This window comes from Sphaerisporangium melleum (assembly GCF_014646695.1).
Taxonomy (GTDB): Bacteria; Actinomycetota; Actinomycetes; order Streptosporangiales; family Streptosporangiaceae; genus Sphaerisporangium; species Sphaerisporangium melleum.
In genome coordinates this window covers 236,979-294,649 of sequence record NZ_BMNT01000001.1, presented here as the reverse complement: position 1 = coordinate 294,649, position 57,671 = coordinate 236,979, and the positions used below count along the sequence as shown (strand labels likewise).

Genomic DNA, 57,671 nt, shown 5'->3' with positions numbered 1-57,671 from the left:
CTGCACGGCGGCTTGTCCGCCGAGGAACGCGAGCGGTTGCGGGTGGCCTTCCAGAAGGACCCGAGCGAGCACAAGGTGCGCATCCTGGTCGCCACCGACGCGGCCAGCGAAGGCATCGACCTGCAGAACCACTGCCACCGGCTGGTCAACTACGACATCCCGTTCAACCCCAACAAGCTCGAGCAGCGCATCGGCCGCATCGACCGGTGGGGGCAGAAGCGGACGCCGGACATCCGGCACTTCGTCGGCACCGGCTGGGACACCTCCGTCGACTCCTACGAGGCGGACCTGGAGTTTCTGTCCCGCGTGGCCAACAAGGTCGCCCGGATGGAGGAGGACCTGGGGTCGGTCAACGCCGTGCTCGCGGCGGCCGTGCAGAAGCGCATGCTGCACGACATCACCGACTACGACGTCGAGCGGGCCGGCAAGAAGGGCACCATCCCGGTCGAGACCAACGTCCGCGAGCAGGTGCGCAAGCTGCGCGAGAACCTCGACGCCACCGTCCAGGTGCTCGGCATCACCCCCGCCAACGTGAAACGGGTCGTGGACACCGCGCTCGACCTGGCCCGCCAGCAGCCGCTCAGGCCGCACCTGGACGAGAAGCACCTCGCCGAAGGCCTGCTGGACGTCGCGCCCCTGACCGGCTCATGGGCTCGCGCCACGGCGGGCCTGCTGCAGAAGGCCGTGAAGAAGGACGAGCCGCCACACCAGCGGCCGATCACCTTCGACGCCACGGCCACCATCGACACCGAGGGCCGGGTACGCGACGACGTGGTGCTCGCCCATCTCGGCCACCCGCTGGTCGCCATGTCCACCCGGCTGCTGCGCGCCGCCGTCTCCAACGGCGAGATCGGCCTGCACCGGGTCGCCGCCGTCGTCAGTGACGACCCGGCGCTGGAGACGACGCTGGTCGGCGCGTACTCCCGCTTCCTGCTGGTCGGCGGGGACGGCGTCCGGCTGCACGAGGAGGTGCTGCACGCCGGCGGCTGGGTGCCCGAGACGGGACGGTTCCGCCGGCTGGAGAACCTCACCGTGCTCGGCGGCATCCTCGACCGCGCGCTCAGCGAGGGCACCCCGGCGTCCGCCCCGGTACGCAGCCGGCTGGCGGACGTATGGGAGAAGAGGGTCAGCGGCCCCCTGCTCCAGTCCATCGACTGGCGGGTGGAGCAACTGCGGGGCCAGCTCGACCGCAAGCTCGCCCAGCGCATGGAGGCCGAGCAGAGCCGCCTCGTCGACAACCTCGACCAGTTCACCGCCACCCTGCGCGCCAAACTCGCCGAAGGCGACGAAGAGGACGCCCTGTTCAGCCGGGCCGAGGCGGCCAAGAGCAAGGAAGAGCTGGATCAGTACCGCAAGGACCGCAGATCCTGGGAGGAACGCTTGTCCCACCTCGCCGAGGAACGTGACCGCGAGCTCAAGGTGATCGCGGCCCGCTACCGAGACCCCCAGCCGCACCGGTTCCCGGTGGCCGTGGTCTTCGTCGTGCCGAGGCGGGAGGCGACCCGATGAGGTACCACGTCCCCGAGTTCAGCCACCAGGACTGGCTCAGCCTGGTCGAGGTGTCCGGTCCGTTCCTCAGCCTCCCCGTGCTGCGCGGCACCTGGCCGACGCTCGACGCGGTCGGCAAGAAGGAGCTCGAAGGGCTCCGTCTCGCGCACGCCGCCTGGCAGAAGGGCGGAAGCAGCAGAGAGTGGATCGAGTACGTACTGCGCGACCTGCTCCGCTGGGGCGACGCCGTCCACCTGGGCGGGCTGGACCAGGGCCTCGGCCACCTGGCGATGGACGTGCCCGAGCACGACACCACCGTCACCCCGTCCTTCGCGCTCGCCGTCCCCGGCGGGGAGGCGAAGCCGGACACCGTGCGGCTGCTCGGCATGATCAGCAAGGGTCACCCGACGGCACGCATGAAGACGTCCACCTGGGCCGCCACCCCGGTCGACCGCGTCGCCCAGCTCTGCCGGCACCACGGTGTGGAGCTCGGGCTGGTCACCGACGGCCGCTGGTGGGCGCTGGTCTGGGCGCCGCGCGGCGGGGTCACCACGACGGCGGTGTTCGACGCGATCCCCTGGCCGGAGTCGGCCGAACGCGACGTGCTGCGCGCCTTCGTCTCGCTGCTGAACATCGGCCGGTTCTTCGAGGTCCCGGAGCGGGAACGGCTGCCCGCGCTGCTCACCGCCAGCCTGGACAGCCAGGAGGACATCACCGAGGCCCTCGGCGTGCAGGTGCGCCAGGCCGTCGAACTGCTCGTCGCCGCCATCGGCCGCGCCGGAGTCTCGAACGACGTCAGCGCGCACGAGGTCTACCGCGGCGCGGTCACGGTGATGATGCGGGTCGTCTTCATCCTGTTCGCCGAGGAACGGGGACTGCTCCCTTCCGACAACGATGTGTACGCCACGGCGTACTCGGCCGGACGGCTGTGCGCCGAGCTTGAGCAGCGGGCCGCGGAGGGCACCGAGGACGAGCTGGAGAACACTCAGGCCGCCTGGCATCGCCTGCTCGCCCTGTTCCGCGCCGTCCACGGCGGCGTAGACCACCCCCGGCTCACCATGCACCCGCACGACGGCTCGATGTTCGACCCGGACGCGGACGCCTGGATGCCACTGACCATCGACGACCGGACCGTCATGCACATGCTGCGCGCCGTGCAGTACGTCGAGGTCGGCACCGGCAAGAACCGGGAACGCCGCAAGCTGACCTTCCGCTCCCTGGACGTGGAGCAGATCGGCTACGTGTACGAGGGCCTGCTGTCCTACGAGGGCTTCCGGGCGGCCGACACGGTGGTGGGGCTGATCGGCAAGCCGGGCAAGGAGGAGGAGGTCGACCTCGTCCACCTGGAACGGCTGCGTGCCACCGCCGGCGACGGACTGGCGGCGAAGCTGGCCGAGGAGTACAAGGACTCCGGCATCGGCTCGGCAGGCGCCCTCACCCGCAAGCTCGCCCCGCTGGACGACGCCGCCACCATGGAGGCCACCCGCCGGCTGCTCGCCGCGACCGGCGGCGACGCCGACCTGGCCCGCCGGCTGCTGCCGTTCTCCGGCATCATCCGGGAGGACCTGCGCGGTCTGCCCGTGGTCATCCTGCCCGGTGCGCTGTACGTCACCGAGTCGGCGCTGCGCAAGAACACCGGCACGCACTACACGCCGCGCTTCCTCGCCGAGCAGGTGGTCGAGGGCGCCCTGGAACCGCTGGTTTACTCGCCCGGTCCGTTGCAGACGGCGGACAAGAACGAGTGGAAGCTGCGCAGCGCGGACGACATCCTCAAGCTGAAGATCGCCGACATCGCCATGGGCTCGGCGGCGTTCCTGGTCGCGGCCGCCCGTTACCTGGGGGAGAAGCTCGTCGAAGCGTGGTCCCAGGAGGGCAAGGCGGAGGCGCTGGCGTATCTGGCCGGCGCGGAGGATCGCCGCGTTGACGCCGACGCCGACCCCCTGATCATCGAAGCCCGCCGCCAGATCATCGAACACTGCCTGTACGGCGTGGACATCAACCCCATGGCCGTAGAAATGGCCAAACTCTCCCTCTGGCTCGTCTCCATGGACACCACCCGACCGTTCACTTTCGTGGACGACCGGCTGGTGGCCGGCGACGCCCTGCTGGGCATTACGTCGCTGGAGCAACTCGAATATATGCACATGGATGCCGAAAAGGGCCGGGAAATTCACCATGACATCTTCGACTGGACCGCCGGAGTGAGGTCGACGGTTGCTGAACTGGCCGAACGGCGCCGGGGTATCTCCGAGGTGGAGCTGGGTAATGATCCGCTAAGTGCCCTCGCGAAGAAGCGGGCAGTCCTTGCCGATGTAGAGGTTACGTCGGGTCAGCTTCGCCTTATGGCTGACCTGACTGTGGGCGCAGCACTGGCCTATTCGGGCAAAGGTGAACGAGGCCTCAAAGTGGGATCCGAACAAGTGGCCAAGCTTGCGAATGATGTTCATGCGGGCAAAGGCGAGTTGGGTGCCCGCGAGGCCCGCAAGGGGTGGCTTGCCCCGTACCAGGCGAATGGCGGGTTCAGTAGCCGGCCCATGCACTGGCCACTCAGCTTCCCCGAAGTCTACGAGCAGGGGGGATTTGACGCCATCATCGGCAATCCTCCGTTCTTGGGTGGGCAGAAGTTGACTGGCGCCTTGGGGGTTGCTTATCGCGAGTATCTCATCGCAGCGGTTGGCCGCGGCGTACGCGGTAGCGCGGACCTTGTTGCATATTTTCTGCTCCGCTCCCACGATCTACTCAATGCGGACGGGCAAACAGGTCTCATAGCGACTAATACGCTTGCTCAAGGGGATACTCGAGAGATTGGTCTTGATCAGCTTCTAGTCGAAGGGGTCAATATACGCCAGTCGATCAAGAGCAGGCCCTGGCCATCAAGAAGTGCAGTGTTGGAGTATTGTGCGGTTTGGACCAGTAAGGCGATATTGGGTGAGAGTGCACACCGTAATGCTGATGGGTCTATCGTGTCAGTGATAGCCGCATCGCTGGATGCCGGGTCGCGGGTCACGGGCAATCCTCGGCGTTTACAGGCTAATGATATGTGTTTCATAGGATCCTACGTGCTTGGTCTAGGGTTCACGCTGGAATCGGGTGCGGCGAGGCGGATGCTCGACCAGGATTCGCGCAATCGCGAGGTTTTATATCCGTATGTTAACGGACAGGACTTAAACTCGAGGCCGGACTTCTCGGGTAGTCGTTGGGTAATCAACTTCCACGACTGGAGCGAGGAGGATGCTAAGACGTATGTGGAACCATACGATCAGGTCTATCGCTTGGTGAAGCCGGAGCGTGATCAGAACAATCGCAAGGTCTATCGCGACTATTGGTGGCAGTTCGGTGAAAAACGTCCTGCAATGCTGAGGGCCATCGAAAGGTTAGACCGAGTCATCGTGATCGCGCTGGTGAGCAAGGTAGTAATGCCGGTGATCGTGCCGACTGGCCAGGTGTTCTCGCACATGCTTGGTGTCTTCGCTACCGATGACACGGCCATGCTCGCTTTGCTTTCCAGTGCTCCTCATTACTGGTGGGCGGTCGCGAGGGCATCGTCTATGAAGGCAGACCTCCGCTACACCCCATCGGACGTGTTCGAGACGCTGCCACTGCCCGAACTTACGCAGGAGATGCGTGACCTCGGGAACCGGTTGGACACCTACCGCCGCGACCTCATGCTTGCGCGTCAAGCTGGTCTTACCAAGACGTACAACCTGGTCAACGATCCCAAGTGTGACGACGATGACATCGTTGAGCTGCGCCGTATTCATAAGACCATTGATGAGGCCGTGTGCCGAGCCTACGGGTGGGACGACCTGATCGAGCAGCTTGATCATGGGCATCACGATCTCGGGCGGGAGACGCGGTACACCGTTGGCCCCTATGCCCGGCGCGAGCTGGTGGATCGGCTGCTTGAGCTGAACCACGCCCGGTACGCCGAAGAGGTGGCCAAGGGGCTGCACGACAAGGGGGCCAAAAAGAAGGGGCCTCGGGCCGGCAAGAAGCAGGCGTTGGCGGATGGGTCGGTGCAGGAGGCGTTGCTGGAGTGAGCGGGTAGGTAGGCAACGCACGCAGGTGGTTCGCGGCCGTGGTCGGGGGGCTCGGCTGTTCTTGACGATTCAGGTGATCAGAGAGGAAGCCCTCCGTGTACGACCGGCAGGAACCGCTCTTCGCGGCACAGGCCGAGCAGGCCGACCTGTTCGCCGACAACGCCGGCAGCCCCGCGAACGCCGACACTCCCAACGCCGCCGGCAGCGGGGGGAACGTCGATGGTGCGGGCGGCCCCGGTGACCACGGCGACGGTGCCAAGACGGCGGACGCCGGCTCCGCCGCACTGGGCTCCGCCGCCGACGAGCCTGCCTTACCCGGCTCCGAGCAACCGGCGCCGCGCGGCCTCGACGCGCCGCAGGTGTTCACGCCGGCCACGTCGTTCGAGGTCAGGGACGCCTTCCAGAAGTACGTCCACCTCGACCTGCTCGGCCCCTGGGAGGGGGACACCGAGGAGCTCCCGGCGCGGTCTCCCGGCCCACGCGAGCGTTACCTGGTCGGCATGCTCGGGCCGAAGCCGTCCGCGCGGTCGATGGAGGAGGCCGCCGACGAGGTGCCGGACACCGAGATCGGCGCCGAGGGCAGCGGCGAGGACGGCGAGCTGCCCGACAAGCTGACCCCGCAGAACCTCGGCCGCATCTGGGCCTCGTCCATGGGCATGATGTTCGCGGTGCCCGGCGACGTGGACGTCCTGACGGTCACCGCGTCCTGGGGCCGGTACGCCAAGTCCGAGGTCCAGGTGGACGACGGCAAGGGCGGGACGCGGCCGGCTCAGGCATGGAGCCGCGAGCCGGTGAGCTACGTCAAGCAGATCCGGCTGGACGGCGAGCCGTCGGAGCGCATCCCGCTGACGATGGAGCGGCCCGACGAACGTGGTGTGCTGCTGGCCGTTGGTGTGCGCTCGCAGAAGGACGGGCGGCGGGTCGTCGAGCTGACCCTGATCAACCAGCAGGCGGCACCGGTACGGGCACCCGACACCGCCTGGCTGTTCCAGACCGAGCTCAAGGTCACAGCCCCGCACGCCGCCGGGGAGGCCGCTCCCTGCGTCTTCCTGCCCATCGACGACCCGCTCGACGGCGACGCGGGCTTGGCGGAGGACCTGGAGGACCGGCACCTGCGCCTGCTGTACCGGGACGAGCGCCGGTACGCGTCCGGCCGCAACGTCGCCGTGCACGCCGTCGTCCCGGACGGCCAGCGGTGCGCCGCCGAGCTGTACACCACCTGGCTGCCGGTCCACGACGTCCCCGCCACGGTCGCGCCGGTGGGCGAGGGCACTCCGCTCGCCGGGGTCGAGCTGTCCATGGACGCCCTCGCCGACGCCTCGCCCGATGAGCTGGCCGCCGGGCTGATGCCGCTCGCCACCGGCTACGCCGCCTGGCTGGACGTGCAGGAGCAGCGCATCCCCACGCTTCCGGATCCGCTGCGCGAGGCCGCGACGCTCGCGGTGTACAAGGCCCGCCAGGCCGCCCGGCGCATCGAGACCGGCATCGCCCTGCTCAGCGGGCGGCCGCTGCCGACCCCGGCCGGCCCCGCCGACCCTGGTGAGTTCGTCTTCACCGCCGAGCGGCACCGGCAGGCGCTCGCCGCGTTCCGGTTCGCGAACCGGGCGATGGCCGCGCAGCGCCGCCGTACCGCGATGGCGAAGCGGCGGGAGGAGCTCGGACTGACCTACGAGCAGGGCATGGCGCAGGTCGAGGAGGAGGGCGCGAAGGCGGCGTCCTGGCGGCCGTTCCAGCTCGCGTTCGTGCTGCTCAACCTGCCCTCGCTGACCGATCCGGGCCACCCCGAGCGGGCCGCCGACCACACGGCGACCGTCGACCTGCTGTTCTTCCCGACCGGCGGTGGCAAGACCGAGGCGTACCTCGGCCTGACCGCTTACACCTTCGCGATTCGGCGGCTGCAACGGGTCGTCGGCATCGCCGCCGATGCGCGCGACGGCATGTCGGGCGTCGCCGTCCTCATGCGTTACACGCTGCGGCTGCTGACCGCCCAGCAGTTCCAGCGGGCGGCCGCGCTGGTGTGCGCGGCCGAGGTGCTGCGCCGCGAGGACCCTGCGACCTGGGGCGAGGAGCCGTTCCGCATCGGCCTGTGGGTGGGCAACGCGGTCTCGCCGAACTGGTTCGACCAGGCCGACAAGCAGATCCAGGAGGCCAGGGAGGCGCCGGACAGCCGCCGCCGGGCCAACGTGCTGCAAACGCTCACCTGCCCCTGGTGTGGCGAGAAGCTCGTCGCGGGCCGGAACATCGAGGTCGACGTGGAGCGCCGCCGGATGCTGCTCTACTGCGGGCGCGGACGAGAGGGGGACGGCGACTTCTGCCCGTTCTCCAGGCTCGGCGAGGACCGCATGCTGACCGCGCGGCTGGACGACCCCGGGGAGATCGCCGGCCGCCGGGAGGGGTTGCCGATCCTGACCGTGGACGAGGAGATCTACCGGCTGACCCCGAGCCTGGTCATCGCGACCGTGGACAAACTGGCCCAGCTCCCGTGGCGCGGCTTCGCCGGGCACCTGTTCGGCAGGGTCAGCAAGCGCTGCCCCCGGCACGGCTACCGGCACACCGACCTGGACGACGCCATCGGCTGCGGGGACAAGCACCATGCCAAGGGGAAGCTGCCGAAGACGGCCAGCGTGCCGGTCGTCCGGCTCCGTCCGCCGGACCTGATCATCCAGGACGAGCTGCACCTGATCTCCGGGGCGCTCGGCACCACGGTCGGGCTGTTCGAGGCCGCGGTGGACGAGCTGTGCACCTGGCGGGCCGGCGGCCGGGACATCGGGCCCAAGATCGTGGCGTCCACCGCGACCACCAAGCGGGCCGAGCGCCAGGTACTCGGCGTCTTCGCCCGCGGACTCGCGGTGTTCCCGCCGCAGGTGATCGACGTGTCCGACACGTTCTTCTCCCGGCAGGTGCCGGTGACCCCCGCGACGCCGGGGCGGCGCTACCTCGGGGTGTGCGCGCACGGCGTACGGCTGAAGTCGGCGGAGATCCGGCTCGCCGAGATCCTCTTCCTCGCCGGGCAGACGATGTTCGACCGGCACGGCGAGGCCGCCGACCCGTACATGACCGTGGTCGGCTACTTCAACGCCACCCGGGAGTTGGCCGGCATGCGCCGCTACCTGGACGACGACGTGACGACCCGGGTGCGGACGCACGGCAGGCGCAAGGGGCTGTCCGACCGGCTGCTCGCCCGGACGGACCTGCTCAACATCGTCGAGCTGACCTCCCGCATCTCCTCGGCCGACATCAGCGACGTGCTCAACCGGCTGGAGATCGGGTTCGACCCCGAACTCGACACCACCCGGCGGCGGACCGAGATCCGCGACGAACTGATCGACGTGCTGAATGAGAAGGACAAGGAGAAGCGCAGGCAGGCCCACCCGCTCGCCGACCGGTACCTCGACCGCCGCAGTGACCGGCGTAGTGATCGCACGGCCGACCGGCAGCCGGTCGACGTGGTGCTGGCGACGTCGATGCTGCAGGTCGGCGTGGACGTCTCCCGGTTCGGGCTCATGGTGATGACCGGTCAGCCGAAGAACACCGCCGAGTACATCCAGGCGTCCTCGCGGGTCGGCCGGACCGCCGAACGCCCCGGCCTGGTGATCACGCTGTACAACTGGTCGCGTCCCCGCGACCTGGCGCACTTCGAGGACTTCGAGCACTACCACGCGACCTTCTACCGCCAGGTGGAGGCGCTGTCGGTCACGCCCTACACCCGGCGGGCGCTCGACCGGGGCACCACCGCCACCATCGTGGCGGCGATCCGGCACGCCGAGGAGTCCTACTCCGGCAACCGGGACGCCGAGGGCGTGCCGCTGGACGGCGAGCCCGTGCGGCATATCGTCACCCGGATGCTGCGCCGCGCCGAAGCGGTCGGCGGCCCCCGCAGCCGGGAGTACCTGGACGCCCGCATCAAGGCGGTCACGGACATGTGGCAGCAGCGCACGCAGGGGCCCGCACGGCTCGGCTACGAGCGCAGGGCCACCAAACAGGAGACCGTCGCACCGCTGATCGACCGGGCGGGCAACGCGCCGTGGGGTCTGATGACGGTCGGCAACTCCATGCGGGAGACCGAGAACGACATCAACCTGCTACTGCCCGCCAGCGGCGCGATCTTCGACTCGCCCGTCGGCGCGACCGCCTGGGTGTTCGCCACTCCGGACGCGGCGGACGACGACGCCGACATCCCCGTCGGCGACGAACTGGGCGTATCCACGATCGGGGGAGGGGGCAAGTGATGGCGAGCTACTCGCAGTACCGCAGCCGGGTCGGTACGGTCCGGCCCAGCCACCTGATGTTCACCAGCGGCGTGGGCGCCCTGGTTGACCTGCCGAACTTCTCGGTCCTGGTCAAGGGACTGGACGACTGGAGGTATGAGAAACTCGGCGACAAGCATGTGGTGATCACCGAGCCCCGGCTGCTCGCGGCCGTGCAGACCGTGCTCAGCAAGACGGTGAAAGAGCTGAAGCCGGCCCCCTGGCTACCTGGCGCGGACCAGGACCCGAACGGCGAAGCGGCGCGCACCGGCACTCCGGTCGCCCCGTTCCCGAGCTGGATGCGGTGCACCGCGTGCAACCTGCTGGCCCGCATCGACTCCGGGGTCTTCGGCTTCGAGAACGACAAACCGAACAAGCCGCACGAGGCGCGGTTCTTCCACGAGTGCGGCAGGGGACGCAAGAAGAATCTCGTGGTCGGCGCGCGGTTCGTCGTGGCGTGCGGCGCCGGGCACCTGGACGACTTCCCGTACCTGGAGTTCGTGCACCACGGCGGTACGTGCCCGACCGTGGAGAAGCCGCACCTGCTGATGGAGGACTACGGCGGCAACCTCGGCGCGAACGTGCGCATCTCCTGCCAGCGCTGCCCGGCCGACCGCAACATCCGTGAGGTGATGGGCAGGCGCGGCCAGGAACACCTGCCGGGCTGCCGTGGCCGCCACCCGCACCTCGGCACGTTCGCCGGGTGCGCCAGGTCGCTGCACGTGCTGGTCGTCGGCGCGTCCAACCAGTGGTTCGCCCAGACCCTGTCCGCGCTGGCCGTGCCGCAGAGCGGGGCGAGCGAGCTCGACGCGAAGGTCGAGCAGTTCTGGGGGAATCTTCAGCACGTCGCCGGGCCCAACACGCTTCCCTTCCTGCGGTCGATGCCACCGCTGAGCTACGAGTTCGAGAAATGGCAGGATGACGAGCTCCTAGCCGCGATCGAACGCCACCGGACCGGTCTCGCTGCCGGCGAGGCGGATAGCGAGCCCGAGGGGTACCCCGACCTGCGCACCCCCGAATGGCAGGTCTTCTCCGGTACCAAACTGCCCGAACCCAGCGACGAGTTCACCGCCTACCGCCACCCCGACGGCGTGCCGAACCTGCTCAAGGACTTCTACTCGGACGTGATCCAGGTGGAGCGGGTGCGCGAGGTGCGCGCGATGATCGGTTTCACCCGCCTGGACGCCCCCGACCCCGACGACCCCAACCTCGTCACCCGCGCGCCGCTGTCCCGGTCGAAACCCACATGGGTTCCGGCGAGCGAGGTGCGCGGTGAGGGCATCTTCCTGCGGGTGCCGGAGGACCTGCTGGCCGACTGGGAGAGGACCGTCGAGGACTCGGCGGCCATGAAGCTGCACTACGAGGCGTACGGGCGGTTCCGCGAGTACCGTTACTCGGCCCGCACCGGGCAGCCGTTCAACGAGGACACCCGGTACCTGGGCTGGCCCGGGGCACGCTACTACGCGCTGCACACCCTGTCGCACCTGATGATCAGGACCATCGCGCTGGAGTGCGGGTACAACTCGGCCAGCCTCGCCGAACGCGTCTACGCCGGTGACGAGGACGACCCACGCGGCGGCATCCTCATCTACACCGCCGTCCCGGACGCCGAAGGGACCCTCGGCGGCCTGGTCTCCCTCGCCGAACCCGACGAACTGGTCCGCCTGACCCGCCGCGCGCTCACCGAGGCGCGGCGCTGCTCGTCCGACCCGCTGTGCGCCGAGCGGCTGCCGCGCGACCCCGAGGACTTCCTGCACGGCGCCGCCTGCCACGCCTGCCTGTTCGTGTCGGAGACCACCTGCGAGCGTGGCAACCGCTTCCTGGACCGGCGCTTCGTCGTGCCCATCGACCCGTCCGAGCCGGCCCTCTTCCCGGAGGTGCCGTGATCCGGCGCCCGGGATGAGCGACGACTTTGCCGCGGCGGCGGAGCAGGCACTGGCACGGCTCGGGCCGCTGTACACCGGCACGCTGGGGCTCGCCGTGGGACAGGGGCTGCCCGTGGAGGCGATCGTGCACGCGGTCCCGCTGCCGGAGTGGCCGGAGATCGCCCGGCGGGTGCTGGACGCCGCCGCGGTGGCGGGACTGAGCGGCGCCGAGGCCGGCGCCTACCTCAGGGGCGCCGCCGCCGGGTGGGCGGCGCACGAGGCGGGAGTGCGGGTCGAGTCGGTGTGGAGCGGGCCCGCGACCCACGAGGTGCCGGTGCGCGCCACCGCGCCCGTGCTGGTCGACCTCGTCGCGCACGCCACGCACGAGCTGATCCTCATGACGTACTCGGCCAGGCCGTACCCGCCGTTGCTGGACGCGCTCGCCGGCGCGGTGGCCCGCCGGGTCCCGGTCATGGTGGTGGTCGAGACGCTGCAGGGCGCGGGCAGTGCCCTGGCCGGATCGGAACCGGCCCTGGCCTTCGCGTCGGTCGCCGGGGTGGAGGTGTGGCACTGGCCGGCCGGCAGGCGCGGTGAGCCGGGGGCCAAGATGCACGCCAAGCTGGCGGTGGCCGACCGGCGGGTGCTGCTGGTGTCCAGCGCCAACCTCACCCAGTCGGGCGTGGCCAAGAACATCGAATCGGGCGTCCTGGTCCGAGGCGGGACTGCTCCGCTGCGGGCCGCCGAGCACGTGTCCGAGCTGCGCGCCAAAGGCGTCCTGGAACGGCTGCTCTGATCGAGCCGCGCCGATGAGCACGCGCTCCGCTCATTGGACGATCGCCACCATCAGTTCGGCGGCCGTCGGACGGTTGTGCGGTTCCTTCTCCAGGCAGGCGGCGACCGGGCCGACCAGCATCGGCGGCAGAACCGAGAGGTTGGGGTGGTAGGACAGGATGGCCGAGAACAGCTGGAAAGGCGTCTCGCCGCGGAAGGGCCCCGCGCCGGTCGCGCCGTAGAACATCGTCGCCGCCCAGCTGAACAGGTCCGACTCGGGGCCGGCCGTCCGTCCGGAGACCTGCTCGGGTGACATGTACGCGGGCGTGCCCTTCATGCCGCCCGAGGTGGTGACGTGGTCCAGCGCCCGCGCCACCCCGAAGTCGATCACCCGTGGGCCGTCCGGGCCGAGCAGGACATTCGCCGGCTTGAAGTCGCGGTGCACGACACCGGCCGCGTGGATGCCGGCCAGCGCGGCGGAGGTGGCGATGGCCAGCCGGATGAGTCCGTCGCCGTCGAGCGGCCGGCCCTGACGCCGTACCAGCGCGTCCAGCGACGGGCCGGGCACGTACTCGCTGACCACGTACGCCCGGTCGTCGACGACGCCCACGTCGATGACGCGCGCCGTCGCGTACGGCGGCACCCGGCGCGCGGTCAGCACCTCGCGCATGAAGCGGTCGCGCTCGTCGCCGGCCCCGTGGACGCGGGCGTGCAGCACCTTGACCGCCACCTCGCGTCCGTCCGGGGCCTGCGCGAGGTACACCGTTCCTTGGCCGCCCTCGCCGAGGCGGGACAGCAGGCGGTAGGGGCCGAGCAGGCCGAGCTCGCCCGTGACCGGGCGAGCGGGGCCGGACCCGGGCACCGTTCCCCAGGGGTCCCGGACGGGTGGCGGGCGGTGATACGAGGCCGGCGGCGGGGCCGTCCATCCGGGAGGCGGCGACGACACGCCAGGTGCCGGATGCGAGTACGTGACCGGGGGACTCAAGGGGGGCTGGAACCACATCGCGCGCGGGAGGAAGACGGTGGGCCGGACGATGAACGCGTGCACGGTGCCGCCGAACCAGACCCCGAGCACCCACACGAACCCGGCCACCTGGTTGCGCCAGTCGTTCTGCGGAAGCGCGCTGAGAGAGGAGGAGGTGACCAGGTACAGCAGAAACAGCACCCCGTAGCCGGCCGCCGCGAAGATCAGGCCGCGGCGTCTTGTCCGTATCGCGGCATGGCCGAAGATGAAACAGGTGCCGAACCCACATGTGAAAAGCGGCGTAAGTGCCCAAATAACACTTAACGGAAGCCCTCGCCAGGACCGGCGATCCGGAACGCGGCCATCCGTGCCCTGGTGACGAGCAGCGGGACCGCGACTGGCAGACACAGCGGAAATGATACGGATCGGCCACCAGGCGACGCGAGTGGCCGATGTCGCCACTCACCCGCGCATTGATCGTGTACTTTCTTCCTTTATGGCCTTAGGGGAAAGGCGGCCCGCTCCGAACCGCAAGATGACCATCGCCGAGCGGTACGAACTGGACCCGTTGTCGCGCCGATCCGGCGGGATGGGAGAGGTCTGGTTCGGCCACGACAAACGTCTCGACCGGCGGGTCGCGGTCAAGTTCATCCGGGTCGACCGGCTGCCGGACGGCAGGCCCGACGACGAGCTCACCAAGCGGTTCGTCCGCGAGTCCCGCATCACCGCCGGGCTGGAGCACCCCGGAGTTCCCAACGTGTACGACTGCGGCTCCCTCGGCGACGATCTGTACCTGGTCATGCAGCTCATCGACGGCTGCTCCCTGTCGGACCTGCTCGACGAGATCCGCGAGGACGGCGAGATCCCCGTCGCCTGGGCCGCCGCCATCGCCGCACAGGTGTGCTCGGTGCTGTCCGCCGCCCATGCCCGGTCCCTGGTGCACCGGGATCTCAAACCGGGCAACCTCATGCTCTGCGCCGACGGCACCGTCAAGGTGCTCGACTTCGGCGTGGCCGCGGCCCTGTCGTCCACCGAGACCCGGCTCACCCGCACCGGCATCGCCCTCGGCACCCCCGAGTACATGGCGCCCGAACAGGCCGCCGCGGGCATCGTCGGACCGCGCACCGACCTGTACTCGCTGGCCGTCGTCCTCGACGAGATGCTCGCCAAGGACAACCAGTTCAAGGGCGACACCGCGCTCGCCTCGATGCGCAACCACACCGACCGCGAGCCGCGGGCCCTGCGCGGCCGGCGGCCCGACGTACCGGAAGGGCTGGAACGCCTCGTCCTGCGGATGCTCGCCAAGAACCCCGAGGACCGGCCCGCGTCCGCCGGCGAGGTGTACGCCGGGCTGCTCGAATTCTGCGCGGATCTGCCGCCGTTCCCCGGCTACGTGGACCTCGCCACGCCCTACCCCACCCGCATGTACGCCAAAATCGTCGGCCGAGCCGAGCCGCCAGGCCCGACCACCTCTGGGAGAGAGCGCGACGCACCGGCACCCGCCGAGGTCGCCGACGCCAGAAAGCGCGCGGAGAAGCTCAGGACCGCGTCCCGGTTCGGCGAGGCGGCCGAAGTACTGTCAGAGCTGCTCCAGGCCGGGGCCGCCACGTTCGTGGCGCGGCGTCCCGAGATGATCGAGGTACGCATCGAGCTCGCCGACGTGCTGTTCCTCGGCGGCGACTACCGCCGGGCCGCCCCGCTGTTCCGCGAGCTCGCCGCCGACCTGACCACGGCCAAGGGGCCATCGGACGACCTCGTGCTCCGCTGCAGACTGATGGAGGCCCACTGCCACGCCGTGATCGGCGAGACGGACCTGGCGCTCGCGCAGTTCCGCCGGCTGCTCGACGACGAGAGGGAGCTCGGCGTCGACGAGGAGCGCATCCTGGAGCTGCGGCGGCAGATCGGTCTGCTCGAACTGGGGACGGGGAACAGGGCCGCGGCGCGGCGCACGCTGACCGGCCTGCTTCCCGACCTGGAGGGGCGGTACGGCGCGCACCATCCGAACGTGGTCAAGGTCCGGGAGATGCTGCGGGACCTCGGTGCAGAGCGGTGACAACGATTTCCGGACGCACGCTAACGGCCCTCGCCCGAAAGGCGATGGGCAGGTGCGTGCCCGGTGCAGGTTCGCGATGAGAGGTGAGGAGTGGCGTGGCGAAGCTCGGGATCGACAAGGACTTCCTGAAGGACTTCGGCAAACTGGAACGGTCCGTACAGGACCGGGTCACCGAGGTCTTCACCAAGTTCGAGCACGCCACCCATGCGGGGTTGCACCTGGAGAAGCTGCGCAACGCGCGTGACGACCGCTTCCGCACCATCCGTATCGACCTGTTCTGGCGAGGCGTCGTCCTCGCCCCCGATTCCGGCGACACCTTCACCCTGCTGAAAGTGCTCCCGCACGACGAGGCCATCGCGTGGGCCGAACGGCGGCGCGCCTCGGTCAACGCCGCGACCGGGCGCATCGAGATCCGTGACGTGGCCGCGATCGACGCCACCCTGCCCGAGCTGCGGCGCCACACCGGGACCGCCACCACGCTGCTGTTCGAGGACGTCCGCGACGCCGACCTGACCGGCCTCGGCGTGGACGAGCAGACCCTGGCCTTCGCACGCGCGCTCACCCACGTGAGCCAGCTTGAGGCCGCACAGGCGTTCCTGCCGCACAACCAGTGGCAGGCCCTGTACGGGCTGGCGGCCGGGTTCACCCCCGAACAGGTGTGGGCCGAGCTCGGCGCCGCGCCCGCGCGGGAGCCGTACGACACCGAGGACCTCTCCGCGGCCGTGGAACGCACGCCCGAGCAGGTGGTGCTGGTGGACGGACCCCGAGAACTCATGGAGGTCTTCCGGCACCCCTTCGCGCTGTGGCGGATCTACCTGCATCCCACCCAGTACCAGGTGGCGAACGCTACGTTCAGCGGGCCCGCGCGGATCACCGGAGGGCCGGGCACCGGCAAAACCGTGGTCGCCCTGCACCGTGCGCACCATCTCGCCGGATCCGGCGCCGGCCAGGTGCTGCTGACCACGTTCACCTCGACCCTCTCCACCTCGCTGGAAGCCGGGTTACGCCTGCTGGCCGACTCGCCGGCGATCCTCGACCGGATCGAGGTACGCCACGTCGACCAGCTCTCCTACCAGGTCTTCGCCGAACGGCACGGCCGCCCGGCGATCCTGCGCGACAAGGAGGAGAAGGAGATCTGGCGTCGCATCGTCAAACGGCTCGACGCGCCGTTCACCGAGACCTTCCTGGCCGAGGAGTGGCGGCACGTGGTGCTCGCCCAGCGGGTGACCAACGCCGCCGAATACCTGGCCGCCAAGCGCGAAGGACGCGGACGCGGGCTCGGCACCCGGCAGCGCGCGCAGCTGTGGCAGGTGATCTGGGAGTTCGAGGAAGAACTGAAACGCCGGCGATATTGGACGCACGAGACCATCTGCGCCGAGGCCACCAGGCTGCTCGACGAGCGCGCGGACAAGCCGTACCGGCACGTCATCGTCGACGAGGCCCAGGACCTGCACCCGGTGCAGTGGCGCTTCCTCCGCGCGGCGGTCGCGCAGGGCCCCGACGACATGTTCATCGCCGGGGACACCCACCAGCGCATCTACAGCAGCCGCGTCTCGCTGCGCGAGGTCGGCGTCAACGTCGCGGGCCGATCTTCCCGGCTCACCGTGAACTACCGGACCACGGCCGAGATCCTCGCCTGGAGCCTCGGCATGCTGCGCGGTGAGGCCATCGACGACATGGACGGCGGCCTGGACACCGTGGCCGGTTACCGCTCCCAGGTGCACGGCTTCCCGCCAGAGCTGCACGGGTTCCGTACGCAGAAGGAGGAGCTCGACGCGCTCGCCCGCAAGGTCGGTGAATGGCGGGACATGGGCGTCGCGCCGGAGGAGATCGGCATCGCCGCGCGCTCCAACGTCCTCGCCGACTCCGCGGTCACCGTCCTCAACCAGGCCGGTATCCCGGCGCGGTCGCTCGCCAAGGCGGGAGGCCCTGAGGACGTGGTGCGCGCGGGCACGATGCACCGCATGAAAGGGCTGGAGTTCCGATGCGTCGCGGTCATCGGGGTGGGCGAGCACGCCGTGCCCTCGTCGAGCGCCGTCACCCCGTCCGAGGAGGACGCGGTGACCCACACCCAGGACCTGCAACGTGAACGGTGCCTGCTGTTCGTCGCCTGCACCAGAGCCCGCGAACGGCTGCACGTCTCCTGGCACGGCAATCCAAGTCCATTCCTGGACGGTTCCATCGAGTGACCAACGGTTATCGTTCGCTTGCGAAGCGTACGGCGATCATCTCCGGCACATCGTTTTACCTGAAGGCGGGTCATGGCCAAGCTCTCGGTACTTCTCCATCAGATCGACAACGGCACGGTGCTGCTCCCGGAGTTCCAACGGGGGTACGTCTGGAACCGCGACCAGGTGCGCGGGCTGATGCGCTCGCTGTACCGCGGCTACCCGGTCGGCGGACTGCTGCTCTGGGAGACCGCGCCGGAGCAGACGGCCGTACGCGGCGGCGCGACGGACGGCGGGGTGCGATCGCTGTTGCTCGATGGACAGCAGCGGATCACCTCGCTGTACGGCGTCATCCGCGGCCAGGCGCCCGCCTTCTTCGAGGGGGACGCCGCGGCGTTCACCGGCCTGCGCTTCAACGTCGAGGATGAGAGCTTCGAGTTCTACGCGCCGGCGAAGATGCGCGACGACCCGCGATGGGTGGACGTCACGCGTCTGTTCACCGAAGGTCTGCAGCCCTTCTTCAAGGACTTCAGCGCCATGCCGGAGAACTTCTCCCTCTATCTGGAACGCCTGAACCGGCTCTACCAGCTTCTGGAACGGGAGTTCCACGAGGAGAAGATCACCGGACCGGACAAGGACGTCGAGGTCGTCGTCGACATCTTCAACCGGGTCAACTCCGGGGGCACCGCGCTGTCGAAGGGTGACCTGGCACTGGCCAAGATCTGCGCCCACTGGCCGCCGGCCCGCCAGGTCATGCGCGATCACCTCAAGGCGTGGCAGGACAAGGGGTTCGACTTCTCCCTGGACTGGCTACTGCGCAACACCGCGGCCGTGGCCACCGGGCGCGCGGTGTTCACCGCGCTCGACACCGTCTCCGCCGGCGAGTTCGAGGTCGCCCTCGCCAAGTCGGTCGGATACATCGGCAACTTCCTGGAGGCCGCGTCCGGCCGGCTCGGCCTCGATCACGACCAGGTACTGATGGGCCGCTACGCGATCCCCGTCATATCTCGCCTGCTGCACCTCAGCCCCGGCGGTCGCTTCGCGGACGCCGCCCACCGCGACAAGGTGCTGTTCTGGTACGTGCACTCCGCGCTGTGGGGACGCTTCGCAGGATCGACCGAGACGGCACTGGCCAAGGACTATGAAGTCGCCAAGGACTCCGGCATCGACGGGCTCATCTCCTCGCTCGAACGCTGGCGCGGCGGCAACCTGGAGATCCAGGCCCACGACTTCGAAGGCTCAACCAAGGGGTCGCGTTTCTACCCTCTGCTCTACCTGCTGACCCGGGCCAAGGGAGCCCGCGACTTCGGCAGCGGGCTACCGTTGCGCGCCGAGATGCTCGGCAAGCTCACCTCGCTGCAGGTCCACCACATCTTCCCCAAGGCCGTGCTGCACAAGGCCGGGTACGACCGCGGCCAGGTGAACGCCATCGCCAACTTCTGCTTCCTCACCCAGGACACCAACCTCGTCATCGGCAAGCGCACCCCGGAGGAGTACTTCACCGAAGTCGAGGACAAGCATCCCGGTGTGCTGGCCTCGCAGTGGATTCCCGCCGACCGCGACCTGTGGCGGGTCGATCGGTACCTCGACTTCCTCGAGGCACGGCGCGAACTGCTGGCCCAGGCCGTGCAGTCCTTCCTCGCCGAACTGCGCAACGGCGCCGCGCCGCAGGCCGAGGAACTCGCCCCGGTCACCGTCATCGCCGACGAACGCGACGACGTACGCGTCGCCCAGGTCAAGGCCATGGCCGAGGAACTGGTGCGGCTCGGGTACGCCGAACCCGCCCTCGACAGCGAGATCGCCGACCCCGCCAGCGGCCGTGCCCTGGCGGTGGCCGAGGCGTTCTGGCCCGACGGCCTGCAGCCGGGACAGGGCAAACCCGTGATCCTGGAACTCGACCCGGAGGCCGCCGACCTGCCCCGGCTGGAGGAGCTGGGATACGAGGTCTTCACCTCGGTCGACGCGCTGCTCGGGTACGCCGCCCGGCGCAACGAGTCGGCGGCCGGAATACCGGTGGTGGTGGAGCAGGCGGAGGTCGCTCCGGAAGTGTCACCCCCGTCCGCCGGTGTCGACGCGGAATTCGACAAGGCCATGCGCTCGATCTACGACCGGGCGCGGCGCGAGGCGAACTACCACGCCGGCTACTTCCTCAGCATGCTCGCCGAGCACGGCAGCCTCGCCACCGCCCGCAAACTCCTGCACGCCCCGGCCGTGAGCGATGGCTTCGCCGCCCTGTGGGAGCGAGGCCGGCTGGACCTCACCGTAGAAGCCCTCGTCATCCAGCCCCACTTCGCTGACCTCTTCACCCCCGCGGAGATCGAGATAGCCCACCACCGCCTCACCCAATTCGGCTACCACTGACAGACGCGCGCCCCGGGAGACCTGGTTCACGAGCGGCGAACGGAGCCCGATTGAATACCGAATGGGCCAGCCCTTCGGAAGCGTGCGACACGAGTTCGGTGAGCTCCTGTTCGCCTCCGTGATGGATGCGCCCCATCACCTATATCGGGGACTCGTCGCGAGTGCTCGTTATCGATCGGTACACAGCGGGACGAAGTCCGCTGCTGTTTCGTGATCCGATATCTTCATCGCGGAAGTGCAATGAGCCACGAATCACACGTCCGTGGACGTCGAAGAGGTCGCTCTGATAGAAGCTGAAACTGGCCGGACGTCCTATGAGGCTATTGTGAAGTGTGTGCGTGCCCGCTACGCTAATTGACTGCGGTGCGTATAAGAGGTGGATGTGCGAAGCGTCCACCATTGCTCGGTGGGATCGATGCACGCGCCGTGTCTCGTGCATTCGTCATGGTGAACGTGCAATGCTGGGAGGAATCCTTGGCCGCGTTGAACTGGGACAGGTCCAGGCGGGAGATCATGATGGCTACTGCCGCCACCGAGCAGAGGCTTGAGGAGGCCGCTCTTCAGGACGCGGCCCTTCTCGGTCATTCCGGTTTCGGCGGTGATCCGCGTGCTCGCGACGACCACCATGATTTCCGTCAAGCTCTCAAAGAAGAGCTCTATGGTGGGGTGTCGCAGGAGACGCGTACAAGTGATCGCCGGAAAGGGCGGTCATCAACGAAGCGTCAGCCGACCGCCCGTTCTCGTACGGCCGATTCTTTTCCGCGCGTGAATTCTGTTCCCGCTGCTCGATCTGATTCTCCGGCTTCGCCCCAAAGTCCGGACGCCCGTCTGGCTCGATTGCTGGAAGAGATCGGTGAGGCGAGAAAGCGAAACAGGACGGACCGCGTGCTCGGCCTGTGCGGCGACGCATGTAGCGTCCTTGGCAAGGTGAAGGGTCCACGTGCCGACCAGGCCCGGCGGTCGCTGAAGGGGCACCTGGACTGGGCCAAGACGCAACTGGACGCGAATACGACAAAAAAACCGGCTTCTCGCCCTGTCCCTCCCTCGAAAAGATAGCCGCCGGGTGCCCTGCATCTTGGTTTTCGCCGAGTCTAGGATGGCCCGTCATAGACTGGGTTGAGCGGGTCGCGAGCATTCGGCGGTGGGCGCGGAATGGGGAGCGGGCCCCGCGGAAACCGCTCCTGCTGCTCTACGCCTAGTGGAGCCGGCCAACATCGAGTGGCACCACCGCCAGGTCCGCACGAGGCGCCGGTCGGGGAGAAATACCGAGCCTGCCAGCCCCCGATTGAGGCGAGGCGATGCGGACGACGTTCACGCAGCGTCAGATGAGCATCCGGGCGAAGGCGTCGGGCGTGATGATGGGGATGCCGTAGGCGCGGGCCTTGCGCGCCTTGCCGGACAGGGAGTCGGGGTCGGCGGCGACCAGGAGGCCGACCTTCTTGGTCACGTTCGGGTGTGGCACGTACCCGGCCTGGCGGGCGCGCCGCTCCCAGGTCTCGCGCCCCTCGGCCATCTCGCCGGTGAACACGACGAGGTCGCCCTGCTCTAAGGCGAACCGAGCCAACGGTACCGGCGTCCGCGTGGCGGCCTCGGCCAGGGCCTCTCCGGTCGCTGTGGCGGGTAGGTGCAGCAGGACGGCGATCAGATCGAGTTCGTGCCGCTCGGCGTCCGTGACCACTCCGTCGGCCAGGGCTCCCTGTGCGAGCGCGACGAGATAGTCCCGGTGCAGCCGGTCCAAGTCCGCCCGGCACAGTCCAAGCCCGGTCGCCAGTTCGACCAGGGCGTCCGCCTCCGCCGCCGAGATGTGACGGTCCAGCAGCACCTGGTCCAGCAGGGCGAGGTACGGCCCGGCCTGCACGGGCTGCGCCCTCTGGGGCACCCGATCGAGGATGCGCGCGAGGAAGTGCCGTTCCCGTTCGGCCGAGGCCCCTCTCCGCACCCAGGGTGCGTCGCCGCCGGGGGACACCGGCCAGTCCGCGTTGGCCGCCGAGCGCAGAGCCTCAGGCCAGGGGGACTCCGGCCGGGCCAGGCCCAGGTAGTGCCGTAGCAGGCTCGCGGCGGCGCGGGCGTCGATGAGCGCGTCATGGTGCCCGTCGAGAGGTATGTCCGCCACGGCGCAGCACCCGGCCAGATTGCGCGGCGCGTGCGGCAGGAACCGCCCGGCCTCCGTCATCGTGCACACCCCGATGACGGCCAGGGAGGGGGACGCCACCCCGACCCGGCTGAACTCGGCTTCCAGGAAAGCGGTGTCGAACGCGAGATTGTGGGCGACCGGCACCCGGCCTCGCAGCAGTGCCGTCATCGTGCCCGCGATCTCTTTGAATGTCGGCGCGTGCCGGACGTCGGCCGCGCTGATGCCGTGAATACGCTGGGGCCCGAGGTCGCGTTCGGGATTGACCAGCGTGCTCCATTCACCGGTCACCCGTCCGTCCAGATCGGTGTGCACGACACCGATCTCGATGATCCGATCGTGCCACGAGGGCCGCAACCCCGTGGTCTCCACATCGATCACCGCGTAACCGGCCGGACCGCTCGCCATCTGCCTGCCCTCCCCAGCGCGTACGACTCACTCGGACGATGGCATCAGGAGCTCGGTCATACGGGCGGAAGGGGCAAGTGTGATCGTCTCGTTACGCACAGCGCTGAAGGGGAACCGTGGACGGAGGTGTCCTCGGTGTCGCGCCTCTGGATGGATGTGCCGTCGCGGGAGAGGCCACCCGATCGTCAGGTGAGCGAGTCGATCCAGCGTTCCAGGCGGCGGCCCTCGGTGGTCATGAGGTCGGGGTCGCGGAAGGTGTTGGTCAGCAGCGAGATGCCCTGGTAGGCGGCGATCAGGGCCACGGCGAGCTCGCGAGCGTCGGGCCGGCCCATCGCCTGGAACTGCCGCTCGGCCCAGTCGAGCAGTGCCCGCATGACCTTGGCGATCTGGCGGTCCAGGCCGTCGTCGCGCTTGTCGAGCTCGGCGGCCAGCGTTCCGGTGGGGCAGCCGTACCGGGCTGCGAGGTCCCGCTGGTCGACCCACCCGCTCACGAGCGCCTTCAGCCGGTCCTGAGGGGTGGGAAGCGCGTCGAGCGCGGCGATGATCGTCTGCAGGTTCTGCCCGTGTGCGTCGATCGCGGCCTCGACGAGCTGGTCCTTGGTCTTGAAGTAGTAGTAGACGTTGCCCACCGGTACGTCGGCCGCTCGTGCGATGTCGGCGAGCGTCGTCTTCTCGACACCCTGTTCGTGCAGGACGCGGGCCGCGGCCGTGGCCAGCCGTTCCCGCTTGCCCGGCTTCGACCGCACCTTCGCTGAGTCAGTCACCTGACTGACTATAGACGCGTGGAGATCTGATCGACTATAGTCCCTTCCTAGTTAGTCAGCTAACTCACTCACTTCGAAGGAGCTTTTCATGATCGTGGTAACGGGTGCGACCGGGAACGTCGGACGCGACGTCGTGCGTATCCTCGCCGAGGCCGGCGAGCAGGTGACGGCGGTCTCCCGGCAGTCCGTGCAGCCCTCGGAGCTGCCGCCCGGCGTACGGCACGTGCGGGGCGACCTCGCCGAGCCCGTCAGCCTGAGGCCCGCGCTGGAGGGGGCCGACGCGCTGTTCCTGCTCGTCGCCGGGGACGACCCGCAGGGCATCCTGGACCTGGCCACGGCGGCCGGAGTCCGGCGGGTGGTCCTGCTCTCCTCCCAGGGAGCCAGGACGAGACCCGACGTCTACCGCCACCCCGCCGCGTTCGAGGACGCCGTGCGCGGCTCCGTACTGGCGTGGACGATCCTGCGGCCCGGCGGCTTCGCCTCCAACGCCTTCGCGTGGGCCGAGCAGATCCGGTCGCAGCGGACGGCCGCCGCGCCGTTCGGCGACGTCGGGCTGCCGGCCATCGACCCGGCGGACATCGCCGAGGTCGCGGCCGCGACTCTGACGAAGGACGGCCACACCGGCCGCGCCTACGAGCTCACCGGCCCGCAGCCGGTCACTCCACGGGAACGGGCCGCGGCGATCGGTGCGGCACTGGGCACTCCCGTCCGGTTCGTCGAGCAGACCCGCGAGGAGGCCCGCGCGCAGATGCTGCGGTTCATGCCCGAGCCGGTCGTCGACGGCACGCTCGCCATCCTGGGCGAGCCGTCGGACGACGAGCGGAAGGTGAGCCCCGACGTCGAGCGGATCCTCGGCCGCGCGCCGCGCACCTTCGCCGACTGGGCGGCACGCAACATCGCCGCCTTCCGCTGACCACCCCGGCCCGCGACCTGCCGACGACGACTTCGGATGTCGGCTTCACAGTGCACTCCTCGTCTCGGCCTCCTGGCGGTGAGCGCTCCGCGCCGTGGCCGCCCGAGCAGGACATCGCGTCAGGCCGCACGGTGAGCGGCCTACCGCCCTCGGCCAGGCGGTTCCTCGCGGAGAACCACGTGGCGACACTGACGACCCTCCGGCCCGACGGTTCGCCACACGTGGTCGCGGTGCGATTCACCTGGGACGACGCCGCCGGCCTGGCCCGTGTCATGACCGTGGCGTCCTCGCGCAAGGCCAGGAACCTGACCGTCGCCCCGGGTAGCCGAGCCGCGCTGTGCCAGGCGGCCGGGCCCCGCTGGATCACCCTCGAAGGCACCGCCATCACCTCTGCGGACCCGCTGCGCGTCGCCGAAGGGGCCTGCCGCTACGCCGAACGCTACCGGTCCGCACCGCCCGATCCGCCCGGCCGGGTCGTGATCGAGATCGCGGTCGACCGAGTGATGAAACTCAACATCTGAAAGAGGCACACCATGCCCATCCAGCCCGTACTCGACTCGACGATGTACTACGAAGACCTCGGCGCCGGCGCCCCGATGGTCTTCCTGCACGGCAACCCGACCTCCTCGCACCTGTGGCGGCACGTCATCCCCGCCGTCGGCGCGCCCGGCCGCCGCCTGGCCCCCGATCTGATCGGCATGGGCAGGTCCGGTAAACCGCCCATCGACTACGGCTTCGCGGACCACGTCCGTTACCTGGACGCCTGGTTCGACACCCTCGGCCTCGACGACGTGGTGCTGGTCGGCCACGACTGGGGAAGCTTCCTCGCCTTCGACTGGGCCGCCCGCCACCCCGGTCGCGTACGCGGCATCGCGTTCACCGAGGCGATCGTCAAGCCGATGTCCTGGGAGGAGTTCCCCGAAGGAGGCCGCGAGCTGTTCCAGGCCATCAAGACCAGTGGCGTGGGGGAGAGGATGATCCTCGACGACAACGCCTTCCTTGAGCAGGGGCTGCCGGGCACCGTCGCGCGCGCCCTTGGCCAGGAGGACCTCGACGCCTACCGTGAGCCCTACCCCACGAGGGAAAGCCGCCTGCCGCTGCTGCGATGGGCACGGTCGATGCCGCTCGGCGGAGAACCCGCCGACGTCGTGGCCAGGATCGAGGCCTACGACCAGTGGCTGGCCACCAGCCCCGAGGTGCCGAAGCTGCTGCTCACCTTCGACCCCGGCCCCGGCCACATGATGACCCCGGCGATGTACGACTGGTGCGAGGCCACCATGGCCGGCCTGGAGATCCGGCACCACGACGTGATCGCCGGGCACCACACTCCGGAAGACCACCCCCAACTGATCGCCACCGCCATCGCCGACTGGGCCGACAAGCACGCACTCCGCTGATTCTCGATGGCAGGGGCAGATGTTCCTGGCACCTGCCCCAGCAGGTCGTTCTGCTGGGTGCCGTCCGCCGCCCAATGCCATGGGGGGCCAATGTGCTCCCGGCACCCATCGAGATCACACCTGAGTTGACAGGCGCTCACGGAGACCGGCCTGCTTTGGTCGGTCACCCCAGCCATTCGATGGTTAGGCGTGAGCCTCGCCCATCGCGCGAGGGCCTGATCTTTCCGCTCTACCGGCCGCCGCGTACAGAGGGTCACGATGCTGTCTGCGCTCATCAGCGGACCGGCCTCGTCCGGTCCAAGGCCGTGGCAGGATTTGTGCGTCCGAGAGGTGGAGTCCTGTGCCCGTGGCGAGGCCAGGCCGGTGGAAGGTGCCCATTGACCGACGACAGAATACGTTTATCCGGCTTCGAGGAGCGCCTACTGGCGCTCGCCGACGAGCGCGGCTTCACTCCTTCCAAGCCTCTGACGGTCAAATGCGCCGAACTCGAACACCGCGGCCGTGCCACCGTCATCTACCTGGACCGGGAGAAGACCGCACGTGGCGTCATCGCGGTGTTCGTGTCTCCCGAGAGTGACCTCGGATCGCTGCGCGGAATCCCCGGGCTTACCATCCCCGCGGATGTTCAACACCACTCGGGAATGACGAGATTTCCCCGGCGCATAAATCGAGGGAAGACGCCCACCGCCTACGGATACCTGATCAGGTGCGCTGACCTCAGCGCCTACGGTCGCCTGCTCGACCGCCTGGCCGCGCCGGCGTCGCCCTAGTCTCCGCGGTACGCGGCCCTTCGAACGACCACGAACGGGCCGACTCGGCTTCTGGGCCGGCAGCGGGTCTCCACGGCGACGAGCCAGGCGACCGCGGCCGGTCGGCTCTTCGGGGGAGTCATGACGATGGCGATCGCCTTGGAAGGCATCGTCCATTCTCCATATCTGCTCCACGGGTGCGTGCCGCGAAAGACCGCAGGTGGGCGTGTCCGTGATGATGCCGGAAAGCGTGCGTCCGAATGTCCCCGAACATCACTCGCCTCTATCAGGCGGTTCTCTTCGACGCGACCGCGCCGATCTCGCTCCGGCTTCGCCGAACCTTCGGTGACTGGCTGGTGGGACAAGGACACCAAGCGCCGGACCCTGGAAAGCCCGTGCAGGAGTACGGCGAGGGCGGCACCCGGATCCGGCTGGAACGCCGGGCCGACTGCGGCCGATACCTCGTCGAGGAGAAGCGCGGCGGCGGAGTGCTGCGCACGCGAGTCACCTACCACGAGCCCATTTCCGGATTGGCCGGTTGGGTGCTCGTCACGGTGGAGGAGAACGGCCCGACAGGTGCGGGCCACGCGCCGGGCTTCCTTCCGGAGTACTTACGCACAGCTCGGATCACGGATGGCGCCGTCCATCTCACGGACGCGCCGGACGCGCTCGACGAGAACGACGTTCCCCGGCTGATGCACGCCTTGACCGAGCGGGGACGACGGGTGCCGCTGGTCGTCGTGGCCCACGATCAGCAGGATTCGGGTGCCGCCGCGTCACGAGCCCGCCATCTCGCGGCGGCGACCGCCGGTGCCGCTGTGGTGGTGCGCTTCGCCGACTCGCACGCCGAGCGGCGCTTCAACAATGCCGCCGGTCCCGACCTCGGGGTGTTCGGCGGGAGCGTCCGTACCTATGTGGCGCCGTTCGACCCGAGGACCGAGAGCTATCCGTTCCGGCATCGGCTGATGAGCGGGAGCAGGCTGCGCTCTCAGGGCGACCAGGCCCTCGATCTGGTGACGGAGGGCATCATCGGCGCGACTTTGCACCAGGCGCTTCCCGATGTCGTGCAACGCTCCTACCGAATGGTGTCGCGGATCCTCGCGGGTAATGCCCAGCCGGGAGACATCCGTGCGGTCCTCGTGCCACGGCCGTCCGCGGTCGACCCGAAAGAGGAATTGCGCCGCAAGATGATGGCGCTGACCGTGCGTCCAGTACCGGCCGCGAAGCCCTCGGACGACTCCCATCGCACATCTGACCCGGATGATGTGCCTGTCCCGGCCGGCGTTCCGGTATCCCGTGAGAAGTCCGAAGAACCGGACCGTTCTCTCTCAGAGCCGTCGGGCGTCTCCGGCGGTGCAGCGGCCCTCGACGTCGCCACGCTGGCGAAATCGGTCGCCGCGGCCGTGACCGGCGACCTGCGCGGCGAACTGGTGGCCGCGCTCGAACTGGCGGTCAAGAGCTCGGAGAGCGGGCACCTGCTGCGCCAGATGCGCGTTCTCGGTGCGCACGTGAACGGGTTACGAGAGGTCGTTCTGGCCCGCGAGCGCCGCACCGAACCGGAGGGTCGGTCGGCGGTGGAAGCCCTGCTCGCCACGGCCGGAGGCGAGAGCGACGGGCTCTCGGCCGAGATCGAACTGCTTCGCACCGAGCACGGCGTTCTGCAGAGCGAATACGCCGAAGCCATGGCGAAAGCCCGCACGCTCGAACGGCGCGTGGGCTGGCTGGAGGCGAAGCTGGCCGAATCCGCGCAGTCCGTGTACGGCATCGCCGTGGAAGAGCCGGTCTTCGAGCCGGCGGGCCTCATGGACGCTCTTTACCAGGCCCGCGAGACGCTCCGTCATGTGGAGATCGGGGACACCGACGCGGCGGCCACGAAACTGGACCTCGCCTATCCGACGCTCGCCCCCGTGTGGGCGGCCAAGGCATGGGACGCCTTCCGCGCGCTGGACGCGTTCGCCGAGGCCAGATCCGCGGGAAAGTTCACCGGTGGCTTTCTGCAGTGGTGCATGAGTGCCGCGGTGGAGACCATCCCCGCCGGCATGGTCGCGATGAGCGAATCCAGGACGGTGAACACCAACGGCAGGTACAGCACGCACCGGATCTTCGAAGTGCCCCGCGAGGTGCACCCGTCGGGAAAGGTGTTCATGGAGGCGCACATCAAGTTGCGCAAGGGCGGCGTCCCCGCGCCACGCGTGCATTTCCACGACGACTCGGGCGGCGCCACCGGAAAGGTCTGGGTCGGCTACGTCGGGGACCACCTGCCGAACACGCTGACGAACTGACCGGCGCATCGACCTGACCTCATGCCCGCGATAGCGGGCGGGCTTGCCGACGGCAGGGATAACCGTTAGACATAGGGCTAACGGTTATCTAGGAGGGGCCGATGCGGCAGGAAGTGGTGCTGGCGATGCTGGCCAAGGAGCCCTCGCACGGCTACCAACTGCGCGCGCGACTGCGTGACGCGCTCGGCCCTCTCGGTGACGCGATGAACGCCGGGCAGGTCTACGTCACGCTGGCCAGGCTGGAGAAGGCCGGTCTACTGGCGGTCGAGGGATCCGCCGATGACGCGGACCGGTCGGATCGCAAGGTGTACGCGCTCACTCCCAACGGCCAGCAGCGGGTCGCCGAGTGGATCGCCGAGGTGGGCTGGCCGAGACCCGACCTGGCGGAGTTCCATCTCAAGCTGATCGCGGCCGCGTCGGCCGGACTGGCCGACCCGCTCACCATCGTCGACACCCAGCGCCGGGAGCTGCTGCGCCGGCTGCGTGATGCCCAGCGGGCCGCCATGGCGGAGCCGGCCCTCTCGGCCGCGGCGCTGTTGCTGGAGGGCATCGTTCTCCGGCTTCAGGCGGACCTGCGCTGGCTCGAGGCATGTGAGAAGAACTGGACCCACCGAAGGAGTGGATCGTGAGCAACGCCGCCGAGACGCCGGTGCTTCGCGCCCGCGGGCTACGAAAGGAATACGGCAAGGGGGAAGGACTGGTACGCGCCGTCGACGGGGTCGATCTCGACGTCAGCGCGGGAGAGACAGTGGCGATCATGGGCCCCAGCGGCTGCGGCAAGTCCACGCTGCTCCACCTGCTCGGCGGGCTGGACCGGCCCTCCAGCGGCGAGGTCTCGCTGAACGGCCGGCGCATCGACGACTTCAGCGAGAAGGCCCTTGCGGCGATGCGACGGACCGACGTCGGCTACGTCTTCCAGTCCTTCCATCTGATGGAGGAGCTCACCGCCGTCGAGAACGTCGAGCTGCCGGCGCTGCTCGCCGGACGCTCGCCCCGGGCCGCCCGTCGGCGCGCCGAAGAGCTGCTGGATCAGCTCGGGCTCGCGGGCCGGGCGCGTTTCCTGCCTTCCGCTCTTTCCGGAGGTCAGCGGCAGCGGGTCGCGGTCGCCCGGGCGTTGAGCAACGAACCGTTGGTCGTTCTCGCCGACGAACCGACCGGAAACCTGGACAGCGCGGCCACCTTGGACGTTCTCCAGCTCTTCGAGGAGCTGCACGAGTCCGGGCAGACGCTGGTCATCGTCACCCACGACGCGCGGATCGCGGCCACCGCGGACCGGATGTTCTCGATGCGCGACGGCGTGCTCGTGGACCAGACCTGGCTGACCGGCGGCACCACCGGGCAGCTCGGCGCGCTCGCCGGACTGGAGGACTGACCGGAATGGGCCGTGCCCTCCTCGTGACCCGTCTTGCCCTGCGAGACCTCCGGCGGCGCCGCACCGAGGCCGCGCTTCTGCTGATCGCCATCCTGGCGGCCACCACAACCCTGACGCTCGGGCTCGTCATGCGGGACGCGGCCGCCGATCCGTATGAGAGCACCCGGGCGGCGACCAGCGGACCCGACGTGGTCGCTCACGCTCAGTCCGCCGAGTTCGACCGTCTCGAGAATCTGGTGAGCGCGGCCGGCGTCACCCACCACAGCGGGCCGTACCCGGTCACTGCCGCGAAACTGCAGAACTCCGGCAGAACGTCAGACGTGCAGGCCGTGGGGCGCGACGCCGAGTCGGTGTCGGTCGACCAGCCCAAGGTGCTCCAGGGAAACTGGGTCAGCGACGGCGGGGTGGTGGTCGAAGCCGCCTTCGCCGACGCGATCGACGTGCACGTCGGTGGGACGGTCACGCTGGACGGCCGGTCGTTCAAGGTCGTCGGCGTGGCGATCACCGCCGCCATGCCGCCCTATCCGGGGTCGTCCTGTCTCGTCGCCCCCGGCTGCGTGAACGGCGCGGTCCCCGACGACGGCACGGCGCCGGCGGGGTTGCTGCGCAACCCTGGGCTGGTCTGGCTCACCCAGGCCGACGTCCGGAGCCTCGGATCGGATCCGGCCTCGCTGTCCTACGTGCTGAACCTGAAGCTCGCCGATCCGGCCCAGGCCCAGGCGTTCGCCGACACCGGCCAGGGCGACCGCGGTCACCCCCTGTTCATGCAGAGCTGGCCTGACATCCTCGATGACGCCACCGAGCTGGCCCGGGACTCGCAGATCCTGTTGCTGCTCGGCGCCTGGCTGCTCAGTCTGCTCGCAGTGGCCGGTCTCTCGGTGCTGGTCGGCGGCCGGATGGCCGATCAAACCAGGCGTGTCGGGCTGTTGAAAGCAGCCGGTGGCACGCCGGGCCTGGTCGCCGCCGTGCTGCTCGCGGAGTATGTCCTGGTGGCCGTCGTCGCGGCGGCGGCCGGGCTGGCGATCGGGGCGCTGACCGCTCCGTTGCTCACCGAGTCGAGCGCGGGCCTGGTCGGCGGCGCGGGGACGGCGTCACTGACCTGGTCCACGGTCGGTCTGGTGACCGCCGTGGCCCTCGGAGTCGCGGTCGTGGCGACCGCTGTTCCGGCCGTGCGCGGCGCCCGTTCCAGCACCGTCAGCGCACTGGCCGACGCGCCACGCCCACCCCACCGCGCCGGTCGGCTGATCGCTCTTTCGGCGGGTCTCCCGGTCCCGCTGCTTCTCGCCCTGCGGGTCGCCGCCCGCCGCCCGCGACGGGTCGTGCTGGGCGTGCTCAGCATCGCCGTCACCGTCAGCGGGATCTACGTCCTCCTGGTGCTCAACGCCTTCCTCGGTGACCAGCCGAGCACCGGCGCGTACACCGAAGGTCAGGTGGTGGTGCTGCGGCACGTACTCCTCGTCTGGACGGTCATCCTGCTCTCCTTGGCGGCGGTCAACGCCGTCGTCATCACCTGGGCGACGGTACTCGACAACCGGCACGCGTCGGCACTGGCGCGTGCCCTCGGCGCGACCTCACGGGAAGTGACCGCCGCCCTCGCGGCCGCGCAGGTGCTGCCCGCGCTGCTCGGCGCCGTCCTGGGCGTCGTCCCGGGAGGGTTCCTGCTGTTCACCGCCATCAACGTGATCACCGGTGGCGACAGCGAGAAGGTCACGCTTCCCGTGCCGTGGGAGCTGATCGCCGTGGTGCTGGTGACCGTACTCGTGGTGGCGGTGCTCACCTCTGTTCCCGCCTACCTCGGCGGCCGCCGTCCAGTGACCGAGACTCTCTGAGCCGAGCCCTCATGATTTCGAGCGAACCCGCCGGACCGTGGCCAACGGGTCGGCGATCCGCGAGAAGGCAACCGCCCAAGACCATCGCGGCCAAGGGACGCCACGATGCCGAAACTCTCGACGGCTCGTGGTTCCAGGTGCACGGGCGAACCGGCTGGACGGAGAGTCGCGGCCTGTCAAGATGACGACATGAGCGAGGACATCAGTGTGCGGCGGCTTGACCTGGGCTATTTCATTCGGCCCGCGTCGGAGACGGGCGGGGTGGGGCCACGGGTGGAGCCGGTGCTCGCCTACCTTGTGCGGCATGGCAACGGGGTGATCCTGTTCGACACCGGGATCGGCGCGGCGGACGCGGGGACCGAGGCGCACTACCGTCCACGGCGGCGTTCGCTGCGGGACGCGCTGGCGGACGCCGGGGTGCGTACGAGCGACATCGCGCTGGTCGTGAACTGCCACCTGCACTTCGACCACTGCGGGGGCAACCCCCTGATGAGCGGTACGCCCATCCTGGTACAGGGCACGGAGCTGGCCACGGCCCGGCGCGGCGGCTACACCGTGGACGCGCTCGTCGACTTTCCCGGCGCGACCTACGAGGAGCTCGCCGGCGAGACCGAGGTATGGCCAGGGGTCTGGATCATCCCCACCCCCGGGCACACCGACGGCCACCAGTCGCTGGTCCTCCGGCGCCCGGACGGCGGCGTCATCCTCGCGGGCCAGGCCCACGACTTCGCGTCCCACTTCGCCTCCGACCACCTGGCCCGCCAGGCGGCACTCCACGGTGCGGCGGACCCGCTCCCCTCGTACCGGCCCTGGCTGGAACGCCTCGCCGACTTCGACCCGCGACGCGTCCTCTTCGCCCACGACTGCTCCATCTGGGAACCCGCGCACATCGACTTCTAGCACCAGGCCCGGCCACGCGTCCCGTTCATCGATCTCGTTCTGCGGGACGAACTGCGCCGCAGCGCTCAACGAGGCGCCCGGTGTCGACCTGCCCGCCGCGAAGCCGGAGCCGTACCCTTGCCGGCCGGCGAGGCCGTCCGTGACGTGCTGCTCTCCGCCATCGACTGGTTCGTGAGCCGGGCCAAGAGAGCGGCAGAGGTGGAGTGAGACGGCGCGAGTGCAGGCGTGATTCTCTTCCGATAAGCCAATTACAGGGACGGAACAGCAGGGACCGCGTCTCAGGGCCGCTGCGGAGTGCCACCGCCGGGGAAGCAGATGCCGCACGGCCGGAAGCCGGCCGCCTCGGCCTGCCCGTGAGTGGCGAAGCGGACCGTGCCGTGCAGGGTGTATCCCTGTGCCTCACCGCCGGACTGCCCGGCGCGCAGCCCCCAGCACTCCTCGGTCAGGTGGTAGGCGTCGCCTGCGCCGGTCGCGATCAGCTCACTCATCCTCCGCTCCTCCCTTGAGTACGGCGAGCGAGCGCTGCACCGCTGAGGCAGCGCTCGTAAGCCGCTTCTTCGCCGAAACGGAACCGTCTCGATTCAACCAGCTCAGATGCGCACGGTCATGAGTATCTGACAGCTCGTAATGGCGGCATCGATCTAAGCTACTGGCCATGACGCGCCGCAGACTCCGGTCGATCAAGATCGAGGGATACACGTCCATCCGCTCCGCGCAGGTCGAACTAGGCGACCTCAACGTTCTCGTCGGAGCCAACGGCGCGGGCAAGAGCAATTTCATATCCGCGTTCGCGCTGCTCGGCCGCATCGTTGACGAAGAGCTCAACCTGTTCGTCGGCCAGGCAGGCGGGGCCTCGACCCTCCTCCATGCCGGAGCCAAGGGGAAGGCGAAGATCCGATTGCAGCTGGACTTCGACTCCAACGGGTACGAAGCCGAGCTCATACCCGCTGCCCGTGATGAGCTGATCTTCGGCGAAGAGCGCGTCTGGTTCCGGGACGGCGGACACGCGACGCCCTTCGACACTTCACTGGGGCGAGGGCATCGTGAGACGCGATTGGGCACCGAGATGCCGCCTGGCGAGAAGATCTCCGTAGCTCACTCGGTCGTGGACCTGATGCGGGGCTGCCGCGTTTTTCACTTCCATGACACCACCAGGGGCGCTCCGGTGAAGCAGACCGGCTACGTCTCGGATGACCTCGCGCTTCGCCCGGACGCAGGGAACCTGGCCGCCGTCCTGCTACGTCTGCGGCAGACGGATCGCGCCGCCTATCTGCGGATCGTCGGCACCATAAAACAGGTCGCACCGTTCTTTCGGGACTTCGTCCTCGTCGAAGAGAACGGACGCCTGCGCTTGCGCTGGCGGCAGGAAGGATCGGATGTCGTGTTCCCCGCTGACGCGTTGTCCGACGGGACACTACGGTTCATCTGCCTGGCGACACTGTTGAGCCTGCCGGTCCTCCCCAACCTCGTCGTGCTCGACGAGCCCGAACTGGGCCTTCATCCGTACGCCATAGTGCAATTGGCCGAAATGCTCCGGGCGGCCAGCCGAGAGAGTCAGGTTCTCATCGCCACCCAATCCGTGACCCTGATGAACCAGTTCGAGGTGGAAGATCTCATCGTCGTCGAGCGAGCCGAAGGAGCGTCGGTGTTCGACCGTCCTGACCGCACTCGCCTGCACGACTGGCTTGCCGAGTACTCCTTGGGTGAGCTGTGGGAGAAGAACCTGCTGGGCGGCAGACCTCAAACCGAGGCGAGGTGAGCCTGATGCGCCGGCTCCACGTTCTCTGCGAGGGCCAGACGGAGGAGACGGTCGTCCGGGAGGTCCTTGCTCCGTACTTCGAGAACGCGGGGGCCTTCGTCACATGTTCGATCCACAAGACCAGGCGCCCGGCCGGTGGCCCGGCTCAAAGAGGTGGGCTATCCGGTTGGAACAGGATCGAGACGGAGATCCGGCTCCTGCTCCGCGACTCCTCTATCACCGTTCTGACCACCTTGTTCGATTACTACGGCCTTCCGTCGGATGTGCCCGGCATGGAGACGCGCCCGGCAGGCTCTCCGTACGACCGGGTGACTCATGTCGAGCGGGCAATGGCCGAAGCGATCGGCGACTCTCGTTTCGTGCCCCATCTCGTTCTGCACGAGATCGAGGCCTGGGTGCTCGTCGGCCACGCCGCACTGGGTGATCTCACCGGCGATGCCGTCCTTGCCAGGGACGCTCAGGAGATCGTCTCTCGTGCGCAAGGGGCGGAGTTCGTCAACGATGGCTTCGATACCGCTCCGTCGAAGCGGATCATCAGCCTGTACCCGCGCTACCGAAAACCTCCGACGGCCCGCTCGTCATATCGGAGATCGGCATGGACATGATCCGGAAAGCCTGCCCCCACGCCGATGCCCGACTCGCTGCCGTCCTCAGCGCCCTGATGCCTTCGGTGTGAACAGGCGTCCCGGCGTTCACCCGGCGGGAGGTGGGCCGGAGGGCGGTTCAGTGGTGTGGACGGGCTCGCGGGTGGGGGAGCGTGGGCCGGGCGGGGGTGGCCGCCCGGCTCGGCCCGGAGTGGCCCGTGTGGGGGCCTCGCCGGCGCGTCTCCTTCAGGGGGCGCGCGGGTGGTCAGCCGTTCGGCTGCCAGGGCGGGGTCTGGCCCCAGTTCCAACGTGGTACGTCTGCCGCGTCCACCGGCGGCGGGTTCTCACCGGAGTAGATCAGCGCCATGCGCGTTCCCCACTCGATGTAGTAGATGAACACCGCGCGGAACTCCGGGTCGGCGGGCAGGCCGACCTCGTCCGCGGTGTCCTGCAGCAGGCCGACCCAGCGGCGGCGCTGCTCCTCGGTGATGCCGCGGCCGAGGTGCATGCGCGCCATGTGCGGGTGGCCGCCGCGCTCGGCGGAGTAGGTCGAGGGGCCGCCGAAGACCTCGGCGAGCCACATGGCGACGTGCCGCGGGTGGCGCTGGTCCATGCCGGCGAAGACCGGTGCGAGGAGCGGGTCCTTGAGCACGTGGCCGTAGAAGACCTCGGTGAGGCGGTTCAGTGCCTCCTCGCCGCCCATCCAGTCGTAGATGGTGGGCGCGCCGGGCTTGCCGGACCCCTGCGCGAGCTGCTCGGTCACGGCTGCTCCCGTCCCGCGGCCTTTCCGGGGCCGGCGACGTCGGTGGTGAGGTAGTGCTGCATCTCCTCGATCGACTTCACGTACGGGCGGATCGCGCCGAAGAAGGCGGGGAAGTGCGGGCCGCGGCGGAAGCCCTGCAGGTGGTCCTCGACCGACGTCCAGCGGATGCGCAGGATGTAGCGGTCGGGCTCCTCCTGGCAGTGCGCCAGCTCGTAGTCGATGCACTCGGGTGCCGCGGCCAGCGACTCGGCGGCCCGGCGGTAGGCCTCCTCGAAGTCCTTCTGGTCGTCTAACGGGATGCGGTACCGGATGTACTCCACGGTCGTGGTCATGCTGTCACTCTCCCTGTGTTCCGGGGTGGTCGGAGCCGGCCTTCCCGCTTGTCGTTACCCATCTGGCAGGCCGCTCATGGGGGCCGCGAGCCCTCATGCGGCGGCGCGCCAGCTGTGTAATCATGTAAGCAAGAATACTCACGTACCTGCACCGGACAAGCGGAAAAGCCGGGGAAACGCGGAACGGCCTCAGCCCATCGACCGGTACCGGTGGATCAGCGAGATGGCCATCGCGCCCTCGCCGACACCGGAGGCGACCCGTTTGATCGAGTGGGCGCGCACGTCGCCGGCCGCGAAGACGCCGGGGACGCTGGTCTCCAGCGGGTAGGGGGCCCGTTCCAGGCTCCACTCCTCGGGCAGTTCGCCGCCGTTGGCGACCAGGTCGGAGCCGGTCAGGACGAAGCCGTGCTCGTCCCGCTCGACGATGCCGTCCAGCCAGTCGGTGTGCGGCCGGGCGCCGATGAAGGTGAACATGAACCGGCACGGCACCTCGGTGTCCTCGCCGGTGTCGGCGTCGTGCAGGACGATGTGCTCCAGGTGGTCGCCGCCGCGCAGTTCCCGCACCGTGGTCCGCACCCGGACCTCGATGTTCGGCGTGTTGTCGATCTCGTTGATCAGATACTGCGACATGCTCGCCGACAGCGACTTCGCGCGCACCAGGATCGTCACCTGGGCGGCGTACTTGGCGAAGTGCACCGCCGCCTGCCCGGCCGAGTTGGCGCCGCCGATGATGAAGACGTGCTGCGCGATGCACGCCGAACTCTCGGTGATGGCCGCGCCGTAGTACAGCCCGGCTCCCTCGAACCGCTCGGCGCCCGGCGCCTCCAGCCGGTTGTAGGAGACACCGGTGGCCAGCAGCACGGTCTCGGCGCTGATCTCGGTGCCGTCGGTCAGCGTCAGGACCTTCGCGGGGTCGGCCCGGGTCAGCGAGACGACCCCGATGGGGTGCAGGATCTCCGCGCCGAACCGCGAGGCCTGGATCGTCGCCCGCCGGGTGAGGTCGCCGCCGGACAGGCCGGAGGGGAAGCCGAGGTAGTTCTCGATCAGGCTGGAGGCGCCCGCCTGGCCGCCGGGGGCCCGCGAGTCCAGGATCAGCGTGCTCAGCCCCTCGGAGGCGGCGTACACGCCGGCGGCGAGCCCGGCGGGGCCGGCGCCCACGATGACGCACTCGTAGTGCGGCCGGGACGCCGTCGTCGTCAGGCCCAGCTGCTGGGCCAGTTCGGCGTCCGTCGGGGCCGTCAGCACGGTGCCGCCGGGGAACTGCACCAGCGGCAGCGGGGCGCCCGGGTGGTCGGCCAGGATCGGCTGGGCCTCCTGGTCGCGCTCCACGTTGAGGAACTTGAACGGCTGGCCGTTGCGGGTGAAGAAGTCGCGCACCGCGTGGGTGCCCGGCGCCACCAGGTGGCCGACGACCACGATCCCGTTGTACGGCGGACGGTAGTTGGCCAGCCAGTCCGACAGCAGGTCGTCCAGGATGGGGAACAGCCGCTCCTGCGGCGGGTCCCACGGCTTCATCAGGTAGTAGTCCAGGCGCACCTGGTTGATCGCGGTGATCGCCGCGTCGGTCTCGGCGTACGCCGTGAGCAGCACCCGGCGGGCGTCCGGGAAGCGGCTGACCGCGTCCAGCAGGAACTCGATGCCGGTGGTGTCGGGCATGCGCTGGTCGACCAGGAACAGCGCCGGGTCGTGGCCGCGCTCGTCCAGCGCGTCGAGGATCTTGTACGCGTCGGCCACGGAGGACGCGCCCAGCACGCGGTACCGGCTGCCGTAGGCGCTGCGCAGGTCGCGGCGCACCGCGCGCAGCACCTGCGGGTCGTCGTCGATGGCGAGGATCACCGGCTTGTGCGTCTCCTCGACGCTCTGGTCGGCGCCGGATCGCCTGTCGGGCAGGGAGGCGGTCTCTGTGGCGTCGTCGGTGGCGGTCATGAGCCGTCCACCCGCACCGGTGACCTTCGTCCTGCCGTGCTTACCCCAGGTCATGCCCTCTCCAGAATCAGTCGGTCGACGTAGCACCACAGCCATGACTCGCCCGGCTCGTGAGAGGCGGCGATCGCATGCCCTGTGGCATGGAAGTGCTTGGTCGCGTGCTGGTTCTTGGAGGAGTCACAGCAGCCGACGTGTCCGCAGCCGAGGCACATCCGCAGATGGACCCAGACGTCGCCGAGGGCCAGGCACTCCTGGCAGCCCTCGGTGCCGGCCGTCACCGGGTGTATCTGATCGAGGTGCGTACACCTGTTATTCATCGGAAGTCCTCCTGTGCGCGGTGGTCAGGGGCTTCGTGCGATGCGACACCTTCAACACCGTGGGGGGGTCGGAGATCATTCCTTTGATTCTCGCAGAGCCGGATGCTCTGGTCGCGGTCGCCGGCGGTTCCTCCGGATACTTCATGAGGTTCGGAGCTGACTTCTTGATGTCAAAGCTCTACCTCACGAAGTCTGGAAGCGATTCTCGACACCGGACCCCTAATCCCGCAGGGTGGGGTTGAAAACAAAGGCGGTACCAGGAGGGTAACCGTGAGCAAAAAGATTCTGATCATCGTATCCGAGCACGGATATTGGGCCGAAGAACTGATCGGCCCGGTATCGAAGTTCGACGAACGCGGTTATGAGGTCGTCTTCGCGACCCCCACCGGAGCGCGTGCCCGCGCCCTGCCGCCGAGCCTGGACGAGAACTACATCGACCCGCCGCTCGGCCGCAGCGTCACCTCGGCCGAGAACGCGCGGCTGGGCCGGGAGTTCGACGAGGGAACGCGGCTCGACAAGCCCCTCGACATCTCGTCCTGGGTGCCCGAGCGGCCCTACACCACAGACGCGGCGTACCTGCGCAAGCTGGAGCAGTACCACCGTGACCTGGAGCGGCTCGGCGAGGAGATCGCCGAGTACGACGCGCTGCTCATCGTGGGGGGCAGCGGCCCGATCGCCGACCTGGCCAACAACGAGCGGGTACACGGCCTGATCATGGCCTTCAAGGCGGCCGGCAAGCTGATCGGCGCCGAGTGCTACGGCGTCGCCTGCCTGGCGTTCGCCCGGGACTGGAACGACCGCAAGTCCATCATCTGGGGCAAGCACGTCACCGGTCACTGCAAGGAGTACGACTACAAGGACGGCACCGGGTTCCTCGGTACCGACTTCAACATGGGCCCGCCCCCGTACCCGCTGGAGTACATCCTCCGCGACGCCACGGGGCCGGACGGCGCGTATCACGGGAATTTCGGTCACCCGCTCTCCGTGATCGTGGACTATCCGTTCGTCACCGGGCGCTCGACGCCGGATTCGTACCTCACCGGCCAGAAGATGGTCGAGGCGCTCGAGGACGGCCTCACTCGTTACGGCTGGTAATACGGACGAAATCCGGAGGCAATCTAATGACGGCACGGCCGGGTAAAGAGAAACTGATCGAGCAATTCGCGGCGGACGGCCTGAACTTCATGTTCGGCAATCCGGGAACCGTGGAACAGGGATTTCTGGACGCCGTCGACAAGGCTTCGGGATTCGAGTACATCCTGTCGCTCCAGGAGACGGTGGCCGCCGGGATAGCCGACGGGTACGCGCGGGCCACCGGTGGGGCCGCGCTGCTGCAGCTGCACTCCGGCGTCGGGCTCGGCAACGGCATCGGCATGCTGTACCAGTCGATGCGCGGGCACACCCCGCTGGTCGTCGTCGCCGGTGACGCCGGCGTCCGGTACGACGCGATGGACGCGCAGATGGCGTCGGACCTGGTCGCGATGGCGCGCCCGGTCACCAAGTACGCCACCCGGGTCACCGACCCGGGGTCGGTGCTGCGGACGATCCGCCGCGCCGTGAAGATCGCGCTCACCCCGCCGCGCGGCCCGGTCTTCGTCGCACTGCCGATGGACGTCCTGGACGCGCCGAACACCGAGCCCGTCGTGCCCACGTCGGTGCCGCGGACCGACGCGGCTCCCTCGGACGCCGCGATCGGGCAGGCGGCGGAGCTGCTCGCCGGGGCGCGCCGGCCGCTGATCCTGGCCGGTGACGGGGTGAGCCTGGCCCACGCGCAGGCCGAGCTCACCGCCGTCGCCGAGCTGCTCGGCGCTGACGTGTGGGACGTGGACTACTCCGAGGTGATCACGGCGGCCTCGCATCCGCTGCACCGCGGAGCCACCGGCCACATGTTCGGCGGGCACAGCAAGGAGCTGGTGCAGGACGCCGACGGCGTCCTGATCGTCGGCACCTACGTGTTCCCCGAGGTGTTCCCCGAGCTGGGCAGCCCGTTCGCGGCGGACGCCAAGATCGTGCACATCGATCTGAACGCGTACGAGATCGCCAAGAACTTCCCGGTGGACCTCGGCATCGTCGCCGATCCCAAGGCCGCCCTGCGCGCGCTGCTCACCGCGCTGGACCGCCGGCTCGCACCGGAGTCGCGGGCCGCCGCGGCCGGGCGCCTGGCCGCGCGGCGGGCCGAACGCGACCGGGAGCGGGCGGAGTTCGCGGCCGCGTCGCACGACGGCACGGCGATCGAGGCGTTCCTGCACGCGCTCGCCGAGCAGACCGGCGGCGACCTCATCGTCTTCGACGAGGCGCTCACCAGCTCGCCGCTGGTCACCAAGTACCTCCCGCCGAACCGTCCCGGCGACTACCACGTCACCCGCGGCGGCTCCCTCGGCGTCGGCATCCCCGGCGCGGTCGGCGCCAAGCTGGCGCACCCGGACCGCACGGTCGTCGGCTTCACCGGCGACGGCGGCTCGATGTACACCTACCAGGCGCTGTGGACGGCCGCCCGGCACGGCATCGGCGCGAAGTTCGTGGTCTGCAACAACCACAAGTACCGGCTGCTGGACGACAACATCTCCGAGTACTGGAAGGAGCGCGACATCGCGCCGCACTCCTTCCCGCGCTCCTTCGACCTGTCGCACCCGGAGATCGACTTCGCCGGGCTCGCCCGCGCCCTCGGCGCCGACGGGATGCGGGTCGAGAAGCCCGTGCAGGCGGCCGAGGCGGTGCGCCGGATGCTCGACCACCAGGGTCCCTTCCTGATCGACCTGCAGATCTGAGTCCTCCTCGCGAGCGTCCGGCCGGCCGGCCGGTGTACCCCGCGAGCAACGAGCCGGCCGACCGGCAACCCCGACACCCATGACTAGGAGGGCCACCGCATGCCCAACGCGCAGAAGCAGAGGCTGACCGAGGACGCCATCGACACGTTCGCCAAGGACTGGTACGTGGCGCTCGACCAGCACATCCCGCTGGCCGACGTGCTGGCGATGCTCACCGAGGACATCGAGTTCAAGGTCCCGGAGGACACCTTCCTCGGGCATGACGGCTTCTCCGGCTGGTACGACGCCGTCACGCACCTGTTCTTCGACGAGGTGCACACCGTCACCAAGGTCGAGCCGGTCATCGAGGGCGACCGCGCGATCGTGCAGGTGATGGTCAACTGGCAGGCCAAGGTCTGGAAGGCGCCGGCCGCCAAGAGCGAGTGGCTGGGCTTCGACGCCGACCAGACCTGGATCGTCGTCGCCGGCGAGAAGGGCCCGCAGATCCAGAAGTACGTCGTGAACGCCCTGGACCCGATGCCCGGCTCGGGCTCCCTCTAGCAGACCGAAAGGCGACGTCGATGACCAAGGTGACACGGGAACGCGTCGAGGCGGCCTACCGGGCGCTCGGCTCCGGCGACCGCGACAAGATCGTCGAGTACTACGCCGAGGACCTGCGCTGGCTGGTCCCCGGCAACCACCCGCTGGCCGGCTGGTACGAGTCCCTGGACGCCTTCCTGGACCTGATGGCCCGGGCCGGCAAGCTCACCGGCGGCAGCTTCACCATGGACCGCGAAGTGATCATGGTGGGCGACGACTGCTCGGCGGACGTGTGCCGCAACCGCGGCCTGCGCGCGGGCGCCCCGGAGGACAGCCGGTCGCCGTACGAGCGGATGGACTACATGGTCTTCCACTTCATGCGCTGGCGCGACGGCCGGATCGTCGAGGGGCACGACGGCCTGTTCGGCGACGACGCCACGCTCTTCAGCCAGTTCTGGGCGCCCTTCGCGCCCGACGGGACCCGGATCGCGGACTGACCGCACGCCCTGAGTGCGGAGATGGGACAGATATATGGACACCCGTGAGGTGCTGACCAAGTACTACGAGTACGCCAACGCCGGCGACTGGAACCGCTGGTGCGACCTGTTCGCCGAGGACCAGGTCATGGACGAGCAGCTCGCCGGGCACATCGAGGGGCTGAGCAAGCTCCGCTCGATGATGGCCGGCATGGGCGACATGTACCGCGTCTTCAAGAACGAGCCGGTGCACTTCATCGTCGACGCCGATGGCGAGAAGGCGGCCGCCGTGTCGCACCTCACCGCCGTGAGCGCGGGCTCCGGGAAGGCCATCGAGGCCGAGGTCATGAACTTCTTCCGGATCGTCGACGGCAAGATCGTTTACATGGCGAACTACCACGACACGGTGCCCTTCCAGGTGCTGTCGCAGGTCTGAGGGAGCCCCTGATGACGGAACCCGAGAGCGAGTACGACTACATCGTCGTCGGCGCAGGAGCGGCGGGCGGTGTCCTGGCCAACCGGCTGTCGGAGGACCCCGGCGCCACGGTGCTGGTCCTGGAGGCGGGCGGCAACCGCATCCCCCCGGAGGTCGACGACCCGTCGTCCTGGTACAAGCTGCTGGGCGGCCCGATCGACTGGGGCTACACCAGCGTGCCGCAGCCCGGCCTCGACGGCCGTTCGACCTACGAGCCGCGCGGCAAGGCCCCCGGTGGCAGCAGCAACCTGTACATCATGATGCACATCCGGGGCCACGCCTCGGACTTCGACAACTGGGCCTACCAGGGCGCCGCCGGCTGGGGTTACCAGGACGTGCTGCCGTACTTCGCGCTCATGGAGGCGCAGGAGGACGTCACCGCGGCGACCACCGGGACCAAGGGGCCGCAGCGCATCACCAACGCGGGCGCGCACGCCCCCAACCCGGTGTCGCGGGTCTTCATCGACGCGGCCGTCGAGCTCGGCCACCAGGAGATCGCCGACTTCAACATCGACGGCCCGAACCGCGGGCTGTTCGGCACCGGGTGGCACCACATCGACGTGGCCGAGGGCAAGCGGCAGGGCTCGCTCGCCGCCTACCTGGAGCCCGCGCTGACCCGCCGCAACGTGACCCTGCGGACCAGCGCGCAGGCCACCCGGCTGCTGTTCGACGGGGACACCTGCGTCGGCGTCGAGTACGAGCAGACCGCCGACCCCGGTGACATTCCGGGCCGGACGGTGAACGGCGCGGCCGGCGCCCCCGGCAGGCACACCGTCCGGGCGCGCCGCGAGGTCATCGTGGCCGGCGGCGCCATCGAGTCGCCGAAGCTGCTGCTGCTGTCGGGCATCGGCGACCCCGACCGGCTGCGGGAGTTCGGCATCCCGGTGACGGCCGCGGTGCCCGGCGTGGGGGAGAACTTCCACAACCACGTGCTGACCGGGCTGATGGCCGAGGTCTCGCAGGAGCTGCCGCCGCCCACGCAGAACCTCTCCGAGAGCGCGCTGTTCCTGGCCTCCCAGCCGGGGCTGCCCGCGCCGGACCTGCAGATCGCGTTCGTGCACGTGCCGTTCGACGTGATCGTCGGGCAGAGCCACCCGAACACGGTGAGCATCCTGCCCGGTGTCGTGCGGCCGGTCTCCCGCGGCTGGATCCGGCTGGCGAGCGCCGACCCGCTGGCCCGGCCGCTGATCAACCCGAACTACCTGGGCGACCGCTGGGACCTGGAGCGCATGGTCCAGGGCGTCAAGATCGCCCGGGACATCTTCGGCACCTCCGCGTTCTCCCCCTGGTACAAGCAGGAGCTCCAGCCGGGGCCGGGCGTGGTGAGCGACGACGAGCTGCGCGCCTTCGTCAAGCAGAAGTCCGAGAGCTACCACCACCAGGCGGGCTCGTGCCGCATGGGCATCGACGACATGTCGGTCGTCGACCCCGCGCTGCGGGTGCACGGCGTGCGCAACCTGCGCGTCGTCGACGCCAGCGTCATGCCGACGGTGCCGTCCGGCAACTGCCACGCCGCCATCGTGATGATCGCCGAGCGGGCCGCCGACCTCATCCAGGGAGTGTCTCGTGTCTGATGTGGTGCTGCGCGAAGGGCAGCTTTCCGGCCTGCGGCTCGCGGTCCTGATCGAGAGCGACTTCTACGAGCCCGAGATCGCCTACTACCAGCGCAGGTTCGCCGAGGAGGGCGCCGAGGTCGACTTCCTGACCCGGCTGTGGGGCAACGACTCCATCACCTTCCTCGGGCACGAGTACCGCGCCCCGTTCGTCGCGCACCAGAGCTTCGAGGGCCTGACCGACGAGCAGCTGCGCGAGTACGCCGCCGTGATCGTGCCCTCCGGCATGGTCTCCGACCGGCTGCGCTACACCGAGGACGTCGACAAGCTCGCCCCGGCGACCGACTTCCTGCGCCGCGCGTTCGAGGAGCCCACGGTGCTCAAGGGCATCATCTGCCACGGCATGTGGCTGGCCGCCTCGATCCCCGACAAGATCCGCGGCCGCAAGGTCGTCTGCCACAACAACCTCGTCGGGGACGTGCGCAACATGGGCGCCGAATACGTCGACCAGGATGTCGTGGTGGACGGCGGTGATCTCGTCACCGGCCGCTCGGGAGCCCACCACCACCTGTTCGCCCGCAAGGTCATCGAGCTGCTGGCGGCCAGGGCCGGCCGGGGCGGTGCCTGATGCACTGGTCGCACGTGGGGCTGAACTGCAAGGACCAGAAGACCACCGAAGAGTTCTACACCCGTCTGTTCGGCTTCGCCCGCGCGCGGGTCGTCGAACTGGGCGACTCGGAGATCGTTTTCCTGCGCAAGGACGCGGCGTACCTGGAGCTGTTCCCCGCCGCCGGGGCCACGACGGCCGCGGTGAACGACGGACCCGGACAGGCCGGCGTCATGCGCCACCTCGCCTTCCAGACCGACAGCGTCGACGCGTTCCTGGCCGAGCTGGGCGACGAGGCCGACATCACCCTCGGGCCGCTCGACTTCGACGACTACATCTGCGGCTGGCGCACCGTCTGGGTGCGCGACCCCGACGGTGTGATCGTCGAGGTGAGCCAGGGATTCGAAGACGACGGCAGACACGACAAGGACGGTGCCTGACATGGCCAAGGACATGAGCTTCACCTTCTCCGACACGATCGCCGGATACATCGACCACTTCGACTCCTCCCGGCGCGTGCTGCAGCTGCACACCGCCGACGACCGCAAGTTCGAGGTGTCGCTGGCCGGCGGCCCGAGCGCCGAGCTGGTGCGCAACCTCGAAGAGCCCTACATCGACGCCTCGAGCCACATCGACGAGATGCTCTCGCCGGGCCGGTTCCTGTTCGCCTACGGCGTCCACTACCCCGAGAACGAGGCGCGGTTCGAGGCCAAGCGGCTGGTCTTCCTGGGCCGCGGCGCCGAGGACTACCGCTTCGAGGAGGGCGGCTGGTGGGTCAAGCAGATCGAGTCCCTCGCCGACTTCTACAAGCGGGCGCAGTTCGGTGACGGGCCGGTCGACTTCGCCGAGTACCGCACCCAGCTCCGGCTCGGCGGCGACAAGACCGCCAGCCACGTCCAGGAGACCGACACCATCTCCCGGCTGGTCTACGGCATGGCGTCGGCGTACCTGCTGACCGGCAAGGACGAGTACCTGGAGGTCGCCGAGCGCGGCACCGAGTACCTGCGCAAGCACATGCGGGTCGTGGACTCCGAAGAGGACGTCACCTACTGGTACCACGGCATCCGGGTCGACGGGGACAGCGAGCGCAAGCTGTTCACCTCGGAGTTCTCCGACGACTACGACGCGATCCCGATGTACGAGCAGATCTACGCGCTCGCCGGGCCGATCCAGACCTACCGGATCACCGGCGACGTCCGGATCAAGAACGACGCCGACGCCACCGTGCGGCTGTTCGACAAGTTCTTCTACGACGCGGAGCTGGGCGGCTACTACTCGCACATCGACCCGATCCTGTTCAGCGCCTCCCACGAGTCGCTGGGCGAGAACCGCGAGCGCAAGAACTGGAACTCGGTCGGCGACCACGCCCCGGCGTACCTGATCAACCTGTACCTGGCGACCGGCGACCAGAAGTACGCCGACTTCCTGGAGTACACCTTCGACACCATCGCCGAGCGGTTCCCGGACTACAAGAACAGCCCGTTCGTCCAGGAGCGCTTCTTCCGCGACTGGTCGCACGACACCGCCCACAGCTGGCAGCAGAACCGCGCCGTCGTCGGCCACAACCTCAAGATCGCCTGGAACCTGATGCGGATGAACTCGCTGAAGGCCAAGCCGGCGTACGAGGAGCTGGCCCGCCAGATCGGCCAGCTGATGCCCGAGGTCGGCAGCGACCAGCAGCGCGGCGGCTGGTACGACGTCGTCGAGCGGCTGAAGGCCGAGGGCGAGGAGCACTTCCGCTTCGCCTGGCACGACCGCAAGGCCTGGTGGCAGCAGGAGCAGGCGATCCTCGCCTACCTCATCCTGTTCGGCACCGTCGGCGGCGAGGACTTCCTGCGTGAGGCGCGCCAGGCCGAGTCGTTCTACAACGCCTTCTTCCTCGACCACGACGAGGGAGCGGTCTACTTCAACGTCCTGGCCAGCGGCACTCCGTACCTGCTGGGCACCGAGCGGCTCAAGGGCAGCCACTCGATGTCGATGTACCACTCGGCCGAGCTGTGCTACCTGGCCGCGGTGTACAACAACCTGCTCATCAACGGGCAGGACATGGACTTCCACTTCAAGCCCGACCCCTCCGACCTGCCCGGCCGGATCCTGCGGGTCTCGCCGGACCTGCTGCCGGCCGGCTCGGTCAAGATCGCGTCCGTCGAGATCGACGGACAGGAGCACACCGAGTTCGACGCCGACGCCCTCACCGTGACGCTGCCCGACGTGAGCGAGCGGGTCAAGGTCAAGGTCCGGCTGCACCCGGTGACCTCGGGGAAGGAAAACCGATGACTCTTGCTCTCAGCGAGCGGCGCACCAAGGCCGCCACGGTGGTCGCGCTCACCGGCGAGATCAGCAGCGCCACCTCCGGCGAGCTGCTCGAGCGGCTGATGCCGCTGGTGCGCGCCGGGAAGACCATCAAGATCGACCTCAGCTCCGTCGGCTACATCTCCAGCGCGGGCCTGCGCACCCTGCTCGTCGTCTACCGCGAGTCCCAGCACTCCGGCGCCACGGTGACGCTGAGCGGAGTGGGGGAGGAGCTGCGGTTCGTGATGTCGGTCACCGGCTTCATGGACTTCTTCGAGACCGACGAGCCGGCCCGGTCCGAGCAGCGCCGGCGGGTCGCGACATGACCGCGACCTCCCTGGAGACGATGCGCCGCATCGACGCCTACCCCACCCACCAGGTGGGCGGGTACGGCGTCCGCGCCGGCCGTCCCTACCCGTACGGGGCGTGGGTGGTGCCGGGCGGCGTCAACTTCGCGGTCTTCTCCGACGAGGCGACGTCGATGACCCTGGTGCTGTTCGAGCGGGGCGCGGCCGAGCCGATGGCGGAGCTGGAGTTCCCCGCGGCGTTCCGCACGGGCTGCGTGTTCGCGATGACCGTGTTCGGCCTCGACCACGAGAACATCGAGTACGGCTACCGCGCCGACGGCCCGTTCAACCCGGTCTCCGGGCACCGCTTCGACCCGCGGCAGATCCTCAGCGACCCCTATGCCCGGCTGATCTCCGGCCGGGACGTGTGGGGCACCGAGCCCAACTGGGACGACCCCTACCCGTACCGCTCGCGGGTCTGCCTGGAGGACTTCGACTGGAGCGGCGACGCCCCGCCCGGCATCCCCGCCGAGGACCTGGTCATCTACGAGACCCACGTCCGCGGCTTCACCCGCCACCCCTCCTCCGGGGTGACGGCGCCGGGCACCTTCGCCGGGCTGCGGGAGAAGATCCCCTACCTGCGGGACCTGGGCGTCAACTGCATCGAGCTGCTGCCCATCTTCGAGTTCGACGAGACCGACAACCCCCGTACCGACCCGGCCACCGGACGTCGGCTGCACGACTACTGGGGCTACAACACCGTCTCGTTCTTCGCCCCCAAGGCGGGGTACGCGGCGACCGGCCGGTACGGGATGCAGGGCGACGAGTTCCGCACCCTGGTCAAGGACCTGCACGCGGCCGGCATCGAGGTCATCCTCGACGTGGTGTTCAACCACACCGCCGAGGGCAACGAGCAGGGGCCGACGATCTCCTTCAAGGGGCTCGGCAACTCCACGTACTACATGCTCACCCCCGAGGGGTACTACTTCAACTTCAGCGGGACCGGCAACACCGTCAACTGCAACCACCCCGTCGTGCGGCAGTACGTCCTGGACTGCCTGCGCCACTGGGTGGCCGACTACCACGTCGACGGGTTCCGGTTCGACCTGGCCGCGATCCTCGGCCGGGACCTGGACGGCACCCCGCTGCCCAACCCCCCGCTGCTCGAACTGCTGGCCCACGACCCCGTGCTGCGGCACACCAAGCTGATCGCCGAGGCGTGGGACGCGGCCGGGCTGTACGAGGTCGGCAGCTTCCCCGCCTACGGCCGCTGGGCGGAGTGGAACGGGAAGTACCGCGACACCGTGCGCCGCTTCCTGAAGGGCGACTCCGGCGTGGTCGGCGAGCTGGCCACCCGGGTCGCCGGGTCGCCGGACCTGTACGCGGGCCGCGGCACCACCGCGTCCATCAACTTCCTCACCGCGCACGACGGGTTCACCCTCGCCGACATGGTCTCCTACAACGACAAGCACAACGAGGCCAACGGCGAGAACAACAACGACGGCGCGAACGACAACAACAGCTGGAACCACGGCGCCGAGGGGCCGACCGACGACCCCGAGATCAATGCGCTGCGGATGCGGCAGATGAAGAACGCCATGGCGATCCTGCTCACCAGCCAGGGCGTTCCGATGATCCTCGCCGGCGACGAGGTCGGCCGCACCCAGCAGGGCAACAACAACACCTACTGCCAGGACAACGAGCTCTCCTGGATGGACTGGGAGTCGGTCCGGACCAACGCCGAACTGCTGCGGTTCACCCGGGCGATGATCGCCTTCCGTCACGCGCACCCCGAGCTGCGCACCACCCAGCACCCCACCGGGATGCAGGTGCCGACCACCGGGCTTCCCGACATCAGCTGGCACGGCGAGCGTGCCTGGGACGCCGACTGGTCGGACGAGAGCCGGCTGCTGGCCGTGATGCGCAGCGGCACCGGCGACGAGGACGTCGTCTACGTCGCGATGAACGCGCACTGGGACGCGCACGACCTCCAGTTGCCCGGCCTGCCCGGCGGCCGCACCTGGCACCTGTTCGCCGATACCGGGGCCGCAGCGCCCTACGACCTGCACCAGCCAGGTGCGGAGACCCCGTTGGAGAACCCCGGCAGCTACCTGATCGGGCCGCGCTCGGTCGTGGTCCTGGTCGGCCGGGAGTCCGCCCCTCACGAGCAAGGAACCTGACATGCCGCTTTCCGTATCGCTTTCCGTCGACGGTGACATCTCGGTGATCGAGCTCATCGGCGAACTGGACGCCCACACCGCTCCCGAGTTCCACGAGAGCATCGAGAAGGCCGCCGCGCACGGCACCGCCATCGTCGAGATCCGCATGCACGAGGTCGCGTACATGGCCAGTGCCGGGCTGCGCTCGCTGGTCTTCGCCCAGCAGAAGGTCGTCGACGGCGTCACCATCCGGGTCGTCGGCGCCAGCGAGCCGGTCTCCCGGACCATCCGGACCGCAGGACTGGACCGCAGCATTGTGCTGGCCGATGAGTAAGCTGGCCCAGCTGGCCGAGCGGGCACCCGAGCTCCGGGTGCCCGCCAGGCTCGGGGCCCTGGACGACATCGCCCGGTACGTGCTGGCCCTGGCCGGCCGGGCGCGTCTCGACGGGAACACCGCCTACCGGCTGCGGCTCGCGGTGGACGAGATCACCACCAACGTCGTGATGCACGGCTACCGCGGCGGGCCCGGCGAGATCGTGCTGCGCGGCGGCTGTGACGCCGACCGCGTCTGGGTGCGGATCGAGGACGGCGCACCGCCCTTCGACCCGCGCGACGGCCGCCTCGACCCGGCCCCCGACGTCCCCATCGAACAGCGGCGGGTGGGTGGCCTCGGTGTCCACCTCGCGCTGATCAGCGTGGACGAGTTCAGCTACGCCTATCTGGACGGCCGCAACATCAGCATGCTCGCGGTCCGTACCGGGCCCGGACCATCGACGGTCGGCGAGTCCGGGCGCCTTTGAGAACAGGACAGCCATATGGCCACTACCACGGTGATAATCGTCGACGAGCGCCCACCCCCTCCGCAGGACCTGCTCGACGCCATGGAAAGCGTCGACGCCACCGTGACCCGCCGGACCATCACCCAGTTACGCGAGGGGCCGGTGACGGGGCTGCCCTCGGCCGACGTGCTCATGGCATCGGCCCGGTGCGAGCCCGCCGTGGTACGGGACGTGGTTCTGCGCCTGCAGGGTCGGCACGGCGCACCGGTCGTCGTGGTGTACGCGGTGCGGGACTTCGAGGGCCTTGAGGGCCACGTACGCTTCGGCCACGACTACCTGGTCCCGCCCTTCCTGCCCGCCCTGGTCCGGGCCCGGTTGCACGGCTGCTCCGAACGCGCCGAGCTCGGCCGCCGGGTCCGGGAGGTCGAGGCCCACGACGAATACATCCGCAACGAACGGGAACTGGAGATCGGCCGCGAGATCCAGGCCGGTTTCCTGCCCGAACAGCTTCCGGTGCCGGCGGGCTGGGAGATCGACGTGCTGTTCCGGCCGGCGCTCCAGGTCTCCGGCGACTTCTATGACGTGTTCGAGCTGGCGCACCGCCGGCGGCTCGCCCTCGTGGTGGCCGACGTGTGCGACAAGGGTGTCGGCTCCGCGCTGTTCATGGCGCTGATCCGCAGCCTGCTGCGGCACACGGCGGAGAACAGCGGCCTGCAGCACCTGGTCGCCACGCCGCACGCGCCGGACGCCGAACGCTCCGGCCCTCCCGTTGTGGGGGCCACGCCGCTGCTCAACGCGGTCACCGCGACCAATCGGTACCTGACCCGCAACCATCTGCGCCAAGGCTACTTCGCGACGATGTTCTTCAGCGTCCTGGACCCGGCAACGGGCAGGCTCGTCTATATCAACGGGGGCCACAACCCGCCGCTGCTGCTCGACGCCGACGGCGGCGAGCCGACTCCGCTGGAGGTCACCGGCCCCGCCGTCGGCGTGCTGCCGGACACCGCCTACGCTCTCGGCTACGCCCAGCTCAATCCCGGCGACACCCTGTTCGTCTACACCGACGGGGTGCCCGAGGCGCGCTGCCCGGACGGGCGGTTCCTCGGCGACGACCGGATGCTCGAACTGGTCTCCGGACCCGCCTCACGCGGCCGCGACGTCCTCGCGCGCGTCGACTCGGCGGTCCGGGAGTTCACCGGTGACGGCGAACAGCACGACGACGTCACCATGCTCACCCTGCACCGGCCGTCGTCCGTGCGCCGGGCCCCCGTCACCACGGCGGTGGCCTGATGACGCACACCGTGGTCATGCACTCGCACCGGGGCGGCACCGGCAAGTCGACGATGCTCGCCAACATGGCCCTGCTGATGGCGGCCGAGGGCCGGCGGGTCGCCCTCATCGACACCGACATCCAGTCGCCGGCCCTGGACGTGCTGTTCAGGCTGCCGCACGGCGAGTGCTCGCTCACCGACTACCTGATGGGCAGCTGCGAGATCGAGGACGCCACGCACCAGGTGAGCCCGGAGGGGGTGTACCTGGTCCCCGCGCGCACCGACGCGTCCTCACTGGGCCAGATCATGACCAGGGGATACGACGTGGGGCTGCTGCCGGAGGCGTTCAGCCGGCTCGGAGACCTCTACGACCTGGACGTCCTGCTGGTGGACACGCACGCGGGACTCAACAACGAGACGGTCACCTCGATGGCCAGCGCCGACGTCCTGGCGACCGCCCTGCGGGTGGACCGCGTGGACCTGGCGGGTGCCGATGAGATCGTGCCGCTCGCCTGGCAGCTGGCCTGCCGGCGGGCCTTGGTGATCAGCATGGCCCCGGAGGGGGCCGACGCGGAACAGGCGCGAAAAAGGGCCGAGCGCGTGTACGGCGCGCCCACGGTCGGAGTTCTGCCGTACGTCGCGGAACTGGCGGCACTCGGCGGAAATCAGATATTCGCGGAGGCTCACCCCGGCCATCCCCTGATGGCGGAATTCCGGGAGATCATTTCCGCACTGGTCTAGCGGAGCACGGGAAGCGCAGGAAACGGGAAACCAGATGGCATCAATTCCAGCAATCGCCCTGGCCGGGGGTCAGGGCCTGCGGGCCCGGCCGATCACTCTCAATTCCGCCGACTATCTCAAAAGCAAAGCGGCCATGCAGTTGGCGGGGCACACGCTCATCGAATGGGCGGTCACGACGCTCAGGAGTCAGGGCGTGCACCAGTACTACGTCGTCGCCAACGGCCGGGAGAACCGGGCCCAGACCAAGGCGATCCTGGCGCACGGCGAGCAGCACGACGTCACGGTGCGTTACTCGCGGACCCGGTTCGACCGGGACAACACCGGCAGTGGCGAGTCCACGCTGCGTTGCCTCGAATACTGGGACCTGACCGGCCTCGCGCTGGTCTTCCCGACCGACTCCGTCTTCGACTTCGACCTCGACGCCATGGTCCGGGCGCACCGCGACGCCCGGGCCGACATCACCGTCGCCACCGTGCCACGCCCCGGATCGGAGGCCGCGGGCAAGTACGGAGTGCTGAAACTCGGCATGCACGGCCTGGTGCGCGAGTTCCTGGAGAAGCCGTCACTGGACCTCATCCGGTCCACCACCTGGGGCGGCGCCGACGACCCTGTGCACACCAACGCCGGGATGTACCTGATCGACTGCGACCGGCTGCGGATGGCCGCCCGGGAGCCGGAACTCGCCGCGCTCGCCCGGCGGCGCCTGGACTGGGGCGGCGATCTGCTGCCCTACCTGGTGCGCAGAGGACACCGGGTCCTGGCCCACCCCATCGCGCGCTTCGGCGACCTCGGCAGCCCGCGTGACTATCTGGAGACGCTCAAGGACGTCCTGCTGGACCGCTATCCGCTGCTGGCCGGGCCGCTCGGTCACCCGGCAGGCCCCGGGCCGTGCCATCGCATCCACGAGTCGAGCCTGGAGATGAAGGACCAGGTCAGCGGGCGCACCCTGGCCGAGAAGATCGAGGACGGCAGTGTGCGCATCGGGCCGGGCGTGCGCATCGGCCGCGACGTGGAGATCGGGCCGGGCGTCATGATCGCCGAGTCCGACATCGGGGACGGTGTGGACATCGGCGAGTGCAGCAGGCTGCGCGGCGTGGCCTGCGGCGACCACAGCATCATCGGTCCCGGCGCGCACCTGACCGACGTCTTCCTCGGCTCCATGGTCGACGTGCGCTCCACCCTCCAGCGGCCCGTGGTGCTGGACGACTACTGTGCGCTCGGCGACGAGGTGCGGGTGGGCCCCGGCACCCGGCTACGCGGGGTCAGCGCCTTCCCCCGCATGGACATCGGCGGGCACGCGCGCATCCCGCACGGCGCGAGCCTGTCCGGCGTACGCGACCTGTTGCGCTGGCTGTGACCGCCGCCCGGCCGGCCCGCGGGTGATAAACGCACCTCAGACCGGCCGGCGGCGCCGATTACGCCGGGCATTCAAACCAACCCGAACCGGCCTCCCATGCCGCACGGCAACGTAGGTGACGAAGTATCGGGCGGCCGACCAATAACCCTCGAAAAAACCGGTACGGCGTGGTCGAATCAAAGCACGCCGGACCGAAACACACCGGCATCGCAATTCGCGAAGGGAAGAACAGTCGTGAAGATACTCGTCGTCATGACCGCCAAGGCCACGCTTCATCTCCTGGACGGTGAGCAGCACCCGTCCGGCTTCTGGGCCGAGGAGTTCGTCGTCCCTTACCAGATCTTCGAAAAGGCCGGCTACGTCGTGGACGTCGCCACCATCGGCGGCAAGACGCCGACCGTGGACCAGACCAGCATTGATCCGCAGTTCCTGCAGTGGGTCCGCCCGCAGGGCTCGCCGGACGACGACGCGGTCAACGCCGCGGAATATGTGCGTGTGGTCGAGAACACGCCGCAGTTGAACAAGCCGCTCGCCCTGGAGAGCCTCACCGAGGAGGACATCGCCGGTTACGACGGCCTGTACGTCAGCGGTGGCCACGGCGCCATCGGCGACCTGCCCAAGTCCGACGAGCTGGCGCAGATCCTGCGCTGGTGGCTGGCGAGCGGCAAGCCGCTCGCGACGGTCTGCCACGGCCACACCTCGCTCCTCGCGCTGCGCGACGGTGAGGGCCACTGGCCGCTGGAGGGCTACCGGATGACCGCGTTCTCGCACAGCGAGGAGCTCGTCACCAACATGGCCGGCCGGCTGCCCCTCATCCTGGAGGTGGAGCTGACCCGCCTCGGCGCCAAGTACGAGAAGGCCGACGCCATCTGGGACTCGCACGTCGTGGTCGACCGGAACCTGACCACCGGCCAGAACCCGTACTCCTCCAAGGCGCTCGCCGAGACCTTCCTGAAGCAGCTCAGCGCGGCGTAGGGAACGGCCGGCGCGGGAACGCCGGCCCGGCCGCCGTCACCGCGCGCCATCTGTGCATTCACGACCTGACCGGGACCTAGGAAAAACGAATCGGCCACCGTCGCCCCGGCGGTGCGGCGGGCCGATGCGGTGACCACGTCGGGGAATTCCGGTCATAAGTGTTCCTCATAGCAGATACATCACGATCGAGGTGCTGGGCGGATGAAAACGGGAATCATCGGTGCCGGCCGCATCGGCGCCACACTGGCCCGATTGCTGGTGGCCGCGGGGCACCAGGTCAGGCTGGCGAACGCGAGCGGCCCCGGGCGGCTCGCCCCGCTCCTTGCCGAACTCGGCTCCGCGGCGTCCGCGGGCACCCCCGAAGAGGCGGTGGAGCAGGCGGAACTGCTGGTGCTGATGGTCCCGTTCGGCAGCGCCGCGGAGTTGCTGCCCCCGTCCGCCGTGGAGGGAAAACTCCTGGTGGACGCGATGAACGCCTTCGCGGGTGGCGGCAGGCCACTGGATCTCGGCGGCCTCGGCTCCAGCGAGGTCATCGCCGAGCGGTACCCCGGTGCGCGCCTGGTGAAGTCGCTCAACACCATGCACTTCCAAACCCTCGCCACGGCGGGACGCGCCGCCACGGACCCCGGAGAACGACTGGCGCATTATGTCGCCGGTGACGACAGGGAAGCCAAGGAAACGGTTTCCACGGTCATCTCCGAATTGGGATTCGCGTCGATCGACACGGGTTCGCTGCGCACTGGTGGACGGCTTCAGGAGCCTGGCGGACCGCTTTTCAATATACCGCTGACCGAGCGGCAGGCCCATGCCGTACTCGGATTCTGAAAGACCCTTCGCAGGTCAGAAAAGGCGTGGTCATGAAGATATCCCTGCAGGTGAACGGGGCGCCGGCGGACGTCGAAGCCGAGCCCAACGAACTACTCGTCGAAACGCTCAGGGACGGCCTGGGGCTCACCGGCACCAAGGTCGGCTGTGACACCGGCCAGTGCGGGACGTGCGTCGTGCAGCTCGACGGCAAATCCGTGAAGAGCTGCCTGCTGCTCACCGCGCAGGCCGAAGGCTCCGAGGTCACCACGATCGAAGGGGTCGGCGAGGGCCGTGAACTGACCGACCTGCAGGAGGCGCTGCGGGCCGAGCACGGCACCCAGTGCGGCTTCTGCACCCCGGGCATGGTCATGTCCCTGAGCGAGCTCGTCGCCGACGAGAACGCCGCGCCCAGCGAGCCCGAGATCCGTGAATGGCTCACCGGCAACCTGTGCCGCTGCACCGGCTACCACAGCGTCGTCCGTGGCGTGCAGCGCGCCTGCGCCATGCGGACGGCCGACACAGCGGCCGCCGCCACGGCGGCGAAGGAGTAATGACGCCATGACCATCGCGGAGACCACCTCCCTCCTGGGCCAGCCCATCGACATCCGTGAGGACGAGCAGCTCCTGCGCGGTGAGGCCACCTACGTGGCCGACCTGCGCCTGCCCGGCATGGCGCACATGGCCATCCTCGGCAGCGAGCACGCGCACGCCCGCATCAACGGCATCGACACCTCCGCCGCCGCGGCCATGCCCGGCGTGCTGAAGGTCGCCACCGCGGCCGACTTCGCCGGCGTCATGCCGCTGCCGTGCATCTGGATCCCCGGCGGCGTCGAGAGCCACTTCCCGCCGCACCCCTACGGCCTGCCCGGCTCCCGCCCTGTGCTGTCCGGCGACGTCGTCCGGCACGTCGGCGACCCGATCGCCGTGGTCGTCGCCGAGACCCCCAAGCAGGCCGCGGCCGCGGTGAAGGCGATCGTCGTCGACTACGAGCCGCTCCCCGTCGTCACCCGCGCCGACCGGGCGATCGAGGACGGCGCCCCGCAGTTGCACGAGGCCGTGCCGAACAACCTCAACGCCTACTGGACCTGCGGCGACAAGGAGCGCACCGACCGCAACCTCGCCGAGGCCGAGGTCGTCGTCGAGCTCGACCTGGTCAACCAGCGCACCATCAACAGCCCGATGGAGCCGCGCGGCGCCGTCGGCCACTACGACCAGGCGACCGGCGACTACACGCTCTACGCCTCCACGCAGGGCCCGCACAACCACCGGTTCCTGCTGGCCGCGCTGGTCCTCGGCATCCCGTTCAACAAGCTGCGGGTGGTCGCGCCGACCGTCGGCGGCAGCTTCGGCACCAAGGGCTACCTCTACCCGGACATGCCGCTGGTGCTGCTGCTGTCCAAGGAGCTGAACCGGCCGGTGAAGTGGGTGGACACCCGCACCGGGCTGATGAACTCCACGGTGCAGGGCCGCGACCACCGCCAGCACGTCGTGCTCGGCGGCACCCGCGACGGCCGGATCACCGCCGTCCGCTGCACCAGCTACGCCAACCTCGGCGCCTACCCCTCCACCATCGGCCCCGGTGTCGCCACCGCCCTGATGGGCCGCAGCATCACCGGCATGTACGACGTCGACGCGGCGTTCTGCGAGGTGTACGCGGCGTTCACCAACACCGTCTCGCTGGGCGCGCAGCGCGGAAGCGGCCGCGCGGAGGCCGCGTTCCTGATGGAGCGGCTCGTCGACAAGTACGCCACCGAGATCGGCGTGGACCCGGCCGCGGTGCGCCGGCAGAACCTGGTGCCCGCCACCAAGTTCCCCTACGACAACGGCCTCGGCTGGACCTACGACTCCGGCAACTACCAGGAGAACTTCGAGAAGGCCCTGGAGATGGCCGGGTACGCCGACATGGCGGGGCGCAAGGCCGAGGCCCGCGGGCGCGGCAAGCGGCTGGGCGTGGGCATCGCGACCTACGTCGCCATCTGCGGCGTCGGCCCCTCCACCCGGATGTCCCAGGAGGGCATGCTGGGCGGCACCTGGGAGAGCTGCAACATCCGCGTCCACCCGACCGGCGAGGTCGCCGTCACCGTCGGCTCGGCCTCCACCGGGCAGAGCCACGAGACCATCTTCGCCCAGGTCGCCGCCGACCAGCTCGGCATCGACCCGGCCACGGTGCGCGTCTACGAGGCCGACACGCTCAAGGCCCCCTACGGCCAGGGCACCTACGG

The 57,671-nt window shown here is 69.2% G+C and carries 48 protein-coding genes and 1 pseudogene (2 of these 49 cut by a window edge); 41 read left to right on the top strand and 8 right to left on the bottom strand.

Annotation, left to right across the window (positions count from 1 at the left end; genetic code table 11):
* The 5 genes from drmD to drmC all read left to right on the top strand — a co-directional run.
* On the top strand, positions 1–1,509 hold the final stretch of the coding sequence (gene drmD / locus IEY93_RS01645; RefSeq protein WP_229690768.1) for a DISARM system SNF2-like helicase DrmD. 1,632 nt of this gene lie to the left of the window's left edge; 1,509 of the gene's 3,141 nt are visible here — the last part of the coding sequence; the start codon falls outside the window, past its left edge; the stop codon is at positions 1,507–1,509.
* Positions 1,506–5,528 (top strand): Eco57I restriction-modification methylase domain-containing protein, encoded by a 4,023-nt coding sequence (locus IEY93_RS01640; RefSeq protein WP_189161102.1) that lies wholly within the window; start codon positions 1,506–1,508, stop codon positions 5,526–5,528. Before drmD ends, IEY93_RS01640 begins: the two co-directional genes overlap by 4 nt.
* Positions 5,529–5,623: 95 nt before the next feature.
* Positions 5,624–9,757 (top strand): DISARM system helicase DrmA, encoded by a 4,134-nt coding sequence (drmA, locus tag IEY93_RS01635; RefSeq protein ID WP_229690767.1) that lies wholly within the window; start codon positions 5,624–5,626, stop codon positions 9,755–9,757.
* Positions 9,757–11,661, top strand: coding sequence for an MrfA Zn-binding domain-containing protein (gene drmB / locus IEY93_RS01630; RefSeq protein WP_189161101.1), 1,905 nt, complete (start codon positions 9,757–9,759; stop codon positions 11,659–11,661). Before drmA ends, drmB begins: the two co-directional genes overlap by 1 nt.
* A gap of 13 nt (positions 11,662–11,674) precedes the next feature.
* Entirely contained in the window at positions 11,675–12,433 is a 759-nt protein-coding gene (gene drmC / locus IEY93_RS01625) for a DISARM system phospholipase D-like protein DrmC (protein WP_189161100.1), read from the top strand.
* A 30-nt stretch (positions 12,434–12,463) separates the two neighbouring features.
* Here the strand turns inward: drmC and IEY93_RS01620 are convergent, their stop codons facing one another.
* Positions 12,464–13,783 carry a protein kinase domain-containing protein gene (locus tag IEY93_RS01620; protein ID WP_504739350.1) on the bottom strand — a complete coding sequence of 440 codons (1,320 nt, stop codon included), beginning with the start codon at positions 13,781–13,783 and terminating at the stop codon, positions 12,464–12,466.
* A gap of 127 nt (positions 13,784–13,910) precedes the next feature.
* Between IEY93_RS01620 and IEY93_RS01615 the strand changes: the two genes are divergently transcribed.
* From IEY93_RS01615 to IEY93_RS39660, 5 genes and pseudogenes are all read left to right on the top strand, one after another.
* Positions 13,911–15,428, top strand: a complete 1,518-nt coding sequence (locus IEY93_RS01615; RefSeq protein ID WP_229690766.1) for a serine/threonine-protein kinase — start codon at positions 13,911–13,913, stop codon at positions 15,426–15,428.
* Positions 15,429–15,523: 95 nt separating this feature from the next.
* On the top strand, positions 15,524–17,617 hold the full coding sequence (locus tag IEY93_RS01610) for a UvrD-helicase domain-containing protein (RefSeq protein WP_189161098.1): 2,094 nt from the start codon (positions 15,524–15,526) through the stop codon (positions 17,615–17,617).
* Positions 17,618–17,689: 72 nt separating this feature from the next.
* Positions 17,690–19,957 (top strand): GmrSD restriction endonuclease domain-containing protein, encoded by a 2,268-nt coding sequence (locus tag IEY93_RS01605; RefSeq protein ID WP_189161097.1) that lies wholly within the window; start codon positions 17,690–17,692, stop codon positions 19,955–19,957.
* Between the two features lie 444 nt (positions 19,958–20,401).
* On the top strand, positions 20,402–21,013 hold the full coding sequence (locus IEY93_RS01600; protein WP_189161096.1) for a hypothetical protein: 612 nt from the start codon (positions 20,402–20,404) through the stop codon (positions 21,011–21,013).
* A gap of 50 nt (positions 21,014–21,063) precedes the next feature.
* A pseudogene (locus tag IEY93_RS39660) lies at positions 21,064–21,153 on the top strand (phosphorothioated DNA-binding restriction endonuclease); the annotation flags it as partial.
* A 125-nt stretch (positions 21,154–21,278) separates the two neighbouring features.
* On the opposite strand, the gene IEY93_RS01595 reads toward IEY93_RS39660, so the two are convergent.
* Positions 21,279–22,496, bottom strand: a complete 1,218-nt coding sequence (locus IEY93_RS01595; RefSeq protein ID WP_189161095.1) for an exonuclease domain-containing protein — start codon at positions 22,494–22,496, stop codon at positions 21,279–21,281.
* 185 nt (positions 22,497–22,681) lie between these two features.
* A complete protein-coding gene (locus IEY93_RS01590) occupies positions 22,682–23,260 on the bottom strand; it encodes a TetR/AcrR family transcriptional regulator (RefSeq protein ID WP_189161094.1) in 579 nt (192 codons plus the stop codon).
* An 88-nt stretch (positions 23,261–23,348) separates the two neighbouring features.
* Between IEY93_RS01590 and IEY93_RS01585 the strand changes: the two genes are divergently transcribed.
* From IEY93_RS01585 to IEY93_RS01545, 9 genes are all read left to right on the top strand, one after another.
* On the top strand, positions 23,349–24,173 hold the full coding sequence (locus IEY93_RS01585; protein WP_189161093.1) for an NAD(P)H-binding protein: 825 nt from the start codon (positions 23,349–23,351) through the stop codon (positions 24,171–24,173).
* A gap of 131 nt (positions 24,174–24,304) precedes the next feature.
* Positions 24,305–24,694 (top strand): pyridoxamine 5'-phosphate oxidase family protein, encoded by a 390-nt coding sequence (locus IEY93_RS01580; protein ID WP_189161092.1) that lies wholly within the window; start codon positions 24,305–24,307, stop codon positions 24,692–24,694.
* Positions 24,695–24,706: 12 nt separating this feature from the next.
* Positions 24,707–25,570 (top strand): haloalkane dehalogenase, encoded by an 864-nt coding sequence (locus IEY93_RS01575; protein ID WP_189161091.1) that lies wholly within the window; start codon positions 24,707–24,709, stop codon positions 25,568–25,570.
* A 377-nt stretch (positions 25,571–25,947) separates the two neighbouring features.
* Entirely contained in the window at positions 25,948–26,340 is a 393-nt protein-coding gene (locus tag IEY93_RS01570; RefSeq protein WP_189161090.1) for a hypothetical protein, read from the top strand.
* Between the two features lie 239 nt (positions 26,341–26,579).
* On the top strand, positions 26,580–28,601 hold the full coding sequence (locus IEY93_RS01565; RefSeq protein ID WP_189161089.1) for a hypothetical protein: 2,022 nt from the start codon (positions 26,580–26,582) through the stop codon (positions 28,599–28,601).
* 101 nt (positions 28,602–28,702) lie between these two features.
* Positions 28,703–29,230 (top strand): PadR family transcriptional regulator, encoded by a 528-nt coding sequence (locus IEY93_RS01560; RefSeq protein WP_189161088.1) that lies wholly within the window; start codon positions 28,703–28,705, stop codon positions 29,228–29,230.
* Complete coding sequence (locus IEY93_RS01555) at positions 29,227–29,973, top strand: ABC transporter ATP-binding protein (RefSeq protein ID WP_203967899.1); 747 nt, start codon at positions 29,227–29,229, stop codon at positions 29,971–29,973. Before IEY93_RS01560 ends, IEY93_RS01555 begins: the two co-directional genes overlap by 4 nt.
* 5 nt (positions 29,974–29,978) lie before the next feature.
* On the top strand, positions 29,979–31,802 hold the full coding sequence (locus IEY93_RS01550; RefSeq protein ID WP_189161087.1) for an FtsX-like permease family protein: 1,824 nt from the start codon (positions 29,979–29,981) through the stop codon (positions 31,800–31,802).
* Between the two features lie 189 nt (positions 31,803–31,991).
* Positions 31,992–32,702, top strand: coding sequence for an N-acyl homoserine lactonase family protein (locus IEY93_RS01545; RefSeq protein ID WP_189161086.1), 711 nt, complete (start codon positions 31,992–31,994; stop codon positions 32,700–32,702).
* A 278-nt stretch (positions 32,703–32,980) separates the two neighbouring features.
* On the opposite strand, the gene IEY93_RS01540 is transcribed toward IEY93_RS01545, so the two are convergent.
* Positions 32,981–33,190 carry a hypothetical protein gene (locus IEY93_RS01540; protein ID WP_189161085.1) on the bottom strand — a complete coding sequence of 70 codons (210 nt, stop codon included), beginning with the start codon at positions 33,188–33,190 and terminating at the stop codon, positions 32,981–32,983.
* Between the two features lie 167 nt (positions 33,191–33,357).
* Between IEY93_RS01540 and IEY93_RS01535 the strand changes: the two genes are divergently transcribed.
* Positions 33,358–34,461, top strand: a complete 1,104-nt coding sequence (locus IEY93_RS01535) for an AAA family ATPase (protein ID WP_189161084.1) — start codon at positions 33,358–33,360, stop codon at positions 34,459–34,461.
* Between the two features lie 5 nt (positions 34,462–34,466).
* The gene (locus IEY93_RS01530; RefSeq protein ID WP_229690776.1) at positions 34,467–35,066 is read left to right on the top strand and encodes a DUF4276 family protein; all 600 of its coding nucleotides are present in this window, start codon (positions 34,467–34,469) and stop codon (positions 35,064–35,066) included.
* A 244-nt stretch (positions 35,067–35,310) separates the two neighbouring features.
* Here IEY93_RS01530 and IEY93_RS01525 read toward each other — a convergent pair whose 3' ends face one another.
* The 4 genes from IEY93_RS01525 to IEY93_RS01510 all read right to left on the bottom strand — a co-directional run bounded on the left by IEY93_RS01525 (position 35,311) and on the right by IEY93_RS01510 (position 38,344).
* Positions 35,311–35,808 carry a group II truncated hemoglobin gene (locus IEY93_RS01525; protein WP_229690764.1) on the bottom strand — a complete coding sequence of 166 codons (498 nt, stop codon included), beginning with the start codon at positions 35,806–35,808 and terminating at the stop codon, positions 35,311–35,313.
* A complete protein-coding gene (locus tag IEY93_RS01520; protein WP_189161083.1) occupies positions 35,805–36,140 on the bottom strand; it encodes a putative quinol monooxygenase in 336 nt (111 codons plus the stop codon). Before IEY93_RS01520 ends, IEY93_RS01525 begins: the two co-directional genes overlap by 4 nt.
* Positions 36,141–36,329: 189 nt before the next feature.
* Positions 36,330–38,120, bottom strand: coding sequence for an FAD-dependent oxidoreductase (locus IEY93_RS01515; RefSeq protein WP_229690763.1), 1,791 nt, complete (start codon positions 38,118–38,120; stop codon positions 36,330–36,332).
* Entirely contained in the window at positions 38,117–38,344 is a 228-nt protein-coding gene (locus IEY93_RS01510) for a UBP-type zinc finger domain-containing protein (RefSeq protein ID WP_229690762.1), read from the bottom strand. Before IEY93_RS01510 ends, IEY93_RS01515 begins: the two co-directional genes overlap by 4 nt.
* A 309-nt stretch (positions 38,345–38,653) precedes the next feature.
* Here IEY93_RS01510 and IEY93_RS01505 point away from each other — a divergent pair, with 309 nt between their 5' ends.
* The 20 genes from IEY93_RS01505 to IEY93_RS01410 form a co-directional block, all read left to right on the top strand.
* A complete protein-coding gene (locus IEY93_RS01505; RefSeq protein ID WP_189161081.1) occupies positions 38,654–39,478 on the top strand; it encodes a type 1 glutamine amidotransferase domain-containing protein in 825 nt (274 codons plus the stop codon).
* Between the two features lie 26 nt (positions 39,479–39,504).
* Positions 39,505–41,151: a thiamine pyrophosphate-binding protein gene (locus IEY93_RS01500; RefSeq protein WP_189161080.1), complete on the top strand. Its 1,647-nt coding sequence runs from the start codon at positions 39,505–39,507 to the stop codon at positions 41,149–41,151.
* 99 nt (positions 41,152–41,250) lie between these two features.
* Entirely contained in the window at positions 41,251–41,691 is a 441-nt protein-coding gene (locus tag IEY93_RS01495; RefSeq protein WP_189161079.1) for a nuclear transport factor 2 family protein, read from the top strand.
* A gap of 20 nt (positions 41,692–41,711) precedes the next feature.
* Positions 41,712–42,167, top strand: coding sequence for a nuclear transport factor 2 family protein (locus IEY93_RS01490; protein ID WP_189161078.1), 456 nt, complete (start codon positions 41,712–41,714; stop codon positions 42,165–42,167).
* 34 nt (positions 42,168–42,201) lie between these two features.
* Positions 42,202–42,582 carry a nuclear transport factor 2 family protein gene (locus tag IEY93_RS01485; protein ID WP_189161077.1) on the top strand — a complete coding sequence of 127 codons (381 nt, stop codon included), beginning with the start codon at positions 42,202–42,204 and terminating at the stop codon, positions 42,580–42,582.
* Between the two features lie 11 nt (positions 42,583–42,593).
* Positions 42,594–44,195 carry a GMC family oxidoreductase gene (locus IEY93_RS01480; protein ID WP_189161076.1) on the top strand — a complete coding sequence of 534 codons (1,602 nt, stop codon included), beginning with the start codon at positions 42,594–42,596 and terminating at the stop codon, positions 44,193–44,195.
* A complete protein-coding gene (locus IEY93_RS01475; protein WP_189161075.1) occupies positions 44,188–44,802 on the top strand; it encodes a DJ-1/PfpI family protein in 615 nt (204 codons plus the stop codon). Before IEY93_RS01480 ends, IEY93_RS01475 begins: the two co-directional genes overlap by 8 nt.
* A complete protein-coding gene (locus IEY93_RS01470) occupies positions 44,802–45,221 on the top strand; it encodes a VOC family protein (protein WP_189161074.1) in 420 nt (139 codons plus the stop codon). Before IEY93_RS01475 ends, IEY93_RS01470 begins: the two co-directional genes overlap by 1 nt.
* A gap of 1 nt (position 45,222) precedes the next feature.
* Positions 45,223–47,058 carry an AGE family epimerase/isomerase gene (locus tag IEY93_RS01465; RefSeq protein ID WP_189161073.1) on the top strand — a complete coding sequence of 612 codons (1,836 nt, stop codon included), beginning with the start codon at positions 45,223–45,225 and terminating at the stop codon, positions 47,056–47,058.
* Complete coding sequence (locus IEY93_RS01460) at positions 47,055–47,399, top strand: STAS domain-containing protein (protein ID WP_189161072.1); 345 nt, start codon at positions 47,055–47,057, stop codon at positions 47,397–47,399. Before IEY93_RS01465 ends, IEY93_RS01460 begins: the two co-directional genes overlap by 4 nt.
* Positions 47,396–49,540: a glycogen debranching protein GlgX gene (gene glgX, locus IEY93_RS01455; protein WP_203967897.1), complete on the top strand. Its 2,145-nt coding sequence runs from the start codon at positions 47,396–47,398 to the stop codon at positions 49,538–49,540. The genes IEY93_RS01460 and glgX overlap by 4 nt, the downstream gene beginning before the upstream one ends.
* 1 nt (position 49,541) lies before the next feature.
* Entirely contained in the window at positions 49,542–49,853 is a 312-nt protein-coding gene (locus IEY93_RS01450; RefSeq protein ID WP_189161071.1) for an STAS domain-containing protein, read from the top strand.
* Positions 49,846–50,319: an ATP-binding protein gene (locus IEY93_RS01445; protein ID WP_189161070.1), complete on the top strand. Its 474-nt coding sequence runs from the start codon at positions 49,846–49,848 to the stop codon at positions 50,317–50,319. The genes IEY93_RS01450 and IEY93_RS01445 overlap by 8 nt, the downstream gene beginning before the upstream one ends.
* A gap of 15 nt (positions 50,320–50,334) precedes the next feature.
* Positions 50,335–51,588, top strand: coding sequence for a PP2C family protein-serine/threonine phosphatase (locus IEY93_RS01440; protein ID WP_189161069.1), 1,254 nt, complete (start codon positions 50,335–50,337; stop codon positions 51,586–51,588).
* A complete protein-coding gene (locus IEY93_RS01435) occupies positions 51,588–52,310 on the top strand; it encodes a MinD/ParA family ATP-binding protein (RefSeq protein WP_189161068.1) in 723 nt (240 codons plus the stop codon). The genes IEY93_RS01440 and IEY93_RS01435 overlap by 1 nt, the downstream gene beginning before the upstream one ends.
* Positions 52,311–52,344: 34 nt before the next feature.
* Positions 52,345–53,667 carry a nucleotidyltransferase family protein gene (locus tag IEY93_RS01430; RefSeq protein ID WP_189161067.1) on the top strand — a complete coding sequence of 441 codons (1,323 nt, stop codon included), beginning with the start codon at positions 52,345–52,347 and terminating at the stop codon, positions 53,665–53,667.
* A gap of 234 nt (positions 53,668–53,901) precedes the next feature.
* Positions 53,902–54,642 carry a type 1 glutamine amidotransferase domain-containing protein gene (locus tag IEY93_RS01425; RefSeq protein WP_189161066.1) on the top strand — a complete coding sequence of 247 codons (741 nt, stop codon included), beginning with the start codon at positions 53,902–53,904 and terminating at the stop codon, positions 54,640–54,642.
* Positions 54,643–54,843: 201 nt separating this feature from the next.
* On the top strand, positions 54,844–55,467 hold the full coding sequence (locus IEY93_RS01420; RefSeq protein WP_189161065.1) for an NADPH-dependent F420 reductase: 624 nt from the start codon (positions 54,844–54,846) through the stop codon (positions 55,465–55,467).
* A 32-nt stretch (positions 55,468–55,499) separates the two neighbouring features.
* A complete protein-coding gene (locus IEY93_RS01415; protein ID WP_189161064.1) occupies positions 55,500–56,000 on the top strand; it encodes a (2Fe-2S)-binding protein in 501 nt (166 codons plus the stop codon).
* A gap of 7 nt (positions 56,001–56,007) precedes the next feature.
* Positions 56,008–57,671 carry the 5' portion of a xanthine dehydrogenase family protein molybdopterin-binding subunit gene (locus tag IEY93_RS01410; protein ID WP_189161063.1) on the top strand. Its footprint extends 733 nt past the window's final position, so only the first 1,664 of its 2,397 coding nucleotides appear in the window; it begins with the start codon at positions 56,008–56,010; the stop codon falls past the right edge of the window.

Coding starts and splice junctions, on each gene's coding strand:
- IEY93_RS01435 (WP_189161068.1), top strand. CDS start 51,588: ATGACGCACACCGTGGTCATGCACTCGCACCGGGGCGGCACCGGCAAG.
- IEY93_RS01535 (WP_189161084.1), top strand. CDS start 33,358: ATGACGCGCCGCAGACTCCGGTCGATCAAGATCGAGGGATACACGTCC.
- IEY93_RS01530 (WP_229690776.1), top strand. CDS start 34,467: ATGCGCCGGCTCCACGTTCTCTGCGAGGGCCAGACGGAGGAGACGGTC.
- IEY93_RS01520 (WP_189161083.1), bottom strand. CDS start 36,140: ATGACCACGACCGTGGAGTACATCCGGTACCGCATCCCGTTAGACGAC.
- drmB (WP_189161101.1), top strand. CDS start 9,757: ATGGCGAGCTACTCGCAGTACCGCAGCCGGGTCGGTACGGTCCGGCCC.
- IEY93_RS01600 (WP_189161096.1), top strand. CDS start 20,402: ATGGTGAACGTGCAATGCTGGGAGGAATCCTTGGCCGCGTTGAACTGG.
- IEY93_RS01420 (WP_189161065.1), top strand. CDS start 54,844: ATGAAAACGGGAATCATCGGTGCCGGCCGCATCGGCGCCACACTGGCC.
- IEY93_RS01430 (WP_189161067.1), top strand. CDS start 52,345: ATGGCATCAATTCCAGCAATCGCCCTGGCCGGGGGTCAGGGCCTGCGG.
- IEY93_RS01640 (WP_189161102.1), top strand. CDS start 1,506: ATGAGGTACCACGTCCCCGAGTTCAGCCACCAGGACTGGCTCAGCCTG.
- IEY93_RS01495 (WP_189161079.1), top strand. CDS start 41,251: ATGCCCAACGCGCAGAAGCAGAGGCTGACCGAGGACGCCATCGACACG.
- IEY93_RS01485 (WP_189161077.1), top strand. CDS start 42,202: ATGGACACCCGTGAGGTGCTGACCAAGTACTACGAGTACGCCAACGCC.
- IEY93_RS01550 (WP_189161087.1), top strand. CDS start 29,979: ATGGGCCGTGCCCTCCTCGTGACCCGTCTTGCCCTGCGAGACCTCCGG.
- IEY93_RS01415 (WP_189161064.1), top strand. CDS start 55,500: ATGAAGATATCCCTGCAGGTGAACGGGGCGCCGGCGGACGTCGAAGCC.
- IEY93_RS01445 (WP_189161070.1), top strand. CDS start 49,846: ATGAGTAAGCTGGCCCAGCTGGCCGAGCGGGCACCCGAGCTCCGGGTG.
- IEY93_RS01545 (WP_189161086.1), top strand. CDS start 31,992: ATGAGCGAGGACATCAGTGTGCGGCGGCTTGACCTGGGCTATTTCATT.
- IEY93_RS01490 (WP_189161078.1), top strand. CDS start 41,712: ATGACCAAGGTGACACGGGAACGCGTCGAGGCGGCCTACCGGGCGCTC.
- IEY93_RS01470 (WP_189161074.1), top strand. CDS start 44,802: ATGCACTGGTCGCACGTGGGGCTGAACTGCAAGGACCAGAAGACCACC.
- IEY93_RS01585 (WP_189161093.1), top strand. CDS start 23,349: ATGATCGTGGTAACGGGTGCGACCGGGAACGTCGGACGCGACGTCGTG.
- IEY93_RS01515 (WP_229690763.1), bottom strand. CDS start 38,120: ATGACCTGGGGTAAGCACGGCAGGACGAAGGTCACCGGTGCGGGTGGA.
- IEY93_RS01565 (WP_189161089.1), top strand. CDS start 26,580: ATGTCCCCGAACATCACTCGCCTCTATCAGGCGGTTCTCTTCGACGCG.
- IEY93_RS01500 (WP_189161080.1), top strand. CDS start 39,505: ATGACGGCACGGCCGGGTAAAGAGAAACTGATCGAGCAATTCGCGGCG.
- IEY93_RS01615 (WP_229690766.1), top strand. CDS start 13,911: ATGACCATCGCCGAGCGGTACGAACTGGACCCGTTGTCGCGCCGATCC.
- IEY93_RS01480 (WP_189161076.1), top strand. CDS start 42,594: ATGACGGAACCCGAGAGCGAGTACGACTACATCGTCGTCGGCGCAGGA.
- glgX (WP_203967897.1), top strand. CDS start 47,396: ATGACCGCGACCTCCCTGGAGACGATGCGCCGCATCGACGCCTACCCC.
- IEY93_RS01440 (WP_189161069.1), top strand. CDS start 50,335: ATGGCCACTACCACGGTGATAATCGTCGACGAGCGCCCACCCCCTCCG.
- IEY93_RS01575 (WP_189161091.1), top strand. CDS start 24,707: ATGCCCATCCAGCCCGTACTCGACTCGACGATGTACTACGAAGACCTC.
- IEY93_RS01465 (WP_189161073.1), top strand. CDS start 45,223: ATGGCCAAGGACATGAGCTTCACCTTCTCCGACACGATCGCCGGATAC.
- IEY93_RS01560 (WP_189161088.1), top strand. CDS start 28,703: ATGCGGCAGGAAGTGGTGCTGGCGATGCTGGCCAAGGAGCCCTCGCAC.
- IEY93_RS01540 (WP_189161085.1), bottom strand. CDS start 33,190: ATGAGTGAGCTGATCGCGACCGGCGCAGGCGACGCCTACCACCTGACC.
- IEY93_RS01460 (WP_189161072.1), top strand. CDS start 47,055: ATGACTCTTGCTCTCAGCGAGCGGCGCACCAAGGCCGCCACGGTGGTC.
- IEY93_RS01605 (WP_189161097.1), top strand. CDS start 17,690: ATGGCCAAGCTCTCGGTACTTCTCCATCAGATCGACAACGGCACGGTG.
- IEY93_RS01450 (WP_189161071.1), top strand. CDS start 49,542: ATGCCGCTTTCCGTATCGCTTTCCGTCGACGGTGACATCTCGGTGATC.
- drmC (WP_189161100.1), top strand. CDS start 11,675: ATGAGCGACGACTTTGCCGCGGCGGCGGAGCAGGCACTGGCACGGCTC.
- IEY93_RS01595 (WP_189161095.1), bottom strand. CDS start 22,496: ATGGCGAGCGGTCCGGCCGGTTACGCGGTGATCGATGTGGAGACCACG.